Here is a 57,671-nt window from a genome sequence, read left to right on the forward strand (position 1 = left end):
TAGTTGATTAAGTAAAAGGATGGCTCAATTAGCCATCTTTTTTTGTAGTTTTTGATTTGTTCTTTAAGAAAAGCAATTTAAAGTGAGTGTAGTGCAATTTCATATCTTGACACATATCTGTCGATAAACGTACAATTAGTATGTATGATTCTTATATAATTTCATATAATCATATTGATTTTGATATACAAAGCAAACCCTAGATAAAGGAGGTGTTTATGTGAATTTATTAAGCCTCCTACTCATTTTGCTGGGGATTATTCTAGGCGTTGTTGTAGGGTATATTGTTGCCCGAAATTTATTACACCAAAAACAAGTTCAAGCAAGACAAACTGCCGATGATATTGTTAGCTATGCTAATAAAGAAGCAGACAATATTAAAAAAGAAAAATTACTTGAGGCAAAAGAAGAGAACCAAATTTTAAAAGAACAAGCTGAGAATGAACTGCGTGAAAGACGTGGTGAACTTCAAAGACAAGAAACCCGACTTCTTCAAAAAGAAGAAAATTTGGATCGGAAATCTGATCTTTTAGATAAAAAAGATGAGATTTTGGAACAAAAAGAATCAAAACTTGAAGAAAGACAACAACAAGTAGATGCAAAAGAGAGTAGTGTTCAAACATTAATAATGAAGCATGAACAAGAATTAGAACGCATCTCCGGTCTCACTCAAGAAGAAGCTGTGAAAGAACAGCTTCAAAGAGTTGAAGAAGAACTGTCACAAGATATTGCAATACTTGTTAAAGAAAAAGAAAAAGAAGCGAAAGAAAAAGTTGATAAGACAGCTAAAGAATTACTTGCTACAACTGTACAAAGATTAGCAGCAGAACATACAACTGAATCAACTGTTTCAGTCGTAAATCTGCCTAATGATGAAATGAAAGGTCGTATCATAGGTAGAGAAGGTAGAAATATACGTACGTTAGAAACACTTACTGGCATTGATTTAATCATTGATGACACACCAGAAGCAGTTATTTTATCAGGCTTTGATCCAATTAGACGTGAAATTGCTAGAACTGCACTAGTTAATTTAGTTTCTGATGGACGTATTCATCCTGGACGTATTGAAGATATGGTCGAAAAAGCTAGAAAGGAAGTAGACGATATCATAAGAGATGCTGGAGAACAAGCTACTTTTGAAATAAATGTACACAATATGCATCCTGATTTAGTGAAAATTTTGGGTCGATTAAATTATCGAACTAGTTATGGTCAGAATGTACTTAAACATTCAATTGAAGTTGCCCACCTCTCAGGTATGCTTGCAGCAGAACTAGGAGAGGATGTTACTCTAGCTAAACGTGCAGGATTATTACATGATGTTGGTAAAGCTATTGATCATGAAGTTGAAGGTAGTCACGTAGAAATAGGTGTTGAATTAGCCAAGAAATATAATGAAAATAACATAATTATTAATGCTATTCACTCACATCATGGTGATGTTGAACCAACCTCTATCATTTCTATTTTAGTTGCAGCAGCAGATGCATTATCAGCTGCGCGACCAGGTGCACGTAAAGAGACACTTGAAAATTATATTAGAAGACTTGAGAGACTCGAAACGTTATCTGAAAGTTATGATGGGGTAGAAAAAGCATTTGCTATACAAGCTGGTAGAGAGATTCGTGTAGTCGTCTCACCTGAAGAAATTGATGATTTAAAATCATATAGATTGGCAAGAGATATTAAGAACCAAATTGAAGAAGAGTTACAATATCCTGGACATATCAAAGTGACAGTTGTTCGAGAGACTAGAGCAATAGAATATGCTAAATAATTCCATAAGCCACTGACCGTATCTACGGCCAGTGGCTTATTAAATATAATATAAAAAACCGAGCGTATAAACGCTCGGATATAATGATTTATTTTAATTGTAAATCAACTTCATTAATTTCTTTTAAAATTTCAGCTGTATCATAGCAATTTGTAGCGATGTTTGCATATTTTTCTGCTAAACGATAAGCATTAATGTATAAAATTAAACTTTCTTTAGCGATATCTTCAGCTTCATCAGATTTGGCTGGATTTGAAGTTACAACTAATTCAGCAAATTTTTCAGGATCAATATTAATAGACATGAATGAATAAACAACTCCTATATTTTTATTAGTTTTATATTAACACAATACATAAATACAAAAAAGTAAAGTCTTTTAATTTTCAGAATAATTAATTTGTTGATGAGACTTTTATTATAGTACAGTATCCATTAAACTTAATTTATGAGAGGATGAACAGAAATGAGAATATTGTTTATAGGTGACATCGTTGGTAAAGTGGGCAGGAAAATGATGACTACTTATTTACCTAAAATTAAACAAGCTTATCACCCAACAGTTTCTATAGTAAACGCTGAAAATGCCGCACACGGTAAAGGATTAACAGAGAAAATTTACAAACAACTTCTAAGAGAAGGCGTGGATTTCATGACTATGGGTAATCATACATATGGTCAAAGAGAAATTTACGATTTTATTGATGATGCTCATCGAATGGTTAGACCTGCAAATTTTCCTGATGAAGCTCCAGGAACAGGTATGAGAATAATAAAAATTAACGATATTAAATTGGCTATTATTAATTTACAAGGGCGTTCATTTATGCAAGATATTGATGATCCATTTAAAAAGGCTGACCAGTTAATCGAGGAAGCTCAAAAATCTACACCATACATATTTGTAGATTTTCACGCTGAAACTACATCTGAAAAAAATGCTATGGGTTGGTATTTAGATGGCAGAGTGAGCGCTGTTGTTGGTACTCATACACATATTCAAACTTCTGACGATCGTATATTACCTCATGGCACAGGATATATCACAGATGTCGGAATGACAGGTTATTACGATGGTATTTTAGGTATCAATAGAGATGAAGTTATTCAACGTTTTATTACCAGTTTGCCACAAAGGCATGTTGTTCCAGATGATGGGCGAGGCGTATTATCAGGAGTTATCATAGATTTAGATAAAGAAGGTAAAACGATTCAAATAAAGAGACTGTTAATAAATGAGGACCATCCTTTCCAAATTTAAAAGGATATAGTCCATTAGTATGAATTTAAACTTGTACCACTGTTGAAATAGTAAAACAGTGGTTTATTTTGTTATCATAGAGAGTGAATTAATACCACAGGAGGCATGTGATATGAAATCACAAATATCATGGAAAGTGGGCGGTCAGCAAGGCGAAGGTATTGAATCTACCGGTGAAATCTTTGCTACTGCAATGAATAGAAAAGGTTATTTTTTGTATGGATATAGACACTTTTCTAGTCGTATAAAAGGTGGCCATACTAATAATAAGATAAGAGTTTCAACATCGCCTGTGCATGCGATTAGTGATGATTTAGATATACTCATTGCTTTTGACCAGGAAACGATTGAATTAAATCATCATGAAATGAGAGAAGATAGTATTATAATTGCAGATGCTAAAGCAAAACCCCAAAAGCCAGAAAACTGTGTGGCTCAATTAATTGAGTTACCATTCACTAGCACGGCAAAGGAACTTGGAACAGCATTAATGAAGAATATGGTGGCAATTGGTGCGACATCTGCACTGATGGATTTAAACACATCAACTTTTGAAACTTTAATCGATAACATGTTTTCAAAAAAAGGTAATAAAGTTGTTGATATGAATATACAAGCTCTTAATATGGGTTATGATTTAATGAAACAACAAGTTACCAACGTTAATGGAGACTTTACGTTAGAGAATGGTAGCGGTCATCCTCATTTATATATGATAGGTAATGACGCAATTGGATTAGGAGCAATAGCAGCTGGATCAAGATTTATGTCTGCTTATCCAATTACGCCAGCTTCTGAAATTATGGAATACATGATTGCCAATCTACCTAAAGTTGATGGTACTGTCGTTCAAACTGAAGATGAAATAGCAGCAGCAACGATGGCGATTGGTGCTAACTATGCAGGCGTACGAGGATTTACAGCAAGTGCAGGTCCAGGTCTTTCCTTAATGATGGAATCTATTGGTTTGTCTGGTATGACTGAAACGCCGTTAGTCATTATTAATACTCAAAGAGGTGGTCCTTCTACTGGCTTACCAACAAAGCAAGAACAATCAGATTTATTACAAATGATTTATGGTACCCATGGTGATATTCCGAAAATTGTCGTTGCTCCTACAGATGCTGAAGATGCGTTTTATCTTACTATGGAAGCATTTAATTTAGCTGAAGAATACCAATGTCCAGTCATTCTGTTAAGTGATTTACAATTATCATTAGGAAAACAAACTGTTAAAACACTCGATTATAATAAAATCGATATTCGTCGTGGAGAAATAATACAGTCAGATATCGAGAGAGCTGAAGATGATAAAGCATACTTTAAAAGATATGCATTAACAGCTAGTGGCGTATCACCACGACCAATACCAGGTGTTAAAGGTGGTATACATCATGTAACAGGTGTTGAACATAATGAAGAAGGGAAGCCAAGTGAGGCGCCTATGAATCGTCAGAATCAGATGGAAAAACGAATGCGTAAAACTGAAAGCTTGGTTATCAATAATCCTGTGTTACTCAATGAACATGATGACAAAGCAGATATACTGTATATAGGATTTATATCTACTAAAGGTGCTATTGGAGAAGGTGCAGAAAGACTAGAACGACAAGGTGTAAAAGTGAATACGATGCATATTCGACAATTACATCCTTTCCCTAAAGATATTGTTCAACAAGCTATTAATAAAGCTTCGAAAGTAATAGTTGCAGAACATAATTATCAAGGACAATTATCAAGTATTTTAAAAATGAACACACAAGTTAATGATAAATTAGTTAATCAAACAAAATACGATGGGAAACCTTTCTTACCTTATGAAATTGAAGAAAAAGGTTTAGAAATTGCTAAAGAGTTAAAGGAGTTGGTGTAATTGGCTACATTTAAAGATTTTAGAAATAATGTGAAGCCAAACTGGTGCCCTGGTTGCGGTGACTTTTCAGTTCAAGCTGCTATACAAAAAGCGACAGCGAATATTGGTTTAGAACCAGAAGATGTAGCAATCATTACAGGGATTGGTTGTTCTGGTAGACTATCAGGTTATATTAATTCTTATGGCGTGCATTCTATTCATGGTCGCGCATTGCCTCTAGCGCAAGGCGTTAAAATGGCAAACAAAGATTTAACAGTTATCGCTTCTGGTGGCGATGGAGACGGCTATGCAATAGGAATGGGACATACTATTCATGCTCTTAGACGTAATATGAATATGACGTATATTGTCATGGACAATCAAATATATGGATTAACTAAAGGACAAACATCACCTTCCTCAGCTAAAGGATTTGTAACTAAATCAACACCTAAAGGAAATATAGAAAAGAATGTAGCTCCATTGGAATTGGCACTATCCTCTGGTGCAACTTTTGTAGCACAAGGATTCTCAAGTGATATAAAGGCATTAACTAAAATGATTGAAGCTGCGATTCATCATGATGGTTTTTCTTTTGTTAATGTTTTCTCACCTTGTGTTACTTACAATAAAGTGAATACTTATGACTGGTTTAAAGAACATTTAACAAGTATCGATGATATTGAGGGCTATGACAACACAGATAAACAACTTGCTATGAAAACTGTGTTGGATCATGAGTCATTGGTTAAAGGTATCGTTTATCAAGATACAACAACACCTTCTTATGAATCGCAAATTTCAGAACTAGAACATGAGGCATTAGCTAAAAGAGACATTCATATTACAGAAGAAACTTTTAACGACTTAACTGCACAATTTTTATAAAGGATACTCATTCATAGTAACTAGAATTGCGTCAAAATAAGTAGGTAAAATAAAAACGAAGGTGTACTTTTAATATGATACATCATGACTATCCAATTTTACTGAAATTTCTTATCTAATAACTTTAATGATTACGATAGAAAATCAAGAAGTATAGTTCAATTTAAAAAGTATTATAGAACATGCATATAGGGAAATAACATATTTAAAGAGTGGGTCAGAATAACATTTTAATTCTGCTCACTCTTATTTTATATTTATATTGCTTATCAAAAGCATAACGATTCAATAATGTAATTCTTATTTAACGTTTTTTATACGATTAATCACCCATCTCATCTAAAGGTAAATAATATAAGAATGACATAATTTATTCCAAATTATTTTAAAAATATAGGTAAAGTAATTAAAAGATGAAATTTTTCTCAGAGTTATTATTAAATATATAAATAAGGCGAACAGTTAAATGAACAGTCCTAATCAATGCAATAATTTTATTTTTTTAATAAATATGTAAAAGATTTTGTAAAAAGATTTTAAGAATATGAATTTTGGGAATAATAAAAATATAAGATGATTTTTCGGAGGTTAATATGGACAAATTCAAATCTATGACGGAATTAAAAGAATTAACTAAAGAAGGAAAAGATTGGGAAATAGAGTTTGAAAATCGTTCTAGCATGGTCACTATATTAGCAATACACGGCGGTGGAATTGAACCTGCCACAACTGAATTAGCATATACGATTGCACATCGTGGCAACTATAACTATTTTTCCTTTAAAGGTATGAGAAGTGAGGGAAATAATGAGTTACATGTGACTTCTACACACTATGATGACCAAATTGCATTAGATTTAGTGAGAGGTAGTCAAAGAACTGTAGCCATACATGGTTGTGAAGGGAATGAAAGCGTGGCTTATATAGGAGGTAGTGATGACCGACTCATTGAGTTAATCACTGAATCCCTTGAAGATATAGGAATTAGTGTGCAAGAAGCACCACACCATATTTCTGGAACTCAAGAAAATAATATTGTTAATATGACTCAAACCCAAGGAGGAGTGCAATTAGAACTGACAGCTCAGTTAAGAAAAGAGCTGTTTAAAAATAGAAAAAGTTCACGCAAAAACCGTGAAAATAAAGATAATTGGGGTGATTTAATGTACGACTTTGCAGATGCAATGAAAAAAGCTATAGAACGTGCATAATTAAATTCTAACGCGTGTTAAAATAATATTATAAAACTTAATTGGAGAGATGAAACATGCAAGATACATTAATGAGTATTCAAATTATTCCAAAAACACCGAACAACAACGATGTTATTCCATATGTTGATGAGGCAATTAAAATTATTGATGATTCAGGTTTGCATTTCAGAGTAGGCCCGTTAGAAACAACAGTTCAAGGTGAAATGAGTGAATGTCTTATTTTAATTCAAAAATTAAATGATAGAATGGTTGAATTAGAATGTCCAAGTATTATTAGTCAAGTTAAGTTTTATCACGTACCTGAAGGAATAGAAATTGAAACGCTTACAGGAAAATACGACTAAGTGTAAATTAGAATAATATTTCTTATCTTGTCTATTTAAGAGCCTAACATGCTATAGTGTTGAAGGCTCTTAAAATTTTGTAAGAAAATATCGGTATGCTTCAGACGCTATGCATTGTCACACAGAAAATATGATATAAAAGACTTTTATCAACTGATATATTATAAATAAATGATGTCCAAATAAACATTTAGATATGATTTACATCGATTACTGTAATAAAAAGCTAATAAGTTAATTATAAAAGATAGCTGTAACATCATATACATGTCTTTTTGCACTTTGACTATAAATTTAATATAATGAAGTAATGATTATGGGCATATAGAAAGGATTTTCAAAGTGAATGAAGAGCAAAGAAAGGCTGGAACGATAAATATTCTAGCAGAACGTGATCGTAAAGCTGAGAAAGATTATAGTAAATACTTTGAACAAGTGTATCAGCCACCTAGCTTAAAAGAAGCTAAAAAAAGAGGAAAACAAGAAGTTCAATATAACAGAGATTTTCATATAGATGAAAAATACAAAGGTATGGGTAAAGGTCGTACTTTTTTAATTAAAACATATGGATGTCAAATGAATGCACATGACACTGAAGTTATGGCAGGAATCTTAAATGCATTAGGATATAGTGCTACATCTGATATTAATGAAGCGGATGTGATTTTGATTAATACATGCGCCATTAGAGAAAATGCTGAAAATAAAGTCTTTAGTGAAATAGGAAATTTAAAACATTTAAAAAAAGAACGACCAGATTGTTTAATTGGGGTGTGCGGTTGCATGTCTCAAGAAGAATCAGTCGTAAATAAAATATTAAAATCTTATCAAAATGTAGATATGGTTTTTGGGACACACAACATTCATCATTTACCTGAAATTTTAGAAGAGGCATACTTATCAAAAGCGATGGTAGTTGAAGTATGGTCTAAAGAGGGAGACATCATCGAAAATTTACCTAAAGTGCGTGACGGTCACATTAAAGCTTGGGTTAATATTATGTATGGTTGCGACAAGTTTTGTACTTATTGTATTGTTCCTTTTACTAGAGGAAAAGAACGTAGTCGTCGTCCAGAGGACATCATTGATGAAGTTAGAGAATTAGCAAGAGAAGGTTATCAAGAAATTACCTTATTAGGTCAAAATGTAAATTCATATGGTAAAGATATCGAAGGTCTGGATTATGAATTAGGTGACTTATTGGAAGATATTTCTAAAATTGATATACCTCGAGTTCGTTTTACAACAAGTCATCCTTGGGACTTTACAGATCGAATGATTGAAGTTATAGCTAAAGGTGGGAACATAGTACCGCATATCCATTTACCGGTACAATCAGGTAATAACCAAGTACTAAAGATAATGGGTCGTAAATATACAAGAGAGAGTTATCTTGATTTAGTTTCAAGAATAAAGGAAGCTATCCCTAACGTAGCTTTAACTACTGATATTATAGTAGGTTATCCAAATGAAACTGAAGAACAATTTGAAGAAACATTAACATTATATGATGACGTTCAATTTGAGCATGCGTACACATATTTATATTCACAAAGAGATGGAACACCAGCAGCTAAAATGAAGGATAATGTACCTTTAGAAGTGAAAAAAGAACGTTTGCAAAGACTTAATAAGAAGGTTGGAATGTATTCTCAACAAGCAATGAGTCAGTATGAAGGTAAGATTGTTACGGTATTATGTGAAGGTTCTAGTAAAAAAGATGAGAGTGTTCTAGCAGGCTATACTGATAAAAATAAACTTGTGAATTTTAAAGGACCAAGAGAGAGCATTGGTAAACTCGTTGATGTCAAAATTGACGAGGCAAAACAATATTCTTTAAATGGAACATTTATACAAGAACATCAACGTTCAATGGTGACACAATAATATGTATAGTGAAAAAGAAATCATACGAAAAGTCGAAAGTTTAGCAGAGAAAATTGGAAAACTAGAAGTTGTTCAAGATTATCATAATGTAGAAAAACAAATTCATAATAATCAAGCAATAAAACAAAAGATGAATCGTTTGAAAGCGCAACAAAAACAATCGGTTAATTTTCAAAATTATGGAAAACAAAATGCACTCGAGCAATCTGAAGCTAAAATTCAGTATCTAAAAGATGAAATTAATGAATTACCTATTGTTGAAGAATTTCGTTCAGCACAATACGAGGCGAATGATTTACTACAAATGATGGTCAAAACAATGGAAGATAGACTCAATGAATATAATAAAAAAGAACATAATGAATAATTATTTTAGAGGAGTTAAGCACAATGAATATTAGAAAGTTGACCATCACAGCATTCTTAATAGCTATTAATGTCGTGTTAAGTAGTTTAATTGTCATTCCTTTAGGTCCAATTAAAGCCGCACCCGTTCAACATTTTGTAAATGTATTATGTGCTGTATTCGTTGGACCATGGTATGGTTTAGCGCAAGCTTTTATTTCTTCTGTACTACGAATTTCATTTGGAACTGGAAGTGCATTTGCTTTTCCAGGAAGTATGATAGGTGTCTTACTTTCAAGTCTGTTTTATATGTATAGGAAGCATATTTTTATGGCTTCAGTTGGTGAAGTGTTAGGGACTGGTGTTATTGGTAGTTTAATGTGTATACCTTTAGCATGGTTTTTAGGACTTCAAGATTTCTTTATTAAACCATTAATGCTTATGTTCATAGTATCAAGCTTTATTGGGGCTTTAATTAGTTATATATTGCTTATTATTTTGAAAAGAAGAGGTTTACTAGATAGATTTAACAAAAATTAATATTTATTTGAAGTACGCTTGATGAATAGGGGATTATAAGTAAAATGTTGATATCTGTTCATATGAAAGCGTACTTTTTGTATCTATTACACAAAAGCGTTTCAAAAACATATATGTTAAAATGAATGAGTTAAAAACCATAAATTGATACATATAATATAAATAAAGATATAAGAATAAGGGTTGTGAAAATAGAAATGGCTAACATTACACCAATGATGCAACAATATTTAAAGATAAAATCTGAATATGATGATTGTTTGCTATTTTTTAGACTTGGAGATTTCTATGAAATGTTCTTTGATGATGCTAAAGAAGCATCAAGAGTACTTGAAATAACATTGACGAAAAGAGATGCTAAAAAAGAAAATCCTATTCCGATGTGTGGCGTACCATATCATTCTGCTGATAATTACATTGAAACATTGATTAATAATGGGTATAAGGTCGCTATATGTGAACAAATGGAAGATCCAAAGCAAACAAAAGGAATGGTTAGAAGAGAAGTTGTAAGAATCGTCACACCAGGAACTGTTATGGATCAAAGTGGTATGGATGAAAAGAAAAATAATTATATTTTAAGTTTTATCGAAAATGAAGAATTTGGATTATGCTATTGTGATGTTTCTACAGGAGAACTCAAAGTAACTCATTTCAAAGATACAGCAACCTTGCTTAATGAGATTACAACAATTAATCCCAATGAAATTGTCATAAAGCAAGCTCTATCTGAAGAATTAAAAAGACAAATCAACATGATAACTGAGACGATTACTGTTCGTGAAGATATATCTGATGAAGATTATGATATGAATCAGTTGACACATCAGTTAATGCATGACACAACTCAATTATTGCTAGATTATATTCATCACACACAAAAGCGAGACTTATCTCACATTGAGGAAGTGATTGAATATGCTGCAGTTGATTATATGAAGATGGATTATTATGCAAAGAGAAATTTAGAGCTGACAGAAAGCATACGATTAAAATCAAAAAAAGGGACCTTGTTATGGTTAATGGATGAGACAAAAACACCAATGGGTGCTAGACGTTTAAAGCAGTGGATTGATCGCCCATTAATTAATAAACAACAAATCAACGACAGATTAAATATTGTTGAAGAGTTTATGGACCGTTTTATTGAAAGAGATACATTACGTAATCATTTAAATCAAGTGTATGACATAGAACGACTTGTAGGAAGAGTGAGTTACGGAAACGTAAATGCAAGAGATTTAATACAACTAAAGCATTCTATATCCGAAATACCTCATATAAAAGCATTACTCAATGAATTGGATGCACAAACTACCACGCAATTTAAAGAATTGGAACCTTTAGATGACTTGTTACAAATTTTAGAAGAAAGTTTAGTTGAAGAGCCGCCTATTTCCATCAAAGATGGTGGTTTATTTAAAAAAGGATTCAACACGCAACTAGATGAATATTTAGAAGCTTCAAAAAATGGTAAAACTTGGCTTGCAGAATTACAAGCAAAAGAACGTGAACGTACAGGTATTAAGTCATTGAAGATTAGTTTTAATAAAGTGTTTGGTTATTTTATAGAAATTACACGTGCAAACTTAAATAATTTTCAACCTGAAGCGTTTGGCTATAATCGAAAACAAACATTATCTAATGCTGAACGATTTATTACGGATGAATTAAAAGAAAAAGAAGATATAATACTTGGTGCTGAAGATAAAGCAGTAGAGTTAGAATATGAATTATTTGTTAAATTACGAGAACACATTAAAACGTACACGGAACGTTTACAAAAGCAAGCGAAAATCATTTCAGAACTTGATTGTTTACAAAGTTTTGCTGAAATTGCTCAAAAATATAATTATGTCAAACCTACATTTAGTGATGATAAAGTTTTACATTTAGAAAACTCAAGACATCCTGTTGTTGAGAGAGTGATGGATCATAATGATTATGTACCTAATGATTGCCATCTTGATGATGAAACGTTTATTTATCTCATTACGGGACCTAATATGTCAGGTAAGTCAACATATATGAGACAAGTTGCTATAATAAGTATCATGGCTCAAATGGGAGCATATGTACCATGTGATTCAGCAACATTACCTATATTTGATCAAATTTTTACTAGGATTGGTGCAGCAGATGACCTTGTATCAGGTAAAAGTACATTTATGGTAGAAATGTTAGAAGCTCAAAAAGCTTTAACTTATGCTACTGAAAATAGTTTAATTATCTTTGACGAAATAGGAAGAGGTACATCCACTTATGATGGTCTTGCGTTAGCGCAAGCGATGATTGAATATGTCGCTCAAACTAGCCATGCCAAGACACTTTTCTCAACACATTATCATGAATTGACTTCACTTGATCAAATGCTTAACTGTTTAAAAAATGTACATGTTGCAGCAAACGAGTATCAAGGTGAACTGATATTTTTGCATAAAGTCAAAGATGGCGCTGTAGATGATAGCTATGGTATTCAAGTGGCAAAATTAGCGGATTTACCTAATGAAGTCATTGATAGAGCGCAAGTTATTTTAAATGCATTTGAGCAAAAACCTTCGTATCAACTTTCTCATCAGGATACTGACAATCAACGTACGGTTCCGTCGTATAACGATTTTGGTCAAATAGAAGAAGAACAATCAGTTATAGAAACGCATACATCAAATCACAATTATGAGCAAGCGACTTTTGATTTATTTGATGGTTACAATCAACAAAGTGAAGTTGAATGTCAAATTCGAGAATTAAATCTATCCAATATGACACCATTGGAAGCCTTAATCAAGCTGAATGAATTACAAAGTCAATTAAAGTAGAAGAGGTGTAAACGATGGGGAAAATAAAAGAACTTGAGACGTCTCTAGCTAATAAAATAGCTGCGGGTGAAGTAGTTGAAAGACCAAGTTCCGTAGTTAAAGAGCTCTTAGAGAATGCAATTGATGCACAAGCGACAGAGATTAATATTGAGGTTGAACAGTCTGGAATTTCAGCAATAAGGGTTGTAGATAATGGCACAGGTATTGCTCAGGAAGATTTAGGGTTAGTATTTCATAGACACGCAACGAGTAAAATAGTCGCAGATGATGATTTGTTCCATATTCGTACTTTAGGGTTTAGGGGAGAAGCTTTAGCTAGTATTTCATCAGTAGCAAAGGTGACATTAAAGACCTGTACTGATAATGAAAATGGACATGAAATATATGCTGAAGATGGTAAAATTATTCATGAAAAACCTGCAAAAGCTAAAAAGGGTACAGATATACAAGTGGAGTCATTATTCTACAATACACCTGCACGTTTAAAATATATAAAAAGTTTGTATACCGAACTAGGTAAAATTACGGACATTGTAAATAGAATGGCTATGAGTCATCCCGAAATTAGAATTTCTTTAGTTTCAGATGGTAAAAAAATTTTAAGTACGAATGGCTCAGGAAGAACAAATGAAGTAATGGCTGAAATTTATGGAATGAAAGTAGCAAAGGATTTAGTGCATATTTCGGGTGATACTAGTGATTATCATCTTGAAGGATTTGTAGCTAAGCCTGAGCATTCAAGAAGTAATAAACATTACATTTCTATTTTCATCAATGGTAGATACATCAAAAACTTTGTACTCAATAAAGCAATTTTAGAGGGGTATCACACATTGCTTACAATAGGAAGATTTCCTATATGTTATATTAACATCCAAATGGATCCTATTTTGGTTGATGTAAATGTTCACCCAACAAAATTAGAAGTGAGACTTTCTAAAGAAGATCAACTTTACGATCTTATCGTAACTAAAATCAGAGAGGCTTTTAAAGACAAAATTCTCATCCCACAAAACGACTTAAATCGTACGCCCAAAAAGAATAAGGTTTTAGAAACATTTGAACAACAAAAGATTAATTTCGAGAAGAAACAATCACAAATTGGAGAAACATCTGCACCATATGTACATGATCAAAAAGATAAGAATCATGATGTTGAGTCGCATAGGAATAATTTAGATTCAACTTCATCGACAAATAATGAAAGTACGGAAGTTTCTAATGAATTAAACAATCACATTGATGATACTTACTTACAAAGTCAAAAAGAAGTATTGTTTGATATGGAACAAGACACATCTAACGAATATGAGATATTAAATCAGCAATCAAAAGATATTAAAGGAACAGTGAGTCAGACACCTCATCGTAGGGTGCCTTATATGGAAATTGTAGGTCAAGTACACGGTACGTATATCATTGCACAAAATGAAAATGGAATGTTTATGATTGACCAACATGCTGCTCAGGAAAGAATTAAATATGAATATTTTAGAGAAAAAATTGGCGAAGTGACAAATGAAGTGCAAAACTTATTAATACCACTCACTTTCCATTTCTCTAAAGATGAACAGATGATTATTGATCAGTACAAAGATGAATTAGATAAAGTAGGAGTACATCTTGAACATTTTGGTGGGCATGATTATATTGTAAATAGCTACCCAGTATGGTTTCCAAAAGTAGAAGCGGAAGAAATTATTAAAGATATGATTGAACTTGTATTAAAACACAAAAGTGTTGATGTGAAGAAAATAAGAGAAGATGCAGCAATCATGATGTCTTGTAAGAAATCAATTAAGGCTAATCACTATTTAAAAAATAATGAAATGGCAGATTTAATTGATCAACTAAGAGAAGCAGAAGATCCTTTTACTTGTCCTCATGGCAGACCGATTATTATCAATTTTTCAAATTACGAATTAGAAAAGTTATTTAAAAGAGTAATGTAGAGGAGTTTTAATTATGAAAGAGAATATTTTGCCAGCTATTAGAAATATGAGAGATTTAGAAAAGTTAATTAAAACAGACTACAAGGCATGTGTTGTGTTAGATATGCATATAGGTCATTTGAAAAGCATTATGGAGTTACTTAAAAGTCATTCGATTGAATGTTATGTACATATCGATTTAATCAAAGGACTCAGTCATGATGAATTTGCTTGTGAGTACATTATTCAACAATATAAACCTAAAGGTATTGTTTCTACAAAAGCAAAGGTCATCAAAAAAGCAAAAATGTTAAATACATTGACGATATTTAGAGTGTTTATTATAGATAGTCAAGCGTTAACAAGAAGTATTGAACTGATTAAAAAAGTAGAGCCTGACTATGTTGAAGTTTTACCTGGTGTTGCAAGTAAAGCAGTGAGTAAAATTCAACAAGAAACATCAGCATCAGTAATAGCTGGTGGTCTTATTGATGAACCATCGGAAATTAGTGAAGCAATTTCCAATGGTGCTAAGTACGTTACTACAAGTTACGAAAAACTTTGGTAATTCATATACTGTTAATGAGAATGCATTTAAGTTTGTTAATCAGCGTATTATCACTTTTTCATGGAATGAGTGGATTTGAATACCGGATGATTAATAACTTAAAGTGCATTCTTTTTTTATGAAAAAAGAAAAATGTACTTTTAAAAAAATTGTTAAACCTTTTATTTAGTACATTAAAAACAAATGCTCACTATATCAATAAAAACTTTAATCAAATATGACAATTTTTTTACAAAATTGTTGACAACGCTTACAACATAATAGTAAACTTATAACAAGTTTAAAAGTTAATATTAGAAGAGAGACGCGGAGATTTCTACAAGTAATATATTTGACGTAGGGGTCTCCCTGTTTTTTGGGAGGAATGTATATGAATGCTTATTTAGCAGAATTTTTAGGTACTGCAATCCTTATTCTTTTTGGTGGTGGCGTTTGTGCAAACGTTAACTTAAAGAGAAGTGCTGGTAACGGTGCAGATTGGATTGTTATTGCATTTGGTTGGGGTTTGGCAGTAACAATGGGCGTTTATGCTGTTGGAACGTTTTCTGGTGCACATTTAAATCCAGCTGTAACAGTTGCTTTAGCCATGGATGGTGGATTTAGCTGGGCACAAGTACCGGGCTATATTGTTTGTCAAATGCTTGGCGGTATTGTTGGTGGAGCTTTAGTATGGTTAATGTATTTACCACACTGGAAAGTTACAGAAGATCCAGCAGTCAAATTAGGTGTATTTTCAACAGCACCAGCTATTAAAAATTATTTTGCTAACTTTTTAAGTGAGATTATCGGGACTATGGCTTTAACATTAGGAATTTTATTTATCGGGGTTAATAAAATTGCTGATGGTTTAAATCCAATTATTGTTGGTAGTCTTATCATAGCAATTGGTTTAAGCTTAGGAGGTACTACTGGTTACGCTATTAATCCAGCCCGTGACCTAGCACCACGTATTGCGCATGCTATTTTGCCAATTCATGGTAAAGGTAAATCTAACTGGTCTTACGCAATTGTACCCGTTCTGGGACCAATGGCAGGCGGTATGTTAGGTGCGATTGTTTACGAAGTATTTTATAAACAAACATTCAATTTTAGTTGTTTCATTGGTTTAATTGTACTTATATTCACACTTATACTTGGTGTGATACTAAATAAGATATCTCAAAATAAAAACAACGATATTGAATCAATTTATTAACATATGGCATTCGTATATATAACCGTATGATTAACGTGATATGTTCATGTGTGTTGAACAATCACATTTAAAAGTCTATTTAATTATCATTTTAGAATGTTTAATTGTTTAGATAATGAATTCATTATTCACTTTTGAAGGAGTCATATACCTATGGAAAAATATATTTTATCAATTGATCAAGGAACTACGAGTTCACGTGCGATACTTTTTAATAAAGAAGGAGAAATTAAAGGTGTTTCTCAAAGAGAATTTAAACAACACTTTCCACATCCAGGCTGGGTAGAACATGATGCTAATGAAATATGGACATCTGTTCTATCAGTTATGGCTGAGTTACTTAATGAAAACAATATTAATGCAAATCAAATTGAAGGTATTGGTATTACAAACCAACGTGAAACGACAGTTGTATGGGATAAAAATACAGGTCGTCCAATCTATCACGCTATTGTTTGGCAATCACGTCAGACACAGGATATTTGTACAAATTTAAAGGAACAAGGCTATGAAGAAACATTTAGAGAAAAAACAGGTTTACTTTTAGACCCGTACTTTGCGGGAACTAAAGTAAAATGGATTCTTGATCATGTTGAAGATGCTAGAGAAAAAGCTGAAAATGGTGATTTACTCTTCGGAACAATCGATTCATGGTTAGTATGGAAATTGTCAGGGCGTACTGCTCATATTACAGATTACACAAATGCAAGTCGTACATTAATGTTTAATATTTATGACCTAAAATGGGATGATGAGTTGTTAGAACTCTTAGATATTCCTAAACAAATGTTACCTGAAGTTAAAGAATCAAGTGAAATTTACGGGAAAACTATCGACTATCACTTCTTTGGTCAAGAAGTACCTATTGCTGGTATTGCCGGTGACCAACAAGCAGCATTATTTGGTCAAGCATGTTTCGACCGTGGTGATGTAAAAAATACATACGGCACAGGTGGATTTATGCTAATGAATACTGGTGAAGAAGCAGTTAAGTCTGAAAGTGGCTTGTTAACAACCATTGCATACGGTTTAGATGGAAAAGTTAATTATGCACTTGAAGGTTCAATTTTCGTATCTGGTTCTGCTATCCAATGGCTACGAGATGGTTTGAGAATGATTAATTCTGCGCCACAAACCGAAAACTATGCTTCAAGAGTAGAGTCAACTGAGGGTGTTTATATGGTTCCAGCATTTGTTGGTTTAGGTACACCTTATTGGGATTCAGAAGCAAGAGGTGCTATTTTCGGATTATCTCGTGGTACGGAAAAAGAACATTTCATTCGTGCTACATTAGAATCTTTATGTTATCAAACAAGAGATGTTATGGAAGCTATGTCTAAGGACTCAGGTATTGAAGTTCAAAATTTACGCGTTGATGGTGGTGCTGTAAAAAATAACTTCATTATGCAGTTCCAAGCAGATATCGTAAATTCATCTGTTGAAAGACCTGAAATCCAAGAAACAACAGCACTTGGTGCTGCATATTTAGCTGGATTAGCTGTTGGATTCTGGGATGATAAAGAGGATATCCGTGAACGTTGGAAACTTCAAACTGAGTTCAAACCAGAAATGGATGAAGATCAACGTCATAAACTTTATAGTGGTTGGAAAAAAGCTGTTAAGGCGACTCAAGTATTTAAATTAGAAGATTAAGCTATGTTTTAGACTTTTTAAATCTTTAAATGGACTTGATTTTCTTAACTGTGTTATAATTTAGATAAGTTAATAAGAAAATCGAGAAACGAGAGATTTGTTCGTACAAAACAATTTAATGTTATTGTGGGGATAAATTTCTCGTTTTTTATTTATAACTAGGAGGCGTTTAGATAATGTCATTATCTACATTGAAAAGGGATCATATAAAAAAGAATTTAAGAGACACTGAATACGATGTTGTTATCGTAGGTGGCGGTATTACAGGTGCAGGTATTGCTTTAGATGCAAGCAATCGTGGGATGAAAGTAGCTTTAGTAGAGATGCAAGACTTTGCACAAGGTACAAGTTCACGCTCAACTAAACTTGTACATGGTGGTTTAAGATATTTAAAACAACTGCAAGTAGGGGTAGTTGCAGAAACAGGTAAAGAACGTGCTATTGTTTATGAAAATGGTCCGCATGTGACAACACCAGAATGGATGCTTTTACCTATGCATAAAGGTGGTACATTTGGTAAGTTCTCAACTTCTATTGGACTAGCTATGTACGATCGTCTAGCTGGTGTCAAAAAATCTGAACGTAAAAAAATGTTATCTAAGCAAGAAACGTTAAATAAAGAACCTTTAGTTAAACGTGATGGATTAAAAGGCGGTGGCTACTATGTAGAATACCGTACTGATGATGCGCGTTTAACTATTGAAGTTATGAAAAAAGCTGCTGAAAATGGAGCAGAAATCCTTAATTATACAAAATCAGAACACTTCACTTATGATTCTAATAAGAAAGTAAATGGTATTGAAGTATTGGATATGATTGATGGCGAAACGTATGCGATTAAAGCTAAAAAAGTTATTAATGCTTCAGGTCCATGGGTTGATGAAGTGAGAAGTGGCGATTATGCTCGTAACAATAAGCAATTAAGATTAACTAAAGGTGTGCACGTTGTTATAGATCAATCTAAATTCCCATTAGGTCAAGCAGTATACTTTGATACTGAAAAAGACGGACGTATGATTTTCGCAATTCCACGTGAAGGAAAAGCTTATGTAGGAACAACTGACACATTTTATGATAATGAAAAAGCAACTCCTTTAACAACACAAGAAGATAGAGACTATTTAATTAATGCAATTAACTACATGTTCCCAACAGTTAATGTTAAAGATGAAGATATTGAATCAACATGGGCAGGTATTCGTCCGTTAATTCTTGAAAAAGGTAAAGATCCTTCTGAAATCTCACGTAAAGATGAAGTTTGGGAAGGTGAATCTGGATTATTAACTATAGCAGGCGGTAAATTAACTGGTTATCGTCATATGGCACTAGAAATTGTTGATCTATTAGCTAAACGTTTAAAACAAGAATACGGGTTGAAATTTGAATCATGCGCCACAAAATATGTAAAAATTTCCGGTGGTGACGTTGGCGGAAGCAAAAACTTTGAACACTTTGTTGAACAAAAAGTTGATGCAGCTAAAGGATTTGGAATTGATGAAGATGTGGCACGTCGCTTAGCAAGTAAATATGGTTCAAATGTGGATCAACTATTTAATATTGCTCAAACGGCACCATACCATGATAGTAAGTTGCCATTAGAAATTTATGTTGAATTAGTTTATAGCATTCAACAAGAAATGGTTTACAAACCAACTGACTTCTTAGTACGTCGTTCTGGCAAATTATACTTTAATATTCAAGATGTGTTAGATTATAAAAATGCTGTGATAGATGTTATGGCAGATATGCTTAATTATAGTGAAACTCAAAAAGAGGCTTATACTAAAGAAGTAGAAGTTGCGATTGATGAGGCACGTACAGGTAATGATCAACCCGCAACTAAAGCTTAATCATTCCTATTGATTGTATATCTAATAGATTATAATAAACTACTTGTAGATGGAGGAGACCTTTTTATCTGCAAGTAGTTTTTTATTTTAATACTATAAACTTCTAAAACCTCAATGTGCGTACGATTTGATATGATATCTCACACACGGTATATTAAATATGATATAGGTTGATGTACTATAAATGACATAACAAATAAAAAGGAATGGGGGCATATGTTGTGAGTCAAAGTCATTTTAAAATAACAGTTGAAGATGGAACAATGATAGAGGTGAAAATTGATAAAGCAAAAAAGAGTACTATTGGTATTGTTCATCTTTTCCATGGCATGGCTGAACATATGGACCGTTATCAAGAGTTAGTTGAAGCTTTAAATACACAAGGTTATGATGTTGTCAGACATAATCACCGTGGACATGGTAAAGAAATAGATGAGAATGAACGTGGTCATTTTAATAGCATGAATCAAATTGTAGATGATGCTTATGAAATCATTGAGACATTATATCTTGAAGAGCTCAATGTACCCTATATTATCATAGGTCATTCAATGGGCTCCATTATTGCTAGATTATTTGTTGAAAAGTATCCTGACATTGCTCAAGGTTTAATTCTTACAGGAACAGGTATGTTCTCCAAGTGGAAAGGCGTTCCCATACGTATAGCGATGAAGATAGTTACATTTATTTTTGGAAAACGACGTCGACTCAAATGGGTGAATCAATTATTGAATAAAACTTTCAATAAAAAAATCACTCAACCTCGAACAGAAAGTGATTGGATTTCTACACGTCAAGATGAAGTTGATAAATTTGTGGAAGATGAATTTTGTGGATTCAAAGTATCAAATCAGCTCATTTATCAAACTTTAAAGACCATGATGAAAACAGCAGAACGACAACAATTAAAAAGAACAGACAAAAATCTACCTATACTATTTATTTCTGGGAAAGATGATCCGTTTGGTGAATATGGTAAAGGTATAAAGCATTTAGCTAGATTATATAAAAGGGCAGGTATTAAACATATAACAGTACAACTATATAAACATAAGCGTCATGAAATATTATTTGAAGAAGATTATTTGAAAACTTGGCAACACATGTTTGAATGGATGGAAAAGCAAATTTTGAAAAAACAAAAGTGAGTGAATCTTAAATGACTGAAATGACAAAGCCTTTTTTAATCGTTATTGTAGGTCCAACGGCTTCAGGTAAAACTGAGTTAAGTATTGAAGTTGCTAAAAAATTTAACGGAGAAATTATTAGCGGAGATTCAATGCAGGTCTATCAAGGCATGGATATTGGTACAGCAAAAGTTACAACTGAAGAAATGGAAGGTATACCACATTATATGATAGATATCTTGCCTCCGGATGCTTCTTTTTCTGCATATGAATTTAAAACAAGGGCAGAAAAATATATTAAAGATATTACTGGAAGAGGCAAGGTGCCTATTATAGCAGGAGGAACAGGACTATATATACAATCTCTCTTATATAACTATGCTTTTGAAGATGAATCCATATCTGATGATAAAATGAAGCAAGTTAAATTAAAATTAACAGAACTTGAGCAGCTTAATAATAATAAGCTTCACGAATATTTAGCTTCATTCGACAAAGAATCAGCCAAGGATATACATCCTAATAACAGAAAAAGAGTGTTGCGAGCAATAGAATATTATTTGAAAACAAAAAAACTTTTAAGTTCTCGCAAGAAAGTGCAACAATTTACTGAAAATTATGATACATTATTAATAGGGATTGAAATGTCGCGTGAAACATTATATTTAAGAATAAATAAACGTGTTGATATTATGTTGGGCCACGGATTATTTAATGAAGTGAAACATCTCGTTGAACAAGGTTTTGAAGCGAGTCAAAGTATGCAAGCCATTGGGTATAAAGAGCTTGTACCCGTTATAAAGGGAAATATAAGCATGGAAAGTGCTGTAGAGAAATTAAAACAGCATTCACGACAATATGCTAAAAGACAGTTGACTTGGTTTAAAAATAAAATGAATGTTCATTGGTTAAATAAAGAAAGGATGTCACTTCAAATGATGTTAGATGAGATTACAACCCAAATAAATAAAAGGAGTTCTAACCATGATTGCAAACGAAAACATCCAAGACCAAGCACTAGAGAACTTTAAATCGGAAAAAACTGAAGTCACAATTTTCTTTTTAAACGGCTTTCAAATGAAAGGTGTCGTTGAAAATTATGACAAATATGTTGTAAGTTTAAATTCTCAAGGTAAGCAACATCTGATTTACAAACATGCGATCAGCACTTTCACTGTAGACAATGAATCGTCTGAAGCAACTGAAGTGAATAGTGAAGAATAAAAAGTTGTAATCAAAGTGCATTCATAATGCATCAACTCAATAGAAGTCATATTTTGACTTATTTAAGAATGTTATTAAATATTGAAGCACATGTTTTAAACGTAGCACTTTAACACAAACCAAGGAATGTTTGTAATAAAAAATGCTTCATCTAATGTAAATATTGAATTTATTAATTCAGTTCAAAAACATTAGATGAAGCATTTTCTTTTTAAAATTTATGATAGTAATTTTTCAATTTCAGACTTTATTTGTTCCGGTTTCTTTTGAGGGGAAAAACGTTTAATCACATTACCTTCACGGTCGATTAAGAATTTAGTGAAGTTCCATTTGATTTTTTCGTTTATCATACCTTTAGCAGCGTCTGTTAAAAAGCGGAATAATGGATGTTGATTATCACCTTTAACATCAACTTTTTCATGAATAGGGAAAGTCACACCATAGTTAATTTTGCAATTTTGAGCAGCTTCTTCCCCCGAGCCTGGTTCTTGACCACCAAATTGGTTACATGGAAATCCTAAAATAATAAATCCTTGATCCTTATACTCATCATATAACTTCTGTAAACCCTCGAATTGAGGTGTAAAACCACATTCGCTAGCAGTGTTGACAATAAGCATAACGTCACCCTTATACTGCTCTAATTTATAACTTTCACCATTGTTTTTTTCTACAACGAAATCATAAATACTTTCCATATTATCACCCTTTCGCTATACATCTAATTTAACACAATTTGTGTAGTTAGTCTTTGTTCACACTCTATGATAAAATGTCTTGAGTAACTTTTAAAAGGAGATGTATAACGTGACACAGCATGCGACCTATGAAACAAAAAATATTCGAGAAACTGCTGTATTAATCGGTGTACATGCTCAAACGGATCGTCAATTTAATTTTGAATCTACTATGGAAGAGCTTGATGCTTTATCACAAACTTGCCAACTTAATGTTAAAGGACAAATCACTCAAAATAGAGAGCAATTTGACCATAAATATTATGTTGGAAAAGGAAAAATCGATGAAATAAAATCTTTCATAGAATTCCATGATATAGATGTTGTCGTAACCAATGATGAATTAACGACGGCACAGTCTAAAACGTTAAATGATAATTTGGGCATTAAAATCATCGATAGAACCCAATTAATTTTAGAGATATTCGCGTTGCGAGCGAGAAGTAGAGAGGGAAAGCTACAAGTTGAACTTGCACAACTCGACTATTTGTTACCAAGACTACAAGGTCATGGTAAAAGTCTATCTCGTCTTGGTGGTGGCATAGGAACAAGAGGTCCAGGTGAAACAAAGTTAGAAATGGATCGTCGCCATATTAGAACACGTATGAATGAGATTAAACATCAATTAAAAACGGTCGTGGATCATCGGGAAAGATATAGAAATAAACGTGAACAAAATCAAGTTTTTCAAATCGCTTTAGTTGGTTATACAAATGCGGGTAAATCGTCATGGTTTAATGTTTTAGCTAATGAGGAGACCTATGAAAAAAATATTTTGTTTGCAACATTAGATCCCAAAACACGACAAATACAAGTGAATGAAGGATTTAATTTAATTATTTCTGATACGGTAGGATTTATTCAAAAATTACCAACGACTTTGGTGGCTGCGTTTAAATCTACACTAGAAGAAGCTAAAGGTGCAGACATACTTATGCATGTCGTCGATGCAAGTCATTCGGAATACCGTACTCAAATTGACACTGTAAATCAAATCATTAATGATTTAGAAATGGATCATATTCCACAAGTAGTTATTTTTAATAAAAAAGACTTATGTAACGAACAGATGGATGTACCTGTATCTAAATCTGCGCATGTTTTTGTATCTAGTCGTGATGAAAATGATAAAGAAAAGGTAAAAAAATTAGTAATTCAAGAAATAAAAAATAGTCTCAGCCCATACGAAGAAATTGTAGACAGTGCTGATGCAGATAGATTATATTTTCTTAAACAACATACGCTTGTTACTGAATTAATATTTGACGAAACGCAAGCATCTTATCGTATCAAAGGATTTAAAAAATTATAAAAAGGAAGACAGATTATGCAAGATTTTAGCAATTTAGTTGAAGAAGTTGAAAACACACTTATTCCTTACTTTAAGAAAATTGAAAAGCGTGCATTATTTAATCAAGAAAAGGTCTTAAATGCTTTTCACCATGTTAAAGCTAGCGAAAGTGATTTACACGGGTCTACGGGTTATGGATATGATGATTTTGGGAGAGACCATTTAGAAGAAATTTATGCGCACACATTTAAAGCAGATGACGCACTTGTTAGACCTCAAATTATATCAGGTACCCACGCTATTACTTTAGCCTTACAAAGTACGTTAAAAAACAATGATGAACTACTTTATATTACAGGTAGTCCATATGATACACTTCTTGAAGTCATTGGCATAAATGGCAATGGTGTTGAAAGTCTTAAAGAATATGGTGTTCGCTATAATGAAGTCGAATTACGTGACGGTCGAATTGATATTCCTAAAGTCATCACTGAAATTAATGACAATACAAAAGTTGTAGCAATTCAGCGATCAAAAGGATATGATCAACGTCCATCAATTACAATAAATGAAATTGAACAAGCAATAAAATCAATTAAAGAGGTTTATCCCAATATCATTATTTTTGTTGATAATTGTTATGGGGAATTTGTAGAAGAAAAAGAACCAATTGAAGTAGGTGCTGATTTAATCGCCGGATCATTAATTAAAAATCCAGGTGGAGGTTTAGCTAAAATTGGAGGATATATTGCTGGTAGACAAGATTTAATTGAACGCTGTGGTTATCGTTTAACAGCACCAGGCATTGGTAAGGAAGCAGGTGCCTCACTTAATTCTCTACAAGAAATGTATCAAGGATTCTTTCTAGCACCACATGTGGTTAGCCAAAGTTTAAAAGGTGCACTGTTTACTAGTTTGTTATTAGAAAAACTAAACATGAAGACCTCCCCTAAATATAATGTTTATCGTACAGACTTAATTCAAACGGTTCAATTTGAGACGAAAGAGCAAATGATTTCATTTTGTCAAAGTATACAACACGCTTCACCAATTAACGCACATTTTAGTCCAGAACCTAGCTATATGCCTGGATACGAAGATGATGTCATCATGGCTGCAGGTACATTTATTCAGGGCTCATCTATTGAATTATCTGCAGACGGACCTATACGCCCGCCTTATGAAGCATATGTTCAAGGTGGTTTAACTTATGAACATGTCAAATTAGCTGTTACGCGTGCGGTGCAAGATATGCAAGATAACAATTTACTATAATTTTTAAGAGATTGAGATCAAAGTATAAAAGATTAGGCTCAATATAAGGATATAGCATAAAAGCATTCTCGTATGATTCATTAAATCATCAAAGAAAGATCATATAAATGATAACGATGTTATAAGGAGTTTGTTTTCGATAAGATTTTCGACTCCCCAAAAGTAATAGATATAAAGAGAATGGACGATGTTCTAGCCTTATTCTTAGAGTTGTTACGCCTAAGATAAAAGTTATTAAGCTTAGTTATACTTTGAAAAGCAATCTCTTTTTATTTCGAACAATATAAATTGTCGGAAAATTATAAAATTTTTGTGTTATAAGCCATTCTCATTTCTAATTTTAATTAATTACTAATAAATAAACATTGATATAATAAGGTTTAGAAGGTTTATGTCAGAAAACCTTACATACTTTTGTAATTAAAGTAAAACTATGCTAAATTAATAACAAGTTCAAAAGTAGAGGAGAGGTTCAAGGAATGTCTAATGATTCAATCAGACGAAACATGGCCGTTTTCTCTATGAGTGTGGTTAGTAAATTGACTGATTTATCACCAAGACAAATTCGTTACTATGAAACACATGAACTTGTGATGCCCGAAAGAACAGATGGAAATAAGAGATTATTTTCTATGAACGATTTAGAGAGGTTGTTAGAAATAAAGTCTCTTATCGAAAAGGGATTTAATATTAGAGGTATTAAACAAATTATATTCGATGAGCAAGGGCATTTAACTACTGATGAACAAGAGACAAGAAAGAGAATGATTGTTGACGCAACGCAGAAACCACGTAGTGAAACATTACCAATAAATCGTGGCGATTTATCACGATTTATTAAATAAAATTGGAGGATTTATACCATGCCAAAACGTAGTTTTACAAAAGATGATATTCGTAAATTTGCTGAAGAAGAAAACGTAAGATATTTAAGATTACAATTCACTGATATTTTAGGGACTATTAAAAATGTTGAAGTTCCAGTAAGTCAATTAGAAAAAGTATTAGACAATGAAATGATGTTTGATGGTTCATCTATTGAAGGTTTCGTTCGTATCGAAGAATCAGATATGTATTTACATCCTGATTTAGATACTTGGGTTATTTTCCCTTGGACTGCTGGACAAGGAAAAGTAGCACGACTAATCTGTGATGTATTTAAAACAGATGGTACACCATTTGAAGGTGATCCACGAGCTAACTTGAAGCGTGTATTAAGAAGAATGGAAGACATGGGCTTTACTGATTTTAATCTAGGACCTGAACCAGAATTTTTCTTATTTAAATTAGACGAAAAAGGCGAACCTACATTAGAATTAAACGATGATGGTGGTTATTTCGATTTAGCTCCTACAGATTTAGGTGAAAATTGTCGTCGTGACATCGTATTAGAATTAGAAGATATGGGCTTTGATATTGAAGCAAGCCACCATGAAGTAGCGCCAGGTCAACATGAAATTGACTTTAAATATGCAGACGCTGTTACAGCATGTGATAATATCCAAACATTTAAATTAGTTGTTAAAACAATTGCACGTAAGCATAATTTACATGCCACATTTATGCCAAAACCATTATTTGGTGTAAACGGAAGTGGTATGCACTTCAACGTATCACTATTTAAAGGAAAAGAGAATGCGTTCTTTGATCCTGAAGGTGATTTACAATTGACTGATACTGCTTATCAATTTACAGCTGGTGTCCTTAAAAACGCTAGAGGATTCACTGCAGTATGTAATCCAATCGTCAACTCATATAAACGTCTTGTACCAGGTTACGAGGCACCATGTTATATTGCATGGAGTGGTAAAAACCGTTCACCTTTAGTACGTGTTCCAACATCTAGAGGTCTATCAACTCGTATTGAAGTACGTTCAGTTGATCCTGCAGCTAACCCGTACATGGCATTAGCAGCAATTTTAGAAGCAGGATTAGATGGCATTGAGAATAAACTTGAGGTTCCAGAAGCAGTAAACCAAAATATCTACGAAATGAATCGTGAAGAACGAGAAGCAGTTGGTATCCAAGACTTACCTTCAACTTTATACACTGCGTTAAAAGCAATGCGTGAAAATAAATCAATTAAAAACGCTTTAGGTAATCATATTTACAATCAATTTATTAACTCAAAATCTATTGAATGGGATTACTATAGAACTCAAGTATCCGAATGGGAAAGAGAACAGTATATTAAGCAATACTAAGCGCTAAACAATTTCAGGGGAAACCTAATAGGGGTAAGGAGTTAAGGCATTTTGCCTTAGCTTCTTTTTTATATAAAAGTGGGCAACTTATATATATAATGATTCTAAATTTTACTTGAATGGGCAACTATTGGGCAACTAATTTTAAAATACATTCTTAATATACTTCTCAAAGTTTTCTTTAGCATTATCATTCATTTTTTTAGTAACGTGACTATAAACTTCACTAGTAATAGCTTCAGATTTATGACCTAAACGTTCTTGAATTACTTTCATAGGTACATTGCTTTCTAGAAGTAAGGTAGCGTGTGTGTGTCTTAGTTTGTGAATACTTAATTCATTTCCTTTACCAAGTAATCTTTTAGTGACATACATCATAGTATTATGTGTGGTTGAACGTGGAAGCGGCTCACCAAATTCATTGCAAAATATGTAATCATAGGAATTATTATAGAAGTCTGAATTAGCTATCTTATTACCATTTTGTAATGTTTTAAGCTTAAATAATTCATTAGCTAATTCATTTGATATAAATATAATTCTGTTTTCCTTATTTTTAGTAGGGCCGAATTTATTTCTTTTTTGATCATAAGATTTTGTGATTGAAATTGTTTTTAATTTTCTATCATAATCTTTCCAACATAATGCACTAGCTTCACCAATACGCATACCTGTTTCTATTAAAGTTCTAAATAAAAAATATTGATATACATCTCTTTTTTTAACCATTGCTAAAAAAGGCTTAACTTTATCTTTAGGTAAGTACTTTGCTTTATCCTTAATTTTTAAATCTTTATGATTCAGTGTAATTCCTTCGCAAGGATTGAAGTATATTAATCTATCATACTTAGCTCTTTCAAGGCTACGCTTTAGCAAATTGTGAGTTTTAGATAAAGTAGATTTACTATAACCTTTTTCTATTAAATGATTGATAAAACTTTGGTGCATAGATGGTGTAATGTCTTTAATATTAATATCATTATAGAAATCTAATATTCTTTTTTTTGAAAATTGTTCAATTTCAAAACTACTATCACTAATTTTATTTTTACGCCAAGTATTTAGATAGTATTCAAGCCATGCAGTTAAAGTGTAGCTTTTTTCTTCTTTATAGCCCTTATTTAATTTACTTTCAATTTCAATAGCTGCTTTTTTGGCTTCAGTCTTCGTTCTATAACCGGATTTAGATATATATTTTTTATCTCCATTATGGTCTTTAAAATGTACTTTAAAACGCCATTTATTTCCTCTTTTTTCAAATGATGCCATTTTATCACTCCCTAGATGTATATTCCTTAAGTTGAAAATAAGCTAATTATCAATGGCATTAATTAGATTTAAATTAGGATATTTGATTTTGTAAAAAGTTATAGTTTGTTTAATAAAAATTGAAGTAGTATTAAAGTAGATTGCTAATTTTGAGTATGAATTTAATTGAGGATTTTTAATAGCTTCGATGAGTTGATCTAGAGTAATAAATTCACTTACAGAACTGATGGTTAGAGAGTTAAGTTTATTTATCTGTCGAGTACTATACGAAACTACTTTTTCATTTACTGTTAAATCAGGAATAATAGATTTACTTATATATAAATTATTACCACATATAAAGCCATTTAATTTTTCGGGGCAGTCTATATACTTTACTTCAATTTTATTTATCATCTCCTTGCAATTATGCATAGTAGATCACTTCCTTTTCAGTTTATTTTTATAAAATTGAAATTTTAAATTTTTATGTTTATCATCACTAATCGCTAGAGAAGTAAACTATATGCTAAAAAAATATATATAATAAAAAAGAGACACAATTATACTAATCAAGTAGGTATTAGTAATAAATTAGCGTCTCTTTTTATTTATCGCTTTTATTATCTTTTATAAAGTTTATAAAATTTATTATCTGCTTCATTTCTTCATCTGTTACATCGTCATCAATATGTGCTGCAATTATCTGTTTATTATGACTTAACTGTCTCTCTTCATCAGTAGGACGATCAGAATTAACATTATAACCAAGAAGCCAGGCTTCGCTTACATTTAAAACTTTTGCTAATAGATATAATTTCTTTTGACCTGGGGAAGTTTTACCATTTACATATTGACTTAAATCAGTTTTAGAAATTTTTACGTCAGTATCATTTAGTAATTTTGATTTATTGATAATATCAATTTGTTTCATTCCGTTTATTCTCATGGCTTCTTTCAAACGATTACTAAATGAACTTTTCATCATTAAAACCTCCTTAAGTCTATAGAATTATTATACATATCGTTGAATTAAAGTTCAATTATTAAATTCAAAAATATTGAATGAAAGTATTGCGGGGTTTTTAATAATGTGATAAATTAAATTTAAGTTCAATATTATTGAACATTGATTAAGGAGGTTTTTTAAATGAAATTCGATTATTCAGCTTTGAATGGCAAAATTATTTCTGAGTATGGAAGCCAATATGCTTTTGCTAGAAGTATTGGATTATCAGAAAGAAGCTTATCTCTGAAACTTAACAATAAAGTTTCATGGAAAGATAAAGAAATGGCAAAAGCAATTGATCTGTTAGGCCTAAAAGAAGATAGTATCCCGATATATTTTTTTAATCGTAAAGTTCAATAATTTTGAACTATAAGGAGGAACAACTTATGAGCAATATTGCAATTGAAATTAAAGATGATTTTATTAATGAGTTAGTGCAGTCAAAGGTGGAAAGTATTTTAGAAAATTACAAACGTCAATACGCTTCAATTGATATTAAAGATCTAGTAACAATTACAGGGCTAAGTAAGTCAACTCTACAAAATAAAATTGTATGTGAACCTGAAATTGTAGAAATTACACGTCGAATTGGAACAAGAGTGATTTATCTATATCCACAAATCTTAGATGCTTATCAAAAAGTAATTAATAGAATCAGCAATTAAAGGAGGTGAGGGCATCATGTGCAAATCATTTATTTCATTCGTCATTGCTAATTTGATTTTTGTAACCATGTCAATTTTATTAGCGATGATTGGATTATATTTCACAACTGCTATTGGTACTGCTGCACTATTAGCTATCATGACTTTTCTTTTATATGATAATTATTTCTTTCAAGAAATAAAAAAGACCATTAAGCACGGCAATGCTTAACAGTCAGTTAGAAAAATAACCAACTAAATTATAACAACTTTGGAGGACAACAACAATGACAATGACACCTAGACAAAAAATGTACTATATCTACCAAAACTTATTTAATGAATTTCAGAATACAAACCAATGCTGTTTATTGGAAATTGAAAAGACTCCTAGAAATGAATTAATCATAAACTTTTTACATTATCATAATAGATATAAAACAAATAATAAGTTATTACAGATTTTTGAAGTAAAACCAGAATCACATGAACGTATGCAAAATTATATTATTGCAGTTATGCGTGGACAAATTTTAGTAAAAAAAGGGGCTTGATCTAATGAATGAATTACAACAATTGGAAATCGAAACTATTGAACGCCAAAATGAAACATTTAAAATAACTAATTTAGATCAAGCAAACTGGGCATTTAAAAAATTAGATGCAATTCAAGCTAAAGAAAATGAAATAAATCAACTTGCTATTCAAGAAATTGAACGCATTAAGGAATGGCAAAATAAACAAACAGAGCAACTTCAACATAATAAAGATTACTTTGAACATATTCTAACAGAATATTTTAAAGAAGAACGTGAAAAAGATGCAAAATTTAAGTTAAATACACCTTACGGCAAAGTTACAGCTAGAAAAGGGTCTAAAGTGATACAAATTAGTAATGAGCAAAATGTTATAGATCAATTAGAACATAGAGGATTTTTAAACTATATCAAAGTAACTAAAAAATTAAATCAATCAGATATCAAAAAAGATTTTAATGAGACAGAGAATGGTAAATTAATAGACTCTAATGGAGAGTTATTGGAAGGAATTTACTTAGTCCAAAAACCTACATCATACACTGTAAAAGTAGGTGATTAGTTTGCCTGAAAAGTTAAATATTTATCAAAAAATAGCTGAAGTTAAAGCAAGTATTGAAGGATTTCAAAAAGATGCTAAAGGTTATAACTATGATTATGTGGAAGGTAGCCAAATACTTTATAAAATGCGTCCTAAAATGGAAGAACATGGCTTATTAATGTTTCCTTCTGTTGAAGAGTTTCAACATGTTGAAACTAAAAACAATAAAGGAAAAACTGAGCATATAGTCATACTAAAAATAATATATAACTTAGTTGATAGTGTTACTAAAGATAAGATTGAAATTTATTTTGCCGCATTCGGTCAACAACAAGATGTGGCACAGGCCTATGGGACGGCGCTTACTTATGCAGAACGTTATTTCATTTTAAAGCTCTTAAACATTCCAACAGATGAAGACGATCCAGACGCAAAACAGAAAAAGCAAAAGTATAGTAAAGCAGATAAGAACGATATTGATGTTTTAAAGAATAGTATTGAAACATTTGCTCAAAGAGTTGGAGATACGGTAGAAGGAGTTAAACAACAATTAGGTATTATAAGTTACGAAAAATTAAGTGTATTTGATTGTATGCAAGCTCTACAAACAGTCCTCAATTGGAATAAACAAATAAGTGGAGGTAATCAATAATGATTAACAATGTAGTATTAGTTGGAAGATTAACCAAAGATCCAGTACTTAGAAATACACCATCGGGAGTTGCAGTTGCAAGCTTTACACTTGCTATTAATAGAAGTTTCAAAAATGCTAATGGTGATAGAGACGCAGATTTTATTAACGTAATAGCATTTAGGAAAACTGCAGAGTTATGTAGTCAATATTTGAGTAAAGGGATACAAGCGGGTGCTGTAGGCAGAATCCAAACACGTAACTATGATAAAGATGGACAAAGAGTCTATGTTACTGAAGTTGTAGCTGAATCTATCCAATTTTTAGAAAGTAATACCCAACAAAATCAACAGTATCAAAGACCTTATAATAATCAACAAAACAATTATCAACCAAATAACTATCAATCGCCACAAGTAAATAACTACCAATCACAGCAACAAAATAATTATCAACATACTAATCAAAGTAACAACCATCATCAACCCAATCCATTCGCAAATGCCAATACACAAGTAGAAATTAATGATGATGATTTACCATTTTAGAGAGGTAACGATAAATGAGTGGATGGATAAAACTACATCGTCAAGTAATAGATCATTGGATTTGGGATGATTCACAAAAATTCAAATGGTGGATTGATATGCTTTTGTTAACTAATCATAGAGATAAAAAAATTATGATTGGTGGAGATTTAAAAGTAATTAAGAGGGGTAGTTTTCACACATCTGAATTGAAACTTTCGGAACGTTGGGGCGTTTCAAGAAATACAGTAAGAAAATTTTTAAAGTTGTTAGAGTGTGATGAAATGATAACAACGAAAAAAACGAAAAACGGAACAACGGTTTTTGTGCATAACTACGCTATTTATCAAGGAAAAGACGAAATAAAAAAACAACAGACTGAACAACAAAGTAAACAAATAAATGCACAACAAAATGAACAACAAAATGAACAATGTAATGAACAACAGTGTGAACAAAAGAAGGACAATAGCCTGAACAGAAGAGTGAACACGAACAAGAATGTAAAGAATGAGAAGAATTATAAGAATGTAAAGAAGGAGAAGAAGGAGGAGAAGGAGAAGAATAGTAGCGCCTTCGACTTCTTCCAAGATAATGGCTTCGGATTTATCACACAATATACCTACGAAGATATTAATTATTACCTCGATTCTTTTAACCAAGATGCAAATCAAATTGTGATTGCTGCCCTCAAGATTGCTAAAGACAGAAACAAAGTTAATTGGGGATATGCAAAAAGTATATTAAACGGATGGCTACAAACTAATTTGCAAGGTATCGACAAAGTAAGAGCATATGAATTACAGCAAAGTGAAATGCGAAAAAGACGCAACGCCCCTATACAATATCAAAGCAAAGAGCTAACTCCGAAATGGCTTGAGAATAAAGAAAGTATCAAAAATGATAAGGATAAAAGTCTAGATGCTGACAAAAGTTTTCAAAATAAAGTCGCAGCTTTTAAAAGAAAACTTAATGAAAAGTGGGAGTGATAATAATGTTCGAAATACATGAAATTATTGATTGTTGTGGTTAGCCTTAAGTTATTAATAAAAGTAAATTAAAGACTATGAAAGAATAAGATTAAGCAAAGTTAACAAAATTAACCATCATTTCGTATCCTGTTAATTTGTAAGGGTACAAAACGTATCTGTACAAATTGGCAGTACTAAGAATAACAGTAGTAGAAAAATAGACGACGCTTTAAAACAAATTAAGGACTTATTGAAATAAAGTAAGTTTCTAAAAGGAGTGAAAATACATATGGAACATTTATTCATTTCAATTTTATTCATCATCATGTGTATTACATACTACATCACACCACATATATTAAACAGATTAGTCAGAACGATTTTAGGTTTAGTCATGTGTATATCTTTATCGGCCAGTGTCACGTTAGCATTTATGTATGATTTTATTGAATACATTTTACCTATGATTATCGGAATTATTTTAATTGAGCTCATGGACTTAAAAATTGATAAACACGATATAAATATAGTAATTAAAGCACAAAATGAATTTAAGCAATTTATAGATCAGGAGAAAAGAGAATTGTTAGATAAAGATAAAAAATAATTAATACAGAAAAAAACTATTAATTAATAATAAATAATTTTTGAGGTGTGAAAAAATGATGAAGATTACTCTAAGAGTAGGTGGAGTTTTAGGTGAGGTTAATATATGAGTATTTTGTAGTTGATGAAACTGGAAAAATTTGAGCGATTATATAAAAGTAAAGGGGTAATTCAATAAAATGAATAACACAATAAATCAATTAGTAAAACAAGTAGAGCAATGGAGTATAAATAAAAATTTACACAATGGTAATTCAGACAGACAAGCACTAAAGTTTTATGAAGAAGCGGGCGAAGTTGCTGCTGCATTATCACGTAATGATAAAAAAGCACTTAAAGATGGTATAGGCGATACCATAGTAACTTTAATTATTCTAGCTCAACAACAAGGTTGGACTTTAGAAGAGTGTCTACAATACGCCTATGAAGAAATTAAAAACAGAAAAGGAAAAACGATAAACGGTACTTTTATTAAAGATGAAGATTTATAAAAGGGAAATTTTTGAAAAGTGAAAAAGATAATAGGGGAAAGAGAGCATTAAGCTCTCTCCTCATTAATTATTACAGTTAGTTGTTCTGATGAAGATTCTTCAAAATCTAGTATTGTAGAAATTTCAATTAAAATTTTAGTGTTACTGCCTATAGGAATTACACTTAGAGAACCATGTTCATATTTATAATCATATTTAATTCGAAAAATTTCTTTATACTCTTTTGTAATTTTTGAAGGTCCTAGAATCCCAATCCAAATTTCTTTTTGTGACTCTTTAGCAGCATCTAATTTTTCAAACACTTTTTTCTTATCCATATTTTTCACCTCTCTATCTTTAAAAAGTAATTTAAGTATATCAAAATTATTATTTTGAGAAATACTAAAAAAAGAAATTCAACATTTTTTATTTTTCAGTAATCTCAAAATATTAAATTTTTTAAGGCTAGTTTGAAAGCTAGCCTTATTTTTTAAAGGAAGTGTAAACAACATGAAAGATTTATTGATAGAATATAGAAAAACTAGGTTAGATGTTTTAAGTAAAATAAAAAAGTTAGAACAGTCTAATAATAACGAATTGGATGATTTGCCTTTATATAAGTCTATGTTGGCAGATATAAATTATGTAATTGATTGGTTAAAAGAGGGGCATCAACCTGGTAATTATAATGCTATTGATAAATCTCAATGTTATTTAGTTGATCAGCAAGTTATAGCTAAAGCGTTTGAAGAATCTATGTATAAAAAAGTTTCTGATGTTGAATATAGAGATGTTATCGATGATATGAGTAATAAAATTAGTTATGCATTAATGAAATTAACTCCCAATGAATTAGAATGTTTTATAATGGTTAAATGTGAAGGGTTGTCTTATAGAGAATGTTCTAAATTATTAAATATTAAGATAGGGACGGTTCAAAACTATTTAAAAAGGGCAAGAAATAAAATTGATAAAGAATTGAGGTCGAATTTATTCATAGTCTAATTTTTGTCTTATGTTTGATACATATATAGGAGATGTGATTTTTCTCCTAAGTGTCGTAAAGTTTTGGCATTTAAGTTTTCCTCCCCCTTGACCTATCTGAGTTGCTCTCAGATAGGTTTCTTTTGTTGTTTGGTATATAATAAACTAAAATATAATAAATATGGTTGAGGAGAGAAATAGAATGTTAAGCGGCTATAAGTTGTATATAAATAGTAAAGAACTTAATGTGGTTACTGAAATAGAAAAAGCAAAAGAATATATCACTTTAATTATTCATAATTTAAAATATGAAGATATGTTTAAAGACTTTATAAATAGAAGAACTGAGGTATCCAATCTTAAAATTGAAACTGAAGATAATAACAAGATAAATATTTTAAAAGAATTAAATGATGGGAGACCGCTAAATGTAAAACAAGTGTGTATTAAGCACGAATTAGAAGTTCATGTTGTTTTAGTAAAAAGTCCTTTTAGAGCACATGTAAATTTTAAAAATAAATAAATTAATTCACTCACTTTTGTGGGTGTTTTTTTATAAGCAATTAGCGTGAGAGTTGGTGGTAAATGAAATGGCTAGAAAAGGTTTATATGAAAAGTTAGATATAGGGAGTAAATTAGGATTAGTTGAAGGTTGGAAAAGAGATGGGTTAACAGATGAGCAAATAGCTAAAAATCTAAGCGTATCAAAACATACTTTAATTAAATGGAAAAAGAATATTCCAGACTTTTTAGACGCCATAAAAAAAGGAAAAGAAGTTTCTGACTATGAATTAGAAAATGCATTACACAAAAGAGCTGTAGGTTATTACTATGAAGAAGAAACAGTTACTAATTCAGGCAAAGTAGTGAGAGTTAAGAAATATGAACATGCTAATCCTACATCACTCATATTTGCGCTTAAAAATAGATTACCACATAAATATAGAGATAAAGTTGAACAAGAAATCACTCAGAAAAACATAGAAATTAACATCGGTGATTACGATGACGACAATTAAACTTAACTTCAAATATCCCAATAAAGTATTTAATAAGAATATCTTTGAAATATTAGAAGATTATTCTAATTTTACTGAGGTACATTATGGTGGTGGTTCAAGTGGTAAATCACATGGTGTCGTACAAAAGGTTATTATAAAATCTTTGAAAAAATGGAAACATCCTAGAAAGGTATTATGGTTACGTAAAGTTCAAGCAACTATTACAGATAGCCTGTTTGAAGATGTAAGAAGTTGCTTGATTGATTTTAAGATTTGGGATTTGTGTAAATGGAATAAGACTGATAATAAAGTAGTGCTACCTAATGGCGCTATTTTTTTATTTAAAGGGTTAGATAATCCTGAAAAAATAAAATCAATTAAAGCAATATCTGATGTGGTTATGGAAGAAGCGTCAGAATTTACCCTGGATGATTATACACAACTTACATTACGACTAAGAGAAAAGAAACATGTACAAAGACAAATATTTCTAATGTTTAACCCAGTTTCAAAATTAAATTGGGTTTATAAAGCATTTTTCGAATCCAGTCAACCGCTTCAAGATGTACTAATAAGACAGTCTAGTTATAAAGATAATAAGTTTTTAGATGAAATGACAAAAAGCAACTTAGAACAGTTGGCCAATAGAAACCCCGCCTATTATAAGATTTATGCTCTCGGTGAGTTTGCTACACTAGATAAATTAATTTTTCCTAAATACGAAAAAAGAGTGATTAACATAAACGAAATTAGTCATTTGCCTTCTTATTTCGGCTTAGACTTTGGATACATAAATGACCCAAGTGCATTTGTACATGTAAAAGTAGATTTAGAAAATAAGAAGCTTTATATTATTTCTGAATTTGTTAAAAAAGAAATGCTTAACAATGAGATAGCAGAAGTAATTATCAATCTGGGTTTTTCAAAAGAAGTTATAGTCGCTGACTGTGCTGAACGAAAAAGTATAGCAGAAATAAGAGTTAAAGGAGTTGAACGAATCATACCAACTTCTAAAGGCAAAGACAGTATTTTAATTGGAATTCAATTTATGAGTCAGTTTGAAATTATAATTGATGAGAGATGTTTTAAAACAATTGAAGAGTTTGATAACTATACTTGGACAAAAGATAAGAAAACAGGTGAGTATATGAATAAACCTGTAGATACCTATAATCATTGTATAGATGCAATTAGATATGCAGTTAGTAAATTAATATTTAAAAATAATGAAGATAATACCAATGTATATAAGTTAAAGAGAACGAGATTAATGTTCTAAGGAAGTGAACAACAATGACAATATACACCCAAGAGAATAACATTACTAAGTTTTCTTCAGTGGCTAATGATGATTTTATAATTAATGATGTTTCAAACCTATTAAAAGATGAAGTTTTACTGAGCCTTATTAATAAACATAAGCAAGAACAAGTGCCACGTTTAAATATGTTAGAAGCTTATTATCTAAATAGAAATACAGATATATTATCGAGTAACAGAAGAATTGAAGATTTAACAGATAAAGCCGATCATAGGGCAGTCCATAATTATGCGAAATATGTAACAAGGTTTATAGTGGGTTATTTAACTGGTAATCCTATAACTATTACACATAAAGATAAAAAGACAAATGAAATTATTATACAGCTAAATAATAATAACGATGCTGATGCTATTAATAGTGATTTAGCACTTAATCTTTCTATTTATGGCCGAGCATATGAGATTGTGTACCGTAATCAAGAAGGTAAAGATACATTCAAGGTTTTAGACCCTAAGAGTACTTTTATTATTTATGATAAGAGCATTGATAAAAATATTATAGCTGGTATTAGATACTATGATACTAAGGCTGTTGACGGTGAAACACTTCAAAATATTGAGATTTATACGAACGAAAAAATATATTATGTAACTATTAAAGGTGGAACAATTAGTTCAATAGATGAACTGCCTCACTATTTTAAAGATGTTCCAATAATTGAATATACTAATGATCAATTTAAACAAGGAGACTTTGAAAATGTATTATCACTTATAGATTTATATGATAGCGCTCAATCAGATACTGCTAATTACATGACTGATTTAAATGATGCTATGTTAGCAATTGTCGGAAATATAGAAATTGATGGTGAGGAAGCTAAGAAATTCAGACAAGCAAATATGGTTCATGTGAAGCCAGGTATTAATGCTAATGGTAATGATGGAAGTGCTGAAGTTAAATATATTTATAAGCAATATGATGTTAATGGTGCAGAAGCATATAAAACTAGACTTCAAAAAGATATTCATAAATTTACTAATACGCCTGATTTGAATGATGATAACTTTAGTGGCGTTCAATCTGGAGAATCAATGAAGTATAAACTTTTTGGTTTAGAACAAGTTAGAGCAATTAAAGAACGCTTATTTAAAAAAGGATTAATGAAGCGGTACAAGTTACTTCTGAAAAATATTAATTTAACAGGTGTTTATTCACATGATTATTCAAAGATTGATATCACATTTACTCCCAACTTACCTAAGTCATTATTAGAATCTATTGAAGCCTTTAATGCGTTAAATGGTGGCGTTTCTGAACAAACTAGATTAAAAATACTGCCTATTATTGATAATCCTAATGAAGAAATTAAAAAAATGGAAGATGAGCAGAGAAAAACTAGAGAACAAGCTGATAATTCGCATTTTAACGGCCATTTTAGCGACGATAAAGAAATGATTGATAATTATGCCCAATAGTTATGATTATTGGCTAGAACGCGCCCAGAATGTCATAAACGCTGAATCATTAGCGGATGCACAAGCAGTAATAGAAGTAGAACGAATTATTTTACAAATGTATGCTGAAATAGCTAAAGAATTACTAGCTTTTTATGCGAAATATGCAACAGATACTGGTTTAACAATTCAAGAGGTCATGAAAAAAGCTGATGACTTCGATGTATATGCGTTTCGAAATAAAGCTAAGAAATATGTGAAACGTAAAGATTTTAGCGATGAGGCAAACAACGCACTTAAGCTTTATAACTTGTCTATGAAGGTATCTAGAGAAAAGCTATTAAAGCAGCAATTAGATTTGATAGTCAAAGACTCCACTTTAGATATTCAAGATGAAATAGAAAAAAAGTTAGTTGATGCAGTTGATAGAGAAGTTAAAAGACAAGCACATATACTTGGTGAACATGTGAAAATTGATGAAACTAAAGTAAAAGCGGTTGTTAACAGTAACTTCAAAGGTGTGAACTGGTCTACAAGATTATGGCAAGATATGGCTGTAGTTCAAAAGGAAGTAGAAAAAACAACGAGTAATGTATTACTTAGAGGGAGACATCCTAATGAGTATATAAAGGATTTTAAGAAACAAATTAACACTACTACTTATAATGCAAGTAGATTGTTAGTTACTGAATCAGCACGTGTGCAGGCTGAATCACAGAAGTTAACTTATCTTAAAGAATTAGGTGAAGATGGCGAATATAAATACGTGGCTAAAATTGATAAAAAAACATCTAAAATATGTCACTCTTTAAACGGTAAAATATTTAAAGTTAAAGACATGATACCTGGCATAAATGCGCCCCCTATGCACCCTTGGTGCAGAAGTACTACAGTGCCACATGTGGGCAACTGGCGAGATAAATTCTTTAATGAGCGTAAAGGAAAGTATCAAACAGAGAATAAAGAATCAGAAAAAGAAAAAATACAAGAAAAAGCAAAAAAAGAAATGCTTGATATGATACGTAGTGGTAAAATAAAATTAGATATAAATCCTGAAAAACAAAATAGACATAATAAAGAACATGAGTTATTTAAGCAAAGTGTTGAAATGGCTAAAATAAATGGAGATAAATTACCAAGTTTTACAATTATTTCTAATGAGGAACTAAATAAATTAGTTAAAGTCAAAGCCACTACTGGGGAATTACTATTACTGAATGGGAAGTTTAATCGTAAGGAAATTATTGATTTTAAGTTACCAATTGGAAAATCTTTTATCAATAACAAATATATTGAGACAAGTAAAGGAAAAGTACATTATTCAAAAACTGGTACACATGTTATACCTTATATTAAAAAGTAGGTGATAATATTGCATATAAGAGATGTTTATGGGCATAAGGTAATGGTTGTTTTAACAAATCAAAAAGTTTTAATAGGTAAAGTTACCGACTATGAAAATCCGTTAGAAACTGATACGGGAAATTATAATATGGATTTAGAGACAGATTTAGGAATATATTCAATTGATGAATCGGAAATAAAAAGTATAAAATTAATATCTTAGTAGCATCCTTTCTGCATAGATAAAGAGAAAGTGGTGCTATTTTTATACACTTTTTTAACCTTCTACGGAAGGTTATTTTTTATGTCCAAAACGTGCTGATGACGTTATAAAAGCAAGTATGGAATACGCAGTCGACAGACTATAAACGGAGGTATATCTCATGGAAAACAACCAAAGTAATATTACTGAAGAAACAAAAAGCAATGAGAATTTAGAAACACCTAATGAACAAGCCCAACAAAAGGAGAAAACATTCTCCCAAGAAGAAGTATCTCAAATGATTAAGGATCGTTTAGCTAGAGAAAAAAGGAAATCTGATGAACGTATGAAAGATGCAATTCAGGAAGCTGAAAAACTAGCCAAGATGAATAAAGACCAAAAGAATCAATATGAGTTGGAAAAGCTGTTAAAAGAAAATGAAGAACTAAAAGCAGAAAAAGCTTTATCTCAAATGAAGAATGAAACGCGTACAATGCTTAATGAATTTGGTGTGCAAAATTTTGATGATCAAATTGTTAATATATTAGTCAATTCTGATGCTGAAAAAACTAAAAAAAATGTTGAATCATTTACTAGTCTTGTAAATCAAATGGTTAAATCAAATGTTGAAAAAGCATTAAGACAAGACTCACCAGTAAGCACTCAATCAAATAGGATGACAAAAGATGACATTTTAGCAATTAAAGATGATACACAAAGACAAAATGCAATTGCGCAAAATCTTAATTTATTTAACAAATAGGAGGTTACATTATGACAGTGGAGTATAATTTAACAAATACTGAAAGCTTGAGCCAAGCAAAGTCTATCGATTTTGCAAGTAAGTTTGGCAATAATATCAATAAATTATTAGAAATATTAGGAGTAACTAATAAACTACCTATGAATGTAGGATCTAATATTAAAATCTATAAATATAGTGTTGAAGAATCTGATTATCATGTAGCTGAAGGCGATGAAATTCCTTTAACTAAAGTTAAAAGAGAATTAGTGCAAACTATTGAATTGGTATTTGATAAATATCGTAAAGCTACTCCTGCTGAATCTATTCAAGCTCATGGCTTTGATTTAGCAGTTAATAAAACAGATTATGAATTATTAAGACACGCACAAAAGAAAATTAGAACTGATTTTTCAGAAGTATTAAAAGCTTCAGCAGGTACAGAATTAGATAGTGGAAAACGAGCTTTAAAATCTAAAAATTTACAAGGTGCTTTAGCTAAAGGTCGTGCAAAACTATCAACGGTTATTGAAAGCGATATTACACCTATTGCTTTCGTTAACCCTGATGATACAGCTGAACATATTGCCAATGGATTAATTGTTTCAAATGGATCACTATTTGGAATGGGATTATTAACTAACTATGTAGGTGTGAAAGTTATCGAACTAGCTGAAGTACCACAAGGTGATGTTTGGATGACAGCCTCTGAAAACTTAAATGTTGCTTTTGCAAATCCTAATGGAGAACTAGGACGTGCATTTAACTTTGCTACAGACGAAACTGGTTTTGTAGGTGTATTACATGACATTCGATCTAATCGATTAACTTCTGAGACAGTGCTAATGACTGGATTGAAAATATTCCCAGAGAATATTGATGCAGTAGTTAAGGTGAAAATTAAAGCTGACGATCAATTACCCAGCTAAACCCCAATTAGTTAGAATGTTCCCATATTACGATGGAGCATTTTTAGTATATAAGTAACTATAAAGGGGTGTTTTTGTTGGAACCAAGATTTATTAAAATTTATAAAGGGGATAAAGTTGTAGCTAAAAAGGAAGGAAATATTAAATATTCTGATAATACCTATGACGATACTCTTATTCTACTTGAAAACCTAGAACCAGATACTAATTATCCAGAAGGAACATTTCAGATTGTATGGGAAATAGATGGTGTTGAGTCTGAAAGGATTAATATACCTGAAATTATGACTCAATATGTACCTGTTAAATATTTAAGTGTTCATAATAGTAAAAGTATAATATATGTACGTATAGATGAGGAGGGTAAAATTAGAGCAAAAGTAGCCCCTTCTTTTGCTACAAATCAAAAAGTCACTTATATTTCTTCAAACCCTGAAATAGCATCTATAGATGAAAATGGTACAATTCACGCTTTGAAAGAAGGAACTGCAGAAATTACCATTTTTGCTAATGAGAAACCTGAAGAGGTACATAAACGAACTGTAGAAGTTGTTCCTAAAGATTGGGGTTATAGAAATTGAACTTTTTAGAGAATGTTAAAAAACGTATCCTTATAACTGATGATAAACAAGATGATCAATTAAAAGTCATTATTGATAATGTAAAAAAAGAACTATTAGCTATGCTTCCGACTATTGAGGATAATGTTCCTGAAGAAATAGAATTTATTATTGTTGAGGTTGCTACTAAACGTTACAACCGTATAGGTGCAGAAGGTATGACCTCAGAAACTCAAGATGGGCGTTCAAGTAGTTATGAAAAAGGGGATTTTGAAGAATATAATAAAATACTAGATAATTTATATTATAAGGATGAAAAGAAAGGTTACGTGAACTTTTACTAATGAGTTACAAAGAAAGAGTTACTTTATACTATTATTTTGAGTCCCGTTATAATCCAATTACTAAACGTAAGGAAACAGAAAAAAATGAGTTAGAAACTTTACCATGCAACCGTAATACTTTAACAGCAGAAAAAGTAAGAATTGAATTCGGTGAAGTTACTAAAGATATCAATGTGATTAGATTACCTAAAGTTTTAGACTATGAGCCAACCCATGCATCAATGTACGGCAAAGAATATAAAGTTATTAAAACTAAAACTTATCAACACTCTACTTCGTTATATGTAAAAGAGGTAGTATAACAATGAAAGTAGAAGGCGTTAATAATTTATTGACTAAGTTAAAAGTGATGCATGATGATATCGATGAAGACGTTGACTTTATATTAAAGAATAATACTAATGAAGGTGTAGAATTAGCTATTAAAAATGCTCAACAAGCATTTATTAAAGGTTATTGGACTGGTAATTTAGCTAGAATGATTAAAGCAAAAAAAATTGCGCCTATGCACTATGAAGTAATTTCGAATGCACACTATAGTGGATATTTGGAATATGGCACACGATATATGAATAAAGAGCCTTTTATCTTTCCGACTTATTTATCATTAAAAAAACAAGTAAACGAAGATTTAGAAAGATTAATAAATGGATAGGAGTAAATTATGACAGCTGAATATACACCAACACAATTACTTTTTGATAAGATTTTCTCTTTATTACAAGGATTAGGTATTGAAGTTATAGATGTTAAAGATATAGCTAATGATATACCTTATCCTTTTTTTGTTATAAAAAAATTTAAAATTACTAAATCTGCTTATACATTTAATAGTTTTCATGGTGTTGTAAGAGGAACAATTGATATATGGAGTGAAGGCAATAATTTAGGTAGACACGATCAATGCATTAAGTATGTAGAGAATACATTATCAAAATCAATTGAAATAGAAGATTATCAAGTTAAATATAATGAAATGACGATTAATACAATAGATGATTATTCAACTGATAAAGCTTTGTTACATTCAATAATTAATGTTGAATATGAAATATTATAGGAGGTTATGTTATGTATAAACAGAGTCAAGATAGACTTTATTTATTCAGAAAATGTGGCGAAAAAACAGACGCTACTAAAATGATGTTTATGACTGAATTTGAGAATGAATTAGAAAATGACTTTGACATTGAAGAAACAATGGACGGAAGTTATACAAGCGATGGTTCATTAGAGAACACATTATCTGCTACAGCTAAAGCTAATTATGATGATCCATTATGTGATGAGTTTGAAGATGCAGTTAGAGACAAGATTGCATATGAAGTATGGGAAGTTGAAAGTCAAATTGAGGGAGAAAAAGCTGATAAAGGCAAATTTAAAGCTAAGTATCATCAAGGACGCTTCAAAAAATTCAAACGCAAAGGTGAGACAGGATCTGTGGAAGAATACGAAGTCGAATTTGCAGTACACGATAAATATCAACGTGGATATGCTACTATTCCTACTGAAGTCAAAGAGAAATTAGCTAAAGTTGGTTATAGATTCCATAATACAACTAAAGATGACTTTGCAGATGATGGCTTAGCAACTAAAGCCATTCCGCAACCTGTTTCAAGTTCTGAAACAACTACTGGCGCAGTCTCAACGGGTTCCCAAGTATCTAGAACATCAGATTCTCTTTAATACTAATATAAAATATTGAGCAGGCAATGTGCCTGCTCTTTTTAATATAGGAAGGTGTTTTATTATGGTAAAAATTAAAAGTGGCAAAAATGAATTAGAATTGAAATTTGGATTAGGCGAATTAAATGCAATTGATAAAGAATTAGGATATGAAGTTCGAGACATTAACCTAGGTGAAGGACTTGAAACTTTATTACCTAAACTACAAACTGGTAATGTTTTAGCGATTGCTAAGATTATTAAAGCTTGTACTAAAGGACAAAAAGGAAGACCGAAAAATGAAGATGAGCTTGAGTCAGTATTGAATGAAATTATTGAAGAATATGGATCATTCAAAACATTTGGTAAAGTGCTAATTGAAGAATTGGGAAACAAACCATTAACCCAAGACCTAGTCAAAGCGAAATAGTTAGTAAATCTAATGAAAAGATGACGTATGATCGTATAGTTATAACTTGTATGAGTGATTTAGGAATTATGACTTTAAGTGAAATAAATGCTATGACATTAACAGAATTTAATTATCGTATGTATGCGTTAAGTTTCGATATTTTAAGAAAAGAACATGATCTATATAAACTGGCGTTTGCAATTAGAGATGCATCAGCAACTAAAAATGTAGGAACAGAAAAGAAACCTAAAGAAGCTTATGTATTTAAAACAGTGAATGACATATTGGATTATGAATATAATTATAAAAGATTATTAGAAGGTAAACGTATTATATTTAATAACGAGAAAGAAGAAGTCACACCAGAGCAAACTGCTCTATTTGAAGTTATAGCTGAGATTAACAAAAATGCTAATAGTTAGGAGGTGGGGAATATGAGTGAAAGCACAGGCTACACTGTAAGTACTACACTTAAAGCTAACACCTTGAAATTTAAGTCTGAGATAGAAGCAGCGATTAAAAAAATAGAAAAATTCGATAAAATAGTGTCAAAAATAGATGATATTCACTTAAAAGTAAATGATAAGCTTTTAAAGTTTAAATTAAGTAAAGCAGAGCAAGCTGTAAAAAGATTTGAAAAAGGTAAACATGTTGTAAGAATTGATAGTAATATACAAAATGCACTAACTAAAGTAAGTCAATTAGAAAATATTTATAATGTGATAGATAGTAAAAAAATTGTTTCGATTCTAGATTTAAAAGATAATTTAGCAAAGTCCAAATTAACGAATTTTACACAGTCTTTTAATAATCTTGAGAATAAAATAGTAAAACCTACAATAGCTCTTGAAAATATTGAAGCGAATTCAAAAATTAATAAATTTAACTTTAATTTAAATCAAATTGATGATCGTAAAGTTGATACAGAAGTTATAGCTAAAACTAAAGAGGCAATTAATAAACTAGAGCAGTATAAAACTTTAACAAATGCATTGGGTAATGAACGAATTAATACAATTATTGACTTATCTGATAAACTCTTTTTAACAAAAGTTTTAAATGCTAATCAAGCACTTAAAAATTTAAATGGGAGAGAGGCTAAAACTAGAGTCGAAGTTGAAACTGCTGCAAGTATTGCCAAAGTTTCAATATTTAAAAAAGTGCTTAAAAGTATTCCTAATAAAATCAAAATTAAGACTGAGACAAAAAGTGACACCAACATTTTCAGTAAATCTTTAGATATAGTAAATTCAAGAGTAGAATTATTTAATAAACGTATGGATAGAATTGCTAGTTCTATTAGGACTTTTGGGACTATAGGCGGGAGTGTAGTTAAGGGTATATTAATCACTTCGTTTTCAGCTTTAATTCCTATTGTAGCAAGTATAATACCTTTAATTGCATTAGTTGGTAATTCTATAGCTATTATTGGAGGCGGCGCTCTAGGTTTAGTTGGAGCATTTGGAGTAGCTGGTACAGGAGCTATAGCTTTTGGATTAATGGCGAAAACTGCTTTGAATATGCTTGATAAAGGATTGATTGAGACATCTGCTTCAACTAATTCCTATATGAATAGTTTAGACGAATTAAAGAATACATGGGAAGGTATCATAAAGATAAATGCCAATGCAATATTTAATGCTATGTCGAACGGAATAAAAGGAGCTACAAGTGCGATAAGTCAACTTAAACCATTTATTAGTGGAGTAAGTCAGTCAGTAGAAAGTGCCATGCAAAAATTTCAATCATGGATTAGTGTTTCGTATACTGCCAAAAATGCATTTAAAGCTTTGAATACTGATGGAGTTGCAGTTTTTGATAGCATTCTGAGTGCGGCTGGTAAGTTTGGAGATGGGTTAGTTAATATTCTTACTCAATTTAGTCCACTGTTTACATATGTTGCAAAAAGTTTGGACACATTGGCCGAAAAATTTCAAATATGGTCAACTCAGGTATCTACTTCTGAGGGTATTAAAAACTTTATTAACTTTGTTAAAACAAATTTACCGATTATCGGGCAAATCTTTTTAGATGTTTTTACAGGGATAATAAATATATTTAAAGCTTTTGGATCTAATTCAACTTCACTTTTAGATACAATTTCAACCTTAGCTAGTCAATTTAATACTTGGTCTAATAATTTAGCGCAATCTGAAGGCTTTAAAAAATTTATGGATTATATAAACGAAAATGGTCCTAAGTTAGCTTCTTTAGTAGGAAATGTAGCATTAGCATTTATTAACTTTATTACTGCAATGGCTCCAATAGGCTCTGTAGTTTTAAGTGTATTGAGTTCAGTCGCTAGTTTTGTAGCTAAATTATTTGAGGCGCATCCAGTAGTAGCCCAAATAATAGGTGTTTTAGTTATGTTTGGTGGCAGTTTAATGTCTATTGTTCCTACATTAGTTAGTTTTATAACTTTTATAGCTCCTCTAATATCAAGATTTGGTTTTTTGAAAACAGCATTACTCTTATTAAGTAGAGGTTTTATCCTTTTACAGGGTCCAATAAATATTTTAAAGGCAGCATTTAGTTTATTAATGGGGCCTATAGGAATGATATCAAGATTATTACCTATTTTAGGTTCAGCACTTACATTTTTAGTTTCTCCAATTGGACTAATTATTGCAGCAGTGGTAGCTTTTGTAGGAATTATAATTTATTTATGGAAAACTAATGAAACTTTTAGAAATAAAATTATTGAGGTTTGGAATATAATTTATAATGCAATATTATCAGCCATAGATGCGGTAGTTTCTTTTGTAAAAGGAATATGGGGAAGTATGGTGACGTGGTGGCAACAAAATAACCAAATTATTATGGATACAATTATGACAATATGGAACGGTATTTCGACTTACATAATGACAATCATTAATATTATCGTTGCTATTATACAAACAAATTGGAATATAGTCGTCACTGTTATTCAAACAGTATGGTCTATTATTACTACTATAATTCAAACCGCTATATCTCTTGTATTAAGTATTATCACTTTAATAATGCAGTTAATTACTGGTAATTGGTCAGGTGCTTGGGAAACCATTAAAAGTATAGGTTTAACTATTTGGAATGCGATTGCTTCGATTGCATCTAGCTTATGGAATGGTCTCATGAGTATTTTAAGTAGTATATGGCAAGGTATTGTTAGTATTGCTAGTACCTTATGGAACTACCTTAAAGAAGTTATATTTATCAAAATTACAAGCGCTTATAATATTGTTAAGTCAATTGCTCAACAAATATGGTCAGCTATATCATCAAAATTTCAAGAGATTGTCTCTTCAGTTAGAGAGAAAATGACTAAAATTTACAATGTCATTAAAGAAAAAATCTCTAATGCTCTTGATGCAATTAAAAATTTTGTTAATCACTTCAAAAGCGCAGGAAGGGATTTAATAATGGGATTAATTGACGGTGTGAAATCTATGGCAAGTAACCTAATTAATAAAGTAAAAGATGTTATAGGAGGAGCAGTTAATGCTGCTAAGAGTTTCTTGAGAATCAAATCGCCTTCGAGAGTTTTTAAATCCTTCGGTCGTTATACTATGCTCGGCTTTATAAAAGGTGTTGATAATGAAAGTAGTTCAGTTATCGACTCTGTGACTAGTGTTGTAAGTAAATTAACAAATGCATTTAATCCAGAGTTAAACTACCCTAGTATCAATAGTATTACAGGTAACTTAAGTGGTATTAATGGTGAAATTACTTCAATAGTACAACATACACATACCATAGAAAGTGCACCTAATATGAAAACAGTTAGAATAGAGATGAATGTAGACAATGAAGCATTAACTAGCATAGTTAATGATGTTAACGCAACAAGAAACATGATATTTGAATTTTAGGAAGGTGATTAATTGGATATTGAGATTACAAAAAAAGATGGGACAACTTTTAGATTATCTGATTATAATATTCAGGTCGCCGATATAAAAGTTCAAGGCATCGAAACAACAGACAAGTATCAAGAATTTGAAGGATGTCATGGTAGACAATTAACAAGTAGTGTTTATCATAAACGTAAGATTCTAGTACCTGTCTTTTTTATTGCCGAAAATAATCTTGATTATTCATTGCAGAGAGATTTTCTGTTTCAACTTATTCAAGATAATGAACCTTTTTATTTAAGAGAGTTAAGAAAATATAATAAAGCGTCATATAAATTTAAAGATACAATTGAAGATGAGTATCAAGAAGTAGACAAAAATGGTAATTGTATTTTTAATGACAATGATAATGTATATGTTAATGGTTATCATTTTTTAGTTAAGTTAAGTAATACATTAATCCCTAATCAAACGAATAATAAATGTAATGTTGAATTAGAATTTGAAACAACTGAATTACCATTTGCAGAATCTATTAATACAAGTCTTCAATTGCACTATAGTTCAATTGATGGAAATTGGTCTTCTGATATGGATATAGATTTCGACGAGAAATCAAAACAAACTTATATATTTGAAAATATTAGTAAAGGTAAGGTTTTTTATCATGGTACAGTGGCTAACAATCAATTTAATATGTATAAAAAAGTAACAATTGTAGTTGGTAAAGAGACAGATAAATTTACATGGAATTTATCAAATAGCAAAGTAATGACAGTAAAAAATACACTACTTTTACCTGGTGACGTTCTTGTATATGACAATTTAAATATCAAGAAAAATGGTGTCATTATCAATCGTAAATCTAATATCGAAATGCCTAAATTTTCGCCAGGATTTAATAACTTTACATTCAATCAAAACGTTAAAAAGGTAATGTTTGATTTACGTTTTTATAAAAAGTAGGTGATTAATTGATTAAATTAATAAACCACGATAACAATGCATTTTTTCTACCTGTAAAAACAGAAGTGGTTGAAAAAATTAGTGGTGAAAGTGAACTGAAATTTGAGTTTAGTGAGTATAATTATAATAGAGAAATAGTCAACGCTATCACAAGAAAATGGATTATCACTAATGTAGATGGTATTGATGACAATAAAAAGTATGTAGTTACCATCGTTAGAAGAGAGTCTAATTCTAAACTCGCTAAAGTTTCAGTAATAGCAAAAGAAAAGCAAATTGATGACTTAAAAGCACGTATTATTTATCAAAATATCACTGGACATTATACTGCTAAAGAATACTTTGATTTAATTTTCGAAGATAGTGGATATAGTTATGAATTAGAATCCAAAGTTGGATCTTTAAAGTGGGAAAATGCTGGTGATGGAACGACTAGGTTAGAAAATTTTAAAAAGGGTTTAGAACGATACGGATTAGAATTTAGTTTTGACTCTAATACTAATATATTCCATTTGACTAAATATGTTGAAAATATAGCTAATTATTATATTAAAAACGGTACTAATGCATTGAACTTTAAATTAGAAGAAGACTCAAATGCATACTATACCTGCGCATCAGGTTTTGGAAATTATAGTCAAAATGATAAGTTTCAAAACGCTCAATTGCAAATGGAATATAGACATCCTTTAGCCGATTCAATAGGAATTTACGAAGCGCCACCGATTAAAGACGGTAAAATTACTAATGAAAAATTGATGAGATCTAAATTAATTGAAGTTGTAACTAATTCATTAAAACAATCCTTGACGCTAGACTTTATTACTTTAAAAGAGAAATTTCAGAATGCAATTGCTAAAGTAGGAGATTTAGTACCTGTTAAAGACGATACTATTAATGTATTTGATGAAATAAGAATTATAGAAGTCAAAACTATTAGAGATATTAATAACCAAATAGTAAAACAAGATGCAACTTTGGGAGATTTTAAGAAAAAGGACAGATATTTAGCATTAGTCAATAGCAGCGTAAATTATGTGAAAGGCTTAACAAAAAAGCGTGATGACGATTATTCTGATAAAGATAAAATAAAGAATTTAGCTATAGAGGCTTCTAAACTTATAGGTATGTCCCAATCTCTAAATTTTGATAGTTCAGGGTTAAAAAGTATTAATCAAAACTTGATTGTAGCTTTTACAAAGTCTCAGGGGATACAAATAAGTTCTGATTATGGAGTAACATACAATACTCTGATTGACGGTAATGGATTAAATATGAATCTTATTCCATTAGCTTCACTAAACAATAATGGTTTAATGTCGATTGAAGATAAAGAAAAACTAAATAATATTAATTCAGCAGGCTCTAGTAATTTAGGGTCTGTTTTTTATAAGGAAGTGAATAACTTTGACTCAAATAACTAAAGCTAGAACATTAACTTATGATGGGGAAGAAGTATATGCTAGAACTCATATTGATGTCGTAGACGGACTTGATAAAAGTTTACTATTAACACCTGATCAAAAAAATAAAATTAATAGTTTTTCTCAAGAGAGTTTAACCGTTGCTACCCCAGAAAAAGCAGGTTTAATGTCAGCAGAGGACAAAAAACGTTTAGATAGATTAAAAACAAACTCAAATGAATACTCAGCTAGGATAAATAACGTTCCATCAAATAGTACTTTAATTAAACAGGATATAAATTTATGGCCAAGTAATCAACAAACGGTAAATTTAAATAAAAGCATTTCATCTTGTAATAATGGAATTATTTTAGTTTGGCGTTTAGATGAAACTGATGATTTATATCATTACCAATACTTACCTAAGTTACATGTTCAACTGCATAGAAATGTAAAAGTGACCGAAGTCATACCTATAAACTTATCTGGGCAAATATGTACGAAAGTTGTAATTGTTAATGATCAACAAATTAGAGGGACAGATGATAATTTTAAAAATAACGCTAATAAAATTCGTTTACACGAAATACTTGAATATTAAGGAATGATTTTATATGAAAACTAATTTGTCTCCAGTATTTAGAGACTTCAAAAAAGATGTTGAAGAAAATTTCAAAGAACTTGCTAAGTTCATTCCTAAAGGTGATAACACTATAGTTAAACAGGTGAACTCTGAATTTGATAAACGCTATGATCAACTAATAAAAGAAATTAGAGCAATAATTATGCCTGAGGTGTCACCACTCGAAATAACAGAGGAATTTTTAAAAAGTAAAATTGATATGTCTGGTAATGTACATAAAACACTTTCTGAACGTATTAACAGCGATATAAATAATATCAAAAATAAAGATAGATTAAGTAATCTTAAAGTAACAACTAATGGAACGCTAGTTTACGACTACTCTGTCCTGTCAGACAGTATCAAAAAAATTAGAAATATATATTGTATAGGGGACTCTGTAGCACGTGGTAGTCGAGCTAAAAAAAATTACGGACAATTCTTATCTGAAAAGTTAAATGTTAGAACAAATAATTTTGCTGTAGGTGGCGCAACTTTTTCAACAACAAGTAATAATAATATTTATAAGCAAGCAAACCAAATTCAAAATGCGGATTTAGTTATTGTTCAAGGTACAGATGATGATTGGCTTTATGGTAATGGTATTGAAATCGGAACAGATAAAACTGATATAAATACTTTCTATGGCGCTTTTTATCAAACTATAAAATTAATAAGACTACAAAATAAAGGTGTAAAAATAGTTTGTATGACCGCTACAAGACAATTACCTGTTAATGGAAATCAGATTAGACGTAAAGATACTGATAAAAATTCGCTAGGTTTAACTTTAGAAGATTATGTCAATGCACAAGTGTTAGCCTGTACAGAATTAGGTGTGCCAGTATTTGATGCATATCATACCAATATTATTGATCCTTATAATCCTGCATTTAGATCCAAATGCATGATAGATGGATTACATCCAAATGAATTAATTCATGAAGTGATTATGTACGAATTATTAAAAAACTATTATTATTTTTACGGTTAAGGAAGGTGTAGTAAATGGCCAATCAAGAATTAACTTTTGATATTACAAAATTAGGTACTCAGCAAGAAAAGCAACAATATATTGTTAGTCGTGTAGGGGATGGCGGTTTAAAAGCGATTACTATTTCAGTAACATCCAACGGGACGCCATATAATATTACTGATTTAGAACCCATTTTTGAAGGTATAAAACCTGATGGAGAACATATTATTGATACTACTGGTGGGACAGTATTAGATCCAAAAAATGGAGTGTTTAGATATATATTTCCACAACAAGCAAGTACTGCTGAGGGTGATTATCAACAAGCATTTTTCAAATTAAAAAGAGGAGAACAAACTGATTCTACTATCGAGGTAGATGTAAAAGTTCTAAAGAATAAAGTGGAATTTGGTATAAATTCTGAAAGCTATTTTACTGAATATCAAAAAGAATTAGAACGTTTAAGAACTACAGTTGAATCAGGATTAAGAGAACTTAACAGCACTTCTGAGAATACTAAGACTAAAATTCAAAGCCAATTAGAAACTGCAAACATGCTTGATGTTCAAATTAAAGCATTAAAATCATCTATGGAAAGTAAAGAGTTGGTAACCAAATTTGAACTAAATAACCAAATAAACCAATTGACTGAACAAGTGTCTGATTTTGCAACTTCATTACAAAATAGCAAACAAAATACTGAACAAAAACTTAAAGAATTAGTTAGTGATAAGTTAGATGGTTCGATTAGTGGAGAAGCAATTGTAAATCCCGCTAATATTAATAAATCAGGATTTTATTATTTTAATTCTACAACACAAAATATGCCTGTAAGAAATAGTAATAATGCAGATGGATATATTCAGGCAATAATGAAAGACGAAAATAATGGGATGTTAACTATTTTAGGCACTGGACTATCTATCGAGAAATATAAAGGACAATTATATCAACGTTGGAGATCATCACAACCAATACTACTTTGGAGAGGATCAGCTAAAAAAGATACAACAATTGAATTAAAAGATAGTGTTCATAATTATCTCAATTTAATAATAAATGTTAGTTTCTATACTGATAGTAATGCTACTAAATTTGTTACTGTTCCAAATAATGGACAAAAAGTATATCTCAATCAAATTGGATTAAGGTTAACAAATGGAAATTTAAAAAATGGATACTTGGAAGAAATTGGGATTCTAATCAAAGATGATACACACTTAACAATTACAAAAACTCAAATAGCTACAGATAATGAGCCAGCTGTAGATTCAACAGCAACTATTACCGCAATTTATGGAATTTATTAATAAATGGAGTGAGCAAGCAGTGGATACAGCAAAGATGTACAGCATAGAGGTAGAAGATTTTATGAGTTTGATTTATTCAGGTAATAAAGTTTTTATTTATTTATTACTTATAATGATTTTTATTGATATATTTACTGGTATCTTAAAAGCTATTATTAACGGAAATCTTTGGAGCCATAAAGCAATAACTGGCTATGTAAAAAAGATTGCATACTTATGTGTAATTTTAGTGGCTAATACTTTAGATATAATTTTTAGGCTTGATGGAATATTAATAAATAGCTCTGTATTATTCTTAATCTTAACTAAAGCTACAAGTATTATTGAAAATGCTGATGCTATAGGTGTACCAGTTCCCGAGATGTTGAAAAAAAGACTTAACCAAAATAGTGATTATAAAGTTAAAGACAACTAGATGAGGTGATGAATGTGTCATTACCGACAAATCGAATACCAACAGCTGATGAAGTAGTTAATTGGGCAAGCAGCATTATAGGGCAAAGAATTGATGTTCCTGGTTCAGGTTATGGAGCTCAATGTTGGGATTTACCTAATTACTTGTTTTACAAGATTTGGGGATTTAAAACACCTGGAAATGCTAGAGATATACCTTTTTATAATAATTACCCTCGTGGATTTCAAATTATAAGAAATACACCTGAATTTATACCTGAACCAGGTGACATAGCTGTATGGACTGCGGAAAGTGACCCTTGGATAAGATGGGGACATACTGATATAGTTATCGGACCTTCTACAAAAGACTATTTTTGGGGTGTGGATCAAAACTGGTTTGATGTTAATGAAAATTATGGAAGTCCTGCTGCAAAAGTTAAACATAGTTATTACGGAGTAACACACTTTGTACGACCTCCATACACTAAAAGTAGTCAGTCTGATGTGAAGTCTGTTGAAAATAGAGAGACTTTATCTAACAATAAATCTACTAAAGTTATTAATAAAATTAGCTTTACTACTTCAATACTAGAAAAGAAAAAGACAGAAACACTATCTCACTATATAGTGGAGGGCAAAAAAAGAAGTAGTAAGCCTAGTAAAATTTTAATAAAAAATCGTGATTCTGTATTAAATACACTAGAATTATATAAATATAGAGATACTCTTAACCCGAATGATATTTCTCATTTTTATATAGATAGAAATTATATTTGGGAAAGTAGAGCAATGGACTTTGATGTGCCTAACTATGAAAATTGTATTGTTATTGAAATAAATGAAACAAGAAATATAATAAGTAGCCATTTTTTAATGAATGAAATTACTACAATGGTAAAAATTAAAGAAATATGTGATAGGTATAAACTACCTTTTAACGAGAATACTATTCAAATAGATAATAAAGCTTGGAAGACAATTGAGTTTCACGTAGGTAAAAAAATAAAAGAGGTAAGTGATTTAAAATTTAAAGATAAAACAGATGCAGTTAAAGAACTTATTGAAATTTACAATATAAGAAATGAACTTTTAAATCCTCATACAAAAGATGTATTGATACCTGTTACAATAAATATTTCTCAAGAAACTAGTAATAAAATTAATTCTAGTGGAAATAAAGTAGAAAACGTAGTGAGTAAATACACTTTGAGTGAGGCTTTAAATATACAGTTTTCTTTAAATCCTCCTCCACAAACTAATAATGGCTATACTTGGTATGGTGCAAGTAGAGATCAGACAAGTAGAGCTATGAATACCAATTTGATTTTTAATGACAATGTACAAAAGTATCAGTTATTAAAATTAAATCAATTTCAAGGAATTTCAGTAGATAAGTTGAATCAAATTCTTAATGGTAAAGGTACGCTTTCAGGTAAAGGGCAATCATTTTCAGAAGCTGGTAGAAATAGTGGCATGAATGAAATTTATCTTATTGCTCACGCCTTTTTAGAGAGTAATTATGGACGATCAAATTATGCTAGTGGAAGTTATGGTGTTTATAACTATTTTGGTATAGGAGCATTTGATAATAATCCTGATAATGCAATTGATTTTGCTAGAAATCATGGGTGGACCTCTCCTGATAGCGCTATTAAAGGAGGAGCTAAATTTGTTGGACGATCTTATTTCGATGTTGGACAAAACACTCTTTATAGAATGCGATGGAATCCATTAAAACCAGGACAACATCAATATGCGACGGATATATCTTGGGCAAAAGTTCAAGCTCAAATAATTAGTGAACTTTATAATAAAATTGGTTTAACAGGAGAATTTTATATTTATGACAAATACAAGTAGCTATTAAAATTGATAGCTACTTTTTTATATTCAAGAAAAGAGGTTTTTATAATGACAAAAGAATACATAGGAGAATGGAACGGTGTACCCGTATATACAGACTTTTTACCTTATGGAACAAGACGAACAGGACAACCATTAGACACAGGTAGCCCAATTTTTGCAGTGTACCATGATACAGGTAATCCAAACAGTACGGCGCAACACAATGTAGATTATTATAAAAATAC

64 protein-coding genes and 1 pseudogene (1 of these 65 only partly in view) are annotated in these 57,671 nt (G+C 31.0%); 59 read left to right on the forward strand and 6 right to left on the reverse strand.

Features of this window, described 5'->3' with window-relative positions; translation table 11 throughout:
* Positions 1–220: 220 nt before the first annotated feature.
* Positions 221–1,780 (forward strand): ribonuclease Y, encoded by a 1,560-nt coding sequence (gene rny, locus HMPREF2897_RS10800; protein WP_001829512.1) that lies wholly within the window; start codon positions 221–223, stop codon positions 1,778–1,780.
* 88 nt (positions 1,781–1,868) lie between these two features.
* On the opposite strand, the gene HMPREF2897_RS10805 is transcribed toward rny, so the two are convergent.
* Positions 1,869–2,084 carry a hypothetical protein gene (locus HMPREF2897_RS10805; protein WP_002446315.1) on the reverse strand — a complete coding sequence of 72 codons (216 nt, stop codon included), beginning with the start codon at positions 2,082–2,084 and terminating at the stop codon, positions 1,869–1,871.
* Between the two features lie 162 nt (positions 2,085–2,246).
* On the opposite strand from HMPREF2897_RS10805, the gene HMPREF2897_RS10810 reads away from it, so the two are divergent.
* The 17 genes from HMPREF2897_RS10810 (at position 2,247) to hfq (ending at position 22,478) form a co-directional block, all read left to right on the forward strand.
* A complete protein-coding gene (locus HMPREF2897_RS10810; RefSeq protein WP_002446316.1) occupies positions 2,247–3,041 on the forward strand; it encodes a TIGR00282 family metallophosphoesterase in 795 nt (264 codons plus the stop codon).
* A 112-nt stretch (positions 3,042–3,153) separates the two neighbouring features.
* The gene (locus tag HMPREF2897_RS10815) at positions 3,154–4,914 is read left to right on the forward strand and encodes a 2-oxoacid:acceptor oxidoreductase subunit alpha (protein WP_002495756.1); all 1,761 of its coding nucleotides are present in this window, start codon (positions 3,154–3,156) and stop codon (positions 4,912–4,914) included.
* Positions 4,915–5,781 carry a 2-oxoacid:ferredoxin oxidoreductase subunit beta gene (locus HMPREF2897_RS10820; RefSeq protein WP_002446318.1) on the forward strand — a complete coding sequence of 289 codons (867 nt, stop codon included), beginning with the start codon at positions 4,915–4,917 and terminating at the stop codon, positions 5,779–5,781.
* Positions 5,782–6,374: 593 nt separating this feature from the next.
* Positions 6,375–6,992: a poly-gamma-glutamate hydrolase family protein gene (locus HMPREF2897_RS10825; protein ID WP_002446319.1), complete on the forward strand. Its 618-nt coding sequence runs from the start codon at positions 6,375–6,377 to the stop codon at positions 6,990–6,992.
* Positions 6,993–7,048: 56 nt separating this feature from the next.
* Positions 7,049–7,339, forward strand: a complete 291-nt coding sequence (locus tag HMPREF2897_RS10830) for a thiamine-binding protein (RefSeq protein WP_001829496.1) — start codon at positions 7,049–7,051, stop codon at positions 7,337–7,339.
* 342 nt (positions 7,340–7,681) lie between these two features.
* The gene (gene miaB / locus HMPREF2897_RS10835) at positions 7,682–9,226 is read left to right on the forward strand and encodes a tRNA (N6-isopentenyl adenosine(37)-C2)-methylthiotransferase MiaB (protein WP_002446320.1); all 1,545 of its coding nucleotides are present in this window, start codon (positions 7,682–7,684) and stop codon (positions 9,224–9,226) included.
* A 1-nt stretch (position 9,227) separates the two neighbouring features.
* Positions 9,228–9,593, forward strand: a complete 366-nt coding sequence (locus HMPREF2897_RS10840; protein WP_002439569.1) for a YlbF/YmcA family competence regulator — start codon at positions 9,228–9,230, stop codon at positions 9,591–9,593.
* 23 nt (positions 9,594–9,616) lie between these two features.
* Complete coding sequence (gene thiW / locus HMPREF2897_RS10845; protein ID WP_001829480.1) at positions 9,617–10,111, forward strand: energy coupling factor transporter S component ThiW; 495 nt, start codon at positions 9,617–9,619, stop codon at positions 10,109–10,111.
* A gap of 197 nt (positions 10,112–10,308) precedes the next feature.
* On the forward strand, positions 10,309–12,930 hold the full coding sequence (gene mutS, locus HMPREF2897_RS10850; RefSeq protein ID WP_002489935.1) for a DNA mismatch repair protein MutS: 2,622 nt from the start codon (positions 10,309–10,311) through the stop codon (positions 12,928–12,930).
* Between the two features lie 14 nt (positions 12,931–12,944).
* Positions 12,945–14,882, forward strand: coding sequence for a DNA mismatch repair endonuclease MutL (gene mutL / locus HMPREF2897_RS10855; protein WP_002446322.1), 1,938 nt, complete (start codon positions 12,945–12,947; stop codon positions 14,880–14,882).
* A 13-nt stretch (positions 14,883–14,895) separates the two neighbouring features.
* A complete protein-coding gene (locus HMPREF2897_RS10860) occupies positions 14,896–15,429 on the forward strand; it encodes a glycerol-3-phosphate responsive antiterminator (RefSeq protein WP_002446323.1) in 534 nt (177 codons plus the stop codon).
* Between the two features lie 370 nt (positions 15,430–15,799).
* Positions 15,800–16,624, forward strand: a complete 825-nt coding sequence (locus tag HMPREF2897_RS10865; protein ID WP_002446324.1) for an MIP/aquaporin family protein — start codon at positions 15,800–15,802, stop codon at positions 16,622–16,624.
* Between the two features lie 153 nt (positions 16,625–16,777).
* Entirely contained in the window at positions 16,778–18,277 is a 1,500-nt protein-coding gene (glpK, locus tag HMPREF2897_RS10870; protein WP_070593199.1) for a glycerol kinase GlpK, read from the forward strand.
* 176 nt (positions 18,278–18,453) lie between these two features.
* Positions 18,454–20,127 (forward strand): glycerol-3-phosphate dehydrogenase/oxidase, encoded by a 1,674-nt coding sequence (locus tag HMPREF2897_RS10875; protein ID WP_070593203.1) that lies wholly within the window; start codon positions 18,454–18,456, stop codon positions 20,125–20,127.
* Positions 20,128–20,348: 221 nt separating this feature from the next.
* Positions 20,349–21,275: an alpha/beta hydrolase gene (locus HMPREF2897_RS10880; RefSeq protein WP_032605407.1), complete on the forward strand. Its 927-nt coding sequence runs from the start codon at positions 20,349–20,351 to the stop codon at positions 21,273–21,275.
* A gap of 11 nt (positions 21,276–21,286) precedes the next feature.
* Complete coding sequence (miaA, locus tag HMPREF2897_RS10885) at positions 21,287–22,285, forward strand: tRNA (adenosine(37)-N6)-dimethylallyltransferase MiaA (protein WP_002491369.1); 999 nt, start codon at positions 21,287–21,289, stop codon at positions 22,283–22,285.
* The gene (hfq, locus tag HMPREF2897_RS10890; RefSeq protein ID WP_001829517.1) at positions 22,239–22,478 is read left to right on the forward strand and encodes an RNA chaperone Hfq; all 240 of its coding nucleotides are present in this window, start codon (positions 22,239–22,241) and stop codon (positions 22,476–22,478) included. The genes miaA and hfq overlap by 47 nt, the downstream gene beginning before the upstream one ends.
* 218 nt (positions 22,479–22,696) lie before the next feature.
* Here hfq and HMPREF2897_RS10895 read toward each other — a convergent pair whose 3' ends face one another.
* On the reverse strand, positions 22,697–23,176 hold the full coding sequence (locus HMPREF2897_RS10895; protein ID WP_002446329.1) for a glutathione peroxidase: 480 nt from the start codon (positions 23,174–23,176) through the stop codon (positions 22,697–22,699).
* A 100-nt stretch (positions 23,177–23,276) separates the two neighbouring features.
* Here HMPREF2897_RS10895 and hflX point away from each other — a divergent pair, with 100 nt between their 5' ends.
* The 4 genes from hflX (at position 23,277) to glnA (ending at position 27,985) form a co-directional block, all read left to right on the forward strand.
* Entirely contained in the window at positions 23,277–24,527 is a 1,251-nt protein-coding gene (gene hflX / locus HMPREF2897_RS10900) for a GTPase HflX (protein ID WP_080280674.1), read from the forward strand.
* A 15-nt stretch (positions 24,528–24,542) separates the two neighbouring features.
* The gene (locus HMPREF2897_RS10905; RefSeq protein ID WP_002491370.1) at positions 24,543–25,781 is read left to right on the forward strand and encodes a methionine gamma-lyase family protein; all 1,239 of its coding nucleotides are present in this window, start codon (positions 24,543–24,545) and stop codon (positions 25,779–25,781) included.
* 479 nt (positions 25,782–26,260) lie between these two features.
* On the forward strand, positions 26,261–26,626 hold the full coding sequence (locus HMPREF2897_RS10910) for a MerR family transcriptional regulator (protein ID WP_001829488.1): 366 nt from the start codon (positions 26,261–26,263) through the stop codon (positions 26,624–26,626).
* An 18-nt stretch (positions 26,627–26,644) separates the two neighbouring features.
* The gene (glnA, locus tag HMPREF2897_RS10915) at positions 26,645–27,985 is read left to right on the forward strand and encodes a type I glutamate--ammonia ligase (RefSeq protein WP_002446332.1); all 1,341 of its coding nucleotides are present in this window, start codon (positions 26,645–26,647) and stop codon (positions 27,983–27,985) included.
* Positions 27,986–28,129: 144 nt separating this feature from the next.
* On the opposite strand, the gene HMPREF2897_RS10920 is transcribed toward glnA, so the two are convergent.
* The 3 genes from HMPREF2897_RS10920 to HMPREF2897_RS10930 form a co-directional block, all read right to left on the reverse strand.
* Complete coding sequence (locus HMPREF2897_RS10920; protein WP_002499685.1) at positions 28,130–29,254, reverse strand: site-specific integrase; 1,125 nt, start codon at positions 29,252–29,254, stop codon at positions 28,130–28,132.
* A gap of 42 nt (positions 29,255–29,296) precedes the next feature.
* Entirely contained in the window at positions 29,297–29,668 is a 372-nt protein-coding gene (locus HMPREF2897_RS10925) for a hypothetical protein (protein ID WP_070593207.1), read from the reverse strand.
* Between the two features lie 172 nt (positions 29,669–29,840).
* The gene (locus tag HMPREF2897_RS10930) at positions 29,841–30,218 is read right to left on the reverse strand and encodes a helix-turn-helix domain-containing protein (RefSeq protein ID WP_002499683.1); all 378 of its coding nucleotides are present in this window, start codon (positions 30,216–30,218) and stop codon (positions 29,841–29,843) included.
* A 165-nt stretch (positions 30,219–30,383) separates the two neighbouring features.
* Between HMPREF2897_RS10930 and HMPREF2897_RS10935 the strand changes: the two genes are divergently transcribed.
* From HMPREF2897_RS10935 to HMPREF2897_RS10980, 10 genes are all read left to right on the forward strand, one after another.
* The gene (locus HMPREF2897_RS10935) at positions 30,384–30,602 is read left to right on the forward strand and encodes a DUF739 family protein (protein WP_070593209.1); all 219 of its coding nucleotides are present in this window, start codon (positions 30,384–30,386) and stop codon (positions 30,600–30,602) included.
* Positions 30,603–30,628: 26 nt separating this feature from the next.
* The gene (locus tag HMPREF2897_RS10940) at positions 30,629–30,907 is read left to right on the forward strand and encodes a hypothetical protein (protein WP_002493721.1); all 279 of its coding nucleotides are present in this window, start codon (positions 30,629–30,631) and stop codon (positions 30,905–30,907) included.
* A 16-nt stretch (positions 30,908–30,923) separates the two neighbouring features.
* Complete coding sequence (locus HMPREF2897_RS10945) at positions 30,924–31,118, forward strand: DUF1270 family protein (protein WP_002493719.1); 195 nt, start codon at positions 30,924–30,926, stop codon at positions 31,116–31,118.
* A gap of 55 nt (positions 31,119–31,173) precedes the next feature.
* Positions 31,174–31,440 (forward strand): hypothetical protein, encoded by a 267-nt coding sequence (locus HMPREF2897_RS10950; RefSeq protein WP_070593211.1) that lies wholly within the window; start codon positions 31,174–31,176, stop codon positions 31,438–31,440.
* Positions 31,441–31,444: 4 nt separating this feature from the next.
* The gene (locus HMPREF2897_RS10955; protein WP_070593213.1) at positions 31,445–31,984 is read left to right on the forward strand and encodes a host-nuclease inhibitor Gam family protein; all 540 of its coding nucleotides are present in this window, start codon (positions 31,445–31,447) and stop codon (positions 31,982–31,984) included.
* Positions 31,977–32,615, forward strand: a complete 639-nt coding sequence (locus HMPREF2897_RS10960) for an ERF family protein (RefSeq protein WP_228777815.1) — start codon at positions 31,977–31,979, stop codon at positions 32,613–32,615. The genes HMPREF2897_RS10955 and HMPREF2897_RS10960 overlap by 8 nt, the downstream gene beginning before the upstream one ends.
* Positions 32,615–33,142: a single-stranded DNA-binding protein gene (gene ssb / locus HMPREF2897_RS10965; RefSeq protein WP_070593217.1), complete on the forward strand. Its 528-nt coding sequence runs from the start codon at positions 32,615–32,617 to the stop codon at positions 33,140–33,142. Before HMPREF2897_RS10960 ends, ssb begins: the two co-directional genes overlap by 1 nt.
* Before the next feature lie 14 nt (positions 33,143–33,156).
* Positions 33,157–34,110, forward strand: a complete 954-nt coding sequence (locus HMPREF2897_RS10970; protein WP_070593219.1) for a DnaD domain protein — start codon at positions 33,157–33,159, stop codon at positions 34,108–34,110.
* A 271-nt stretch (positions 34,111–34,381) separates the two neighbouring features.
* Complete coding sequence (locus HMPREF2897_RS10975; protein WP_002493713.1) at positions 34,382–34,699, forward strand: hypothetical protein; 318 nt, start codon at positions 34,382–34,384, stop codon at positions 34,697–34,699.
* Positions 34,700–34,877: 178 nt separating this feature from the next.
* Positions 34,878–35,189 carry a MazG-like family protein gene (locus tag HMPREF2897_RS10980; RefSeq protein ID WP_070593221.1) on the forward strand — a complete coding sequence of 104 codons (312 nt, stop codon included), beginning with the start codon at positions 34,878–34,880 and terminating at the stop codon, positions 35,187–35,189.
* 47 nt (positions 35,190–35,236) lie between these two features.
* Here the strand turns inward: HMPREF2897_RS10980 and HMPREF2897_RS10985 are convergent, their stop codons facing one another.
* Positions 35,237–35,506: a hypothetical protein gene (locus HMPREF2897_RS10985; RefSeq protein WP_070593223.1), complete on the reverse strand. Its 270-nt coding sequence runs from the start codon at positions 35,504–35,506 to the stop codon at positions 35,237–35,239.
* A gap of 172 nt (positions 35,507–35,678) precedes the next feature.
* On the opposite strand from HMPREF2897_RS10985, the gene HMPREF2897_RS10990 reads away from it, so the two are divergent.
* The 27 genes and pseudogenes from HMPREF2897_RS10990 to HMPREF2897_RS11115 all read left to right on the forward strand — a co-directional run.
* Positions 35,679–36,173 (forward strand): sigma factor-like helix-turn-helix DNA-binding protein, encoded by a 495-nt coding sequence (locus tag HMPREF2897_RS10990; RefSeq protein ID WP_070593225.1) that lies wholly within the window; start codon positions 35,679–35,681, stop codon positions 36,171–36,173.
* Between the two features lie 181 nt (positions 36,174–36,354).
* Positions 36,355–36,675: a hypothetical protein gene (locus HMPREF2897_RS10995; RefSeq protein WP_070593227.1), complete on the forward strand. Its 321-nt coding sequence runs from the start codon at positions 36,355–36,357 to the stop codon at positions 36,673–36,675.
* Positions 36,676–36,742: 67 nt separating this feature from the next.
* Positions 36,743–37,171 (forward strand): HNH endonuclease, encoded by a 429-nt coding sequence (locus tag HMPREF2897_RS11000; RefSeq protein WP_070593228.1) that lies wholly within the window; start codon positions 36,743–36,745, stop codon positions 37,169–37,171.
* Complete coding sequence (locus HMPREF2897_RS11005; RefSeq protein ID WP_070593230.1) at positions 37,158–38,432, forward strand: PBSX family phage terminase large subunit; 1,275 nt, start codon at positions 37,158–37,160, stop codon at positions 38,430–38,432. The genes HMPREF2897_RS11000 and HMPREF2897_RS11005 overlap by 14 nt, the downstream gene beginning before the upstream one ends.
* A gap of 14 nt (positions 38,433–38,446) precedes the next feature.
* Positions 38,447–39,895, forward strand: a complete 1,449-nt coding sequence (locus tag HMPREF2897_RS11010) for a phage portal protein (protein ID WP_002499668.1) — start codon at positions 38,447–38,449, stop codon at positions 39,893–39,895.
* Positions 39,885–41,237, forward strand: a complete 1,353-nt coding sequence (locus HMPREF2897_RS11015; RefSeq protein ID WP_002499667.1) for a minor capsid protein — start codon at positions 39,885–39,887, stop codon at positions 41,235–41,237. The genes HMPREF2897_RS11010 and HMPREF2897_RS11015 overlap by 11 nt, the downstream gene beginning before the upstream one ends.
* Before the next feature lie 9 nt (positions 41,238–41,246).
* Positions 41,247–41,441, forward strand: coding sequence for a hypothetical protein (locus tag HMPREF2897_RS11020; protein WP_064206483.1), 195 nt, complete (start codon positions 41,247–41,249; stop codon positions 41,439–41,441).
* 76 nt (positions 41,442–41,517) lie between these two features.
* Positions 41,518–41,611 (forward strand): annotated as a pseudogene (locus tag HMPREF2897_RS13185) (hypothetical protein); the annotation flags it as partial.
* A complete protein-coding gene (locus HMPREF2897_RS11025) occupies positions 41,602–42,183 on the forward strand; it encodes a DUF4355 domain-containing protein (RefSeq protein ID WP_070593231.1) in 582 nt (193 codons plus the stop codon). The pseudogene HMPREF2897_RS13185 and the gene HMPREF2897_RS11025, both read left to right, overlap by 10 nt.
* 11 nt (positions 42,184–42,194) lie before the next feature.
* A complete protein-coding gene (locus HMPREF2897_RS11030; RefSeq protein ID WP_070593233.1) occupies positions 42,195–43,091 on the forward strand; it encodes a capsid protein in 897 nt (298 codons plus the stop codon).
* Positions 43,092–43,168: 77 nt separating this feature from the next.
* Entirely contained in the window at positions 43,169–43,672 is a 504-nt protein-coding gene (locus HMPREF2897_RS11035; protein ID WP_002499662.1) for an Ig-like domain-containing protein, read from the forward strand.
* Positions 43,669–43,995, forward strand: coding sequence for a phage head-tail connector protein (locus HMPREF2897_RS11040; RefSeq protein ID WP_002499661.1), 327 nt, complete (start codon positions 43,669–43,671; stop codon positions 43,993–43,995). The genes HMPREF2897_RS11035 and HMPREF2897_RS11040 overlap by 4 nt, the downstream gene beginning before the upstream one ends.
* Positions 43,995–44,297 (forward strand): hypothetical protein, encoded by a 303-nt coding sequence (locus HMPREF2897_RS11045; RefSeq protein ID WP_002499660.1) that lies wholly within the window; start codon positions 43,995–43,997, stop codon positions 44,295–44,297. Before HMPREF2897_RS11040 ends, HMPREF2897_RS11045 begins: the two co-directional genes overlap by 1 nt.
* 2 nt (positions 44,298–44,299) lie before the next feature.
* Positions 44,300–44,650, forward strand: coding sequence for an HK97-gp10 family putative phage morphogenesis protein (locus HMPREF2897_RS11050; RefSeq protein ID WP_002499659.1), 351 nt, complete (start codon positions 44,300–44,302; stop codon positions 44,648–44,650).
* Between the two features lie 9 nt (positions 44,651–44,659).
* Entirely contained in the window at positions 44,660–45,055 is a 396-nt protein-coding gene (locus HMPREF2897_RS11055; RefSeq protein ID WP_070593235.1) for a hypothetical protein, read from the forward strand.
* A gap of 11 nt (positions 45,056–45,066) precedes the next feature.
* Positions 45,067–45,681: a phage major tail protein, TP901-1 family gene (locus tag HMPREF2897_RS11060; RefSeq protein ID WP_002499657.1), complete on the forward strand. Its 615-nt coding sequence runs from the start codon at positions 45,067–45,069 to the stop codon at positions 45,679–45,681.
* Between the two features lie 64 nt (positions 45,682–45,745).
* The gene (locus tag HMPREF2897_RS11065; protein WP_002499656.1) at positions 45,746–46,090 is read left to right on the forward strand and encodes a tail assembly chaperone; all 345 of its coding nucleotides are present in this window, start codon (positions 45,746–45,748) and stop codon (positions 46,088–46,090) included.
* Between the two features lie 50 nt (positions 46,091–46,140).
* Positions 46,141–46,494 carry a hypothetical protein gene (locus HMPREF2897_RS11070; protein WP_032606852.1) on the forward strand — a complete coding sequence of 118 codons (354 nt, stop codon included), beginning with the start codon at positions 46,141–46,143 and terminating at the stop codon, positions 46,492–46,494.
* 12 nt (positions 46,495–46,506) lie between these two features.
* Positions 46,507–49,926: a phage tail protein gene (locus HMPREF2897_RS11075; RefSeq protein WP_070593239.1), complete on the forward strand. Its 3,420-nt coding sequence runs from the start codon at positions 46,507–46,509 to the stop codon at positions 49,924–49,926.
* A gap of 12 nt (positions 49,927–49,938) precedes the next feature.
* A complete protein-coding gene (locus tag HMPREF2897_RS11080) occupies positions 49,939–50,874 on the forward strand; it encodes a phage tail domain-containing protein (RefSeq protein ID WP_070593241.1) in 936 nt (311 codons plus the stop codon).
* Positions 50,875–50,882: 8 nt separating this feature from the next.
* Positions 50,883–52,298, forward strand: coding sequence for a tail tube TT1 domain-containing protein (locus HMPREF2897_RS11085; protein ID WP_070593244.1), 1,416 nt, complete (start codon positions 50,883–50,885; stop codon positions 52,296–52,298).
* Positions 52,282–52,878: a hypothetical protein gene (locus HMPREF2897_RS11090; RefSeq protein ID WP_070593246.1), complete on the forward strand. Its 597-nt coding sequence runs from the start codon at positions 52,282–52,284 to the stop codon at positions 52,876–52,878. Before HMPREF2897_RS11085 ends, HMPREF2897_RS11090 begins: the two co-directional genes overlap by 17 nt.
* A gap of 13 nt (positions 52,879–52,891) precedes the next feature.
* Positions 52,892–53,893, forward strand: a complete 1,002-nt coding sequence (locus HMPREF2897_RS11095) for an SGNH/GDSL hydrolase family protein (protein WP_070593247.1) — start codon at positions 52,892–52,894, stop codon at positions 53,891–53,893.
* A gap of 14 nt (positions 53,894–53,907) precedes the next feature.
* Entirely contained in the window at positions 53,908–55,185 is a 1,278-nt protein-coding gene (locus HMPREF2897_RS11100; RefSeq protein ID WP_070593249.1) for a phage baseplate upper protein, read from the forward strand.
* A gap of 19 nt (positions 55,186–55,204) precedes the next feature.
* Positions 55,205–55,600: a phage holin family protein gene (locus HMPREF2897_RS11105; protein ID WP_070593251.1), complete on the forward strand. Its 396-nt coding sequence runs from the start codon at positions 55,205–55,207 to the stop codon at positions 55,598–55,600.
* Between the two features lie 8 nt (positions 55,601–55,608).
* The gene (locus tag HMPREF2897_RS11110) at positions 55,609–57,441 is read left to right on the forward strand and encodes a glucosaminidase domain-containing protein (RefSeq protein WP_032606850.1); all 1,833 of its coding nucleotides are present in this window, start codon (positions 55,609–55,611) and stop codon (positions 57,439–57,441) included.
* Positions 57,442–57,492: 51 nt separating this feature from the next.
* Positions 57,493–57,671: part of a peptidoglycan recognition protein family protein coding region (locus HMPREF2897_RS11115; protein WP_070593253.1), annotated on the forward strand (this coding region is incomplete at its 3' end). Its footprint extends 572 nt past the window's final position; the window shows 179 of its 751 annotated nt.

The sequence above is a fragment of the Staphylococcus sp. HMSC065D05 genome, from assembly GCF_001813195.1.
In the GTDB taxonomy this organism is placed as follows: domain Bacteria; phylum Bacillota; class Bacilli; order Staphylococcales; family Staphylococcaceae; genus Staphylococcus; species Staphylococcus epidermidis.

Excerpts from the sequence above, each read along its gene's own strand:
- HMPREF2897_RS10810 (WP_002446316.1), top strand. The coding sequence starts at position 2,247 with ATGAGAATATTGTTTATAGGTGACATCGTTGGTAAAGTGGGCAGGAAA.
- miaA (WP_002491369.1), top strand. The coding sequence starts at position 21,287 with ATGACTGAAATGACAAAGCCTTTTTTAATCGTTATTGTAGGTCCAACG.
- HMPREF2897_RS11005 (WP_070593230.1), top strand. The coding sequence starts at position 37,158 with ATGACGACAATTAAACTTAACTTCAAATATCCCAATAAAGTATTTAAT.
- HMPREF2897_RS11025 (WP_070593231.1), top strand. The coding sequence starts at position 41,602 with ATGGAAAACAACCAAAGTAATATTACTGAAGAAACAAAAAGCAATGAG.
- HMPREF2897_RS10980 (WP_070593221.1), top strand. The coding sequence starts at position 34,878 with ATGAATAACACAATAAATCAATTAGTAAAACAAGTAGAGCAATGGAGT.
- HMPREF2897_RS11000 (WP_070593228.1), top strand. The coding sequence starts at position 36,743 with ATGGCTAGAAAAGGTTTATATGAAAAGTTAGATATAGGGAGTAAATTA.
- HMPREF2897_RS10840 (WP_002439569.1), top strand. The coding sequence starts at position 9,228 with ATGTATAGTGAAAAAGAAATCATACGAAAAGTCGAAAGTTTAGCAGAG.
- HMPREF2897_RS11060 (WP_002499657.1), top strand. The coding sequence starts at position 45,067 with ATGTATAAACAGAGTCAAGATAGACTTTATTTATTCAGAAAATGTGGC.
- HMPREF2897_RS11045 (WP_002499660.1), top strand. The coding sequence starts at position 43,995 with ATGAGTTACAAAGAAAGAGTTACTTTATACTATTATTTTGAGTCCCGT.
- HMPREF2897_RS10815 (WP_002495756.1), top strand. The coding sequence starts at position 3,154 with ATGAAATCACAAATATCATGGAAAGTGGGCGGTCAGCAAGGCGAAGGT.
- HMPREF2897_RS11070 (WP_032606852.1), top strand. The coding sequence starts at position 46,141 with ATGAGTGATTTAGGAATTATGACTTTAAGTGAAATAAATGCTATGACA.
- mutL (WP_002446322.1), top strand. The coding sequence starts at position 12,945 with ATGGGGAAAATAAAAGAACTTGAGACGTCTCTAGCTAATAAAATAGCT.
- HMPREF2897_RS10905 (WP_002491370.1), top strand. The coding sequence starts at position 24,543 with ATGCAAGATTTTAGCAATTTAGTTGAAGAAGTTGAAAACACACTTATT.
- HMPREF2897_RS10895 (WP_002446329.1), bottom strand. The coding sequence starts at position 23,176 with ATGGAAAGTATTTATGATTTCGTTGTAGAAAAAAACAATGGTGAAAGT.
- HMPREF2897_RS10990 (WP_070593225.1), top strand. The coding sequence starts at position 35,679 with ATGAAAGATTTATTGATAGAATATAGAAAAACTAGGTTAGATGTTTTA.
- HMPREF2897_RS11100 (WP_070593249.1), top strand. The coding sequence starts at position 53,908 with ATGGCCAATCAAGAATTAACTTTTGATATTACAAAATTAGGTACTCAG.
- HMPREF2897_RS11030 (WP_070593233.1), top strand. The coding sequence starts at position 42,195 with ATGACAGTGGAGTATAATTTAACAAATACTGAAAGCTTGAGCCAAGCA.
- HMPREF2897_RS10875 (WP_070593203.1), top strand. The coding sequence starts at position 18,454 with ATGTCATTATCTACATTGAAAAGGGATCATATAAAAAAGAATTTAAGA.
- HMPREF2897_RS10860 (WP_002446323.1), top strand. The coding sequence starts at position 14,896 with ATGAAAGAGAATATTTTGCCAGCTATTAGAAATATGAGAGATTTAGAA.
- HMPREF2897_RS10935 (WP_070593209.1), top strand. The coding sequence starts at position 30,384 with ATGAAATTCGATTATTCAGCTTTGAATGGCAAAATTATTTCTGAGTAT.
- HMPREF2897_RS10930 (WP_002499683.1), bottom strand. The coding sequence starts at position 30,218 with ATGAAAAGTTCATTTAGTAATCGTTTGAAAGAAGCCATGAGAATAAAC.
- thiW (WP_001829480.1), top strand. The coding sequence starts at position 9,617 with ATGAATATTAGAAAGTTGACCATCACAGCATTCTTAATAGCTATTAAT.
- HMPREF2897_RS10925 (WP_070593207.1), bottom strand. The coding sequence starts at position 29,668 with ATGCATAATTGCAAGGAGATGATAAATAAAATTGAAGTAAAGTATATA.
- HMPREF2897_RS10825 (WP_002446319.1), top strand. The coding sequence starts at position 6,375 with ATGGACAAATTCAAATCTATGACGGAATTAAAAGAATTAACTAAAGAA.
- HMPREF2897_RS10940 (WP_002493721.1), top strand. The coding sequence starts at position 30,629 with ATGAGCAATATTGCAATTGAAATTAAAGATGATTTTATTAATGAGTTA.
- HMPREF2897_RS10910 (WP_001829488.1), top strand. The coding sequence starts at position 26,261 with ATGTCTAATGATTCAATCAGACGAAACATGGCCGTTTTCTCTATGAGT.
- mutS (WP_002489935.1), top strand. The coding sequence starts at position 10,309 with ATGGCTAACATTACACCAATGATGCAACAATATTTAAAGATAAAATCT.
- HMPREF2897_RS10970 (WP_070593219.1), top strand. The coding sequence starts at position 33,157 with ATGAGTGGATGGATAAAACTACATCGTCAAGTAATAGATCATTGGATT.
- HMPREF2897_RS11065 (WP_002499656.1), top strand. The coding sequence starts at position 45,746 with ATGGTAAAAATTAAAAGTGGCAAAAATGAATTAGAATTGAAATTTGGA.
- HMPREF2897_RS11110 (WP_032606850.1), top strand. The coding sequence starts at position 55,609 with ATGAATGTGTCATTACCGACAAATCGAATACCAACAGCTGATGAAGTA.
- glnA (WP_002446332.1), top strand. The coding sequence starts at position 26,645 with ATGCCAAAACGTAGTTTTACAAAAGATGATATTCGTAAATTTGCTGAA.
- HMPREF2897_RS11055 (WP_070593235.1), top strand. The coding sequence starts at position 44,660 with ATGACAGCTGAATATACACCAACACAATTACTTTTTGATAAGATTTTC.
- HMPREF2897_RS11075 (WP_070593239.1), top strand. The coding sequence starts at position 46,507 with ATGAGTGAAAGCACAGGCTACACTGTAAGTACTACACTTAAAGCTAAC.
- hfq (WP_001829517.1), top strand. The coding sequence starts at position 22,239 with ATGATTGCAAACGAAAACATCCAAGACCAAGCACTAGAGAACTTTAAA.
- HMPREF2897_RS10920 (WP_002499685.1), bottom strand. The coding sequence starts at position 29,254 with ATGGCATCATTTGAAAAAAGAGGAAATAAATGGCGTTTTAAAGTACAT.
- HMPREF2897_RS11050 (WP_002499659.1), top strand. The coding sequence starts at position 44,300 with ATGAAAGTAGAAGGCGTTAATAATTTATTGACTAAGTTAAAAGTGATG.
- HMPREF2897_RS11015 (WP_002499667.1), top strand. The coding sequence starts at position 39,885 with ATGCCCAATAGTTATGATTATTGGCTAGAACGCGCCCAGAATGTCATA.
- HMPREF2897_RS10805 (WP_002446315.1), bottom strand. The coding sequence starts at position 2,084 with ATGTCTATTAATATTGATCCTGAAAAATTTGCTGAATTAGTTGTAACT.
- hflX (WP_080280674.1), top strand. The coding sequence starts at position 23,277 with ATGTATAACGTGACACAGCATGCGACCTATGAAACAAAAAATATTCGA.
- HMPREF2897_RS10995 (WP_070593227.1), top strand. The coding sequence starts at position 36,355 with ATGTTAAGCGGCTATAAGTTGTATATAAATAGTAAAGAACTTAATGTG.
- glpK (WP_070593199.1), top strand. The coding sequence starts at position 16,778 with ATGGAAAAATATATTTTATCAATTGATCAAGGAACTACGAGTTCACGT.
- HMPREF2897_RS10945 (WP_002493719.1), top strand. The coding sequence starts at position 30,924 with ATGTGCAAATCATTTATTTCATTCGTCATTGCTAATTTGATTTTTGTA.
- HMPREF2897_RS10950 (WP_070593211.1), top strand. The coding sequence starts at position 31,174 with ATGACAATGACACCTAGACAAAAAATGTACTATATCTACCAAAACTTA.
- HMPREF2897_RS11095 (WP_070593247.1), top strand. The coding sequence starts at position 52,892 with ATGAAAACTAATTTGTCTCCAGTATTTAGAGACTTCAAAAAAGATGTT.
- HMPREF2897_RS10955 (WP_070593213.1), top strand. The coding sequence starts at position 31,445 with ATGAATGAATTACAACAATTGGAAATCGAAACTATTGAACGCCAAAAT.
- ssb (WP_070593217.1), top strand. The coding sequence starts at position 32,615 with ATGATTAACAATGTAGTATTAGTTGGAAGATTAACCAAAGATCCAGTA.
- HMPREF2897_RS10975 (WP_002493713.1), top strand. The coding sequence starts at position 34,382 with ATGGAACATTTATTCATTTCAATTTTATTCATCATCATGTGTATTACA.
- HMPREF2897_RS11010 (WP_002499668.1), top strand. The coding sequence starts at position 38,447 with ATGACAATATACACCCAAGAGAATAACATTACTAAGTTTTCTTCAGTG.
- HMPREF2897_RS10865 (WP_002446324.1), top strand. The coding sequence starts at position 15,800 with ATGAATGCTTATTTAGCAGAATTTTTAGGTACTGCAATCCTTATTCTT.
- HMPREF2897_RS10830 (WP_001829496.1), top strand. The coding sequence starts at position 7,049 with ATGCAAGATACATTAATGAGTATTCAAATTATTCCAAAAACACCGAAC.
- HMPREF2897_RS10985 (WP_070593223.1), bottom strand. The coding sequence starts at position 35,506 with ATGGATAAGAAAAAAGTGTTTGAAAAATTAGATGCTGCTAAAGAGTCA.